This is a genomic window from Candidatus Melainabacteria bacterium (assembly GCA_003963305.1).
Lineage (GTDB): Bacteria > Cyanobacteriota > Vampirovibrionia > Obscuribacterales > Obscuribacteraceae > PALSA-1081.
Genome location: RXJR01000023.1, coordinates 1 through 57,671, shown reverse-complemented (window position 1 = coordinate 57,671; position 57,671 = coordinate 1). Strand labels below are relative to the sequence as shown.

The 57,671-nt window shown below is 49.7% G+C and carries 46 protein-coding genes and 1 tRNA gene (1 of these 47 running past the window's edge); 27 read left to right on the top strand and 20 right to left on the bottom strand.

The annotated features are described in order from the left end of the window. Nucleotides 1-953: the 3' portion of an ATP-binding cassette domain-containing protein gene (locus EKK48_22105; protein ID RTL37997.1), read on the top strand. It extends 655 nt beyond the left edge of the window; only the last 953 of its 1,608 coding nucleotides appear in the window; its start codon lies beyond the left edge, outside the window; its stop codon occupies nt 951-953. A 79-nt stretch (nt 954-1,032) separates the two neighbouring features. Here EKK48_22105 and EKK48_22100 read toward each other — a convergent pair whose 3' ends face one another. From EKK48_22100 to EKK48_22085, 4 genes are all read right to left on the bottom strand, one after another. Further along, nucleotides 1,033-1,689, bottom strand: coding sequence for a PDZ domain-containing protein (locus EKK48_22100; GenBank protein ID RTL37996.1), 657 nt, complete (start codon nt 1,687-1,689; stop codon nt 1,033-1,035). A gap of 45 nt (nt 1,690-1,734) precedes the next feature. Further along, a complete protein-coding gene (locus EKK48_22095; protein RTL37995.1) occupies nt 1,735-2,907 on the bottom strand; it encodes a hypothetical protein in 1,173 nt (390 codons plus the stop codon). 91 nt (nt 2,908-2,998) lie between these two features. Continuing rightward, the gene (locus EKK48_22090) at nt 2,999-4,894 is read right to left on the bottom strand and encodes a xylosidase (protein RTL37994.1); all 1,896 of its coding nucleotides are present in this window, start codon (nt 4,892-4,894) and stop codon (nt 2,999-3,001) included. Next, nucleotides 4,884-5,570 carry a response regulator transcription factor gene (locus tag EKK48_22085; GenBank protein ID RTL37993.1) on the bottom strand — a complete coding sequence of 229 codons (687 nt, stop codon included), beginning with the start codon at nt 5,568-5,570 and terminating at the stop codon, nt 4,884-4,886. Before EKK48_22085 ends, EKK48_22090 begins: the two co-directional genes overlap by 11 nt. Before the next feature lie 160 nt (nt 5,571-5,730). Here EKK48_22085 and EKK48_22080 point away from each other — a divergent pair, with 160 nt between their 5' ends. Both EKK48_22080 and EKK48_22075 read left to right on the top strand, forming a co-directional pair. Further along, nucleotides 5,731-7,533 carry a HAMP domain-containing histidine kinase gene (locus EKK48_22080; GenBank protein RTL37992.1) on the top strand — a complete coding sequence of 601 codons (1,803 nt, stop codon included), beginning with the start codon at nt 5,731-5,733 and terminating at the stop codon, nt 7,531-7,533. Nucleotides 7,534-7,649: 116 nt separating this feature from the next. Next, nucleotides 7,650-9,137, top strand: coding sequence for a redoxin domain-containing protein (locus tag EKK48_22075; protein ID RTL37991.1), 1,488 nt, complete (start codon nt 7,650-7,652; stop codon nt 9,135-9,137). On the opposite strand, the gene polA is transcribed toward EKK48_22075, so the two are convergent. Next, complete coding sequence (gene polA, locus EKK48_22070; GenBank protein RTL37990.1) at nt 9,109-12,111, bottom strand: DNA polymerase I; 3,003 nt, start codon at nt 12,109-12,111, stop codon at nt 9,109-9,111. The two genes, EKK48_22075 and polA, sit on opposite strands and share 29 nt — an antisense overlap. A 23-nt stretch (nt 12,112-12,134) precedes the next feature. Then, nucleotides 12,135-13,862 carry an alkaline phosphatase family protein gene (locus EKK48_22065; GenBank protein RTL37989.1) on the bottom strand — a complete coding sequence of 576 codons (1,728 nt, stop codon included), beginning with the start codon at nt 13,860-13,862 and terminating at the stop codon, nt 12,135-12,137. A gap of 286 nt (nt 13,863-14,148) precedes the next feature. Here EKK48_22065 and EKK48_22060 point away from each other — a divergent pair, with 286 nt between their 5' ends. After that, nucleotides 14,149-14,643: a hypothetical protein gene (locus EKK48_22060; protein ID RTL37988.1), complete on the top strand. Its 495-nt coding sequence runs from the start codon at nt 14,149-14,151 to the stop codon at nt 14,641-14,643. Nucleotides 14,644-14,663: 20 nt separating this feature from the next. Here the strand turns inward: EKK48_22060 and EKK48_22055 are convergent, their stop codons facing one another. Next, a complete protein-coding gene (locus EKK48_22055; protein ID RTL37987.1) occupies nt 14,664-17,201 on the bottom strand; it encodes a hypothetical protein in 2,538 nt (845 codons plus the stop codon). A gap of 77 nt (nt 17,202-17,278) precedes the next feature. On the opposite strand from EKK48_22055, the gene EKK48_22050 reads away from it, so the two are divergent. Then, nucleotides 17,279-18,184 carry a tetratricopeptide repeat protein gene (locus EKK48_22050; GenBank protein ID RTL37986.1) on the top strand — a complete coding sequence of 302 codons (906 nt, stop codon included), beginning with the start codon at nt 17,279-17,281 and terminating at the stop codon, nt 18,182-18,184. A 57-nt stretch (nt 18,185-18,241) separates the two neighbouring features. Here EKK48_22050 and EKK48_22045 read toward each other — a convergent pair whose 3' ends face one another. Further along, nucleotides 18,242-19,576: an adenylosuccinate synthase gene (locus tag EKK48_22045; protein ID RTL37985.1), complete on the bottom strand. Its 1,335-nt coding sequence runs from the start codon at nt 19,574-19,576 to the stop codon at nt 18,242-18,244. 288 nt (nt 19,577-19,864) lie between these two features. Here EKK48_22045 and EKK48_22040 point away from each other — a divergent pair, with 288 nt between their 5' ends. Together EKK48_22040 and EKK48_22035 are read left to right on the top strand one after the other, a co-directional pair. Beyond that, entirely contained in the window at nt 19,865-20,860 is a 996-nt protein-coding gene (locus tag EKK48_22040) for a hypothetical protein (GenBank protein RTL37984.1), read from the top strand. A gap of 33 nt (nt 20,861-20,893) precedes the next feature. Beyond that, nucleotides 20,894-22,210, top strand: coding sequence for a tetratricopeptide repeat protein (locus EKK48_22035; protein ID RTL37983.1), 1,317 nt, complete (start codon nt 20,894-20,896; stop codon nt 22,208-22,210). Nucleotides 22,211-22,213: 3 nt separating this feature from the next. Here EKK48_22035 and EKK48_22030 read toward each other — a convergent pair whose 3' ends face one another. Then, entirely contained in the window at nt 22,214-23,182 is a 969-nt protein-coding gene (locus tag EKK48_22030; GenBank protein RTL37982.1) for a J domain-containing protein, read from the bottom strand. A 174-nt stretch (nt 23,183-23,356) separates the two neighbouring features. Between EKK48_22030 and EKK48_22025 the strand changes: the two genes are divergently transcribed. Further along, the gene (locus EKK48_22025; protein ID RTL37981.1) at nt 23,357-24,448 is read left to right on the top strand and encodes a radical SAM protein; all 1,092 of its coding nucleotides are present in this window, start codon (nt 23,357-23,359) and stop codon (nt 24,446-24,448) included. Nucleotides 24,449-24,480: 32 nt separating this feature from the next. Here the strand turns inward: EKK48_22025 and EKK48_22020 are convergent, their stop codons facing one another. Then, nucleotides 24,481-25,638: a serine/threonine protein kinase gene (locus EKK48_22020; protein ID RTL37980.1), complete on the bottom strand. Its 1,158-nt coding sequence runs from the start codon at nt 25,636-25,638 to the stop codon at nt 24,481-24,483. A gap of 234 nt (nt 25,639-25,872) precedes the next feature. On the opposite strand from EKK48_22020, the gene EKK48_22015 reads away from it, so the two are divergent. Then, nucleotides 25,873-26,364, top strand: a complete 492-nt coding sequence (locus EKK48_22015; GenBank protein RTL37979.1) for a pilus assembly protein — start codon at nt 25,873-25,875, stop codon at nt 26,362-26,364. A 273-nt stretch (nt 26,365-26,637) separates the two neighbouring features. Here the strand turns inward: EKK48_22015 and EKK48_22010 are convergent, their stop codons facing one another. The 6 genes from EKK48_22010 to rpmG all read right to left on the bottom strand — a co-directional run bounded on the left by EKK48_22010 (nt 26,638) and on the right by rpmG (nt 29,439). Beyond that, entirely contained in the window at nt 26,638-27,363 is a 726-nt protein-coding gene (locus EKK48_22010; GenBank protein RTL37978.1) for a 50S ribosomal protein L1, read from the bottom strand. Between the two features lie 36 nt (nt 27,364-27,399). After that, nucleotides 27,400-27,822, bottom strand: a complete 423-nt coding sequence (gene rplK, locus EKK48_22005) for a 50S ribosomal protein L11 (protein RTL37977.1) — start codon at nt 27,820-27,822, stop codon at nt 27,400-27,402. A 69-nt stretch (nt 27,823-27,891) separates the two neighbouring features. After that, complete coding sequence (nusG, locus tag EKK48_22000) at nt 27,892-28,452, bottom strand: transcription termination/antitermination factor NusG (GenBank protein ID RTL37976.1); 561 nt, start codon at nt 28,450-28,452, stop codon at nt 27,892-27,894. Between the two features lie 84 nt (nt 28,453-28,536). Continuing rightward, on the bottom strand, nt 28,537-28,989 hold the full coding sequence (gene secE, locus EKK48_21995) for a preprotein translocase subunit SecE (GenBank protein ID RTL37975.1): 453 nt from the start codon (nt 28,987-28,989) through the stop codon (nt 28,537-28,539). Between the two features lie 106 nt (nt 28,990-29,095). Next, nucleotides 29,096-29,166, bottom strand: a tRNA-Trp gene (locus tag EKK48_21990). Nucleotides 29,167-29,271: 105 nt separating this feature from the next. Further along, nucleotides 29,272-29,439, bottom strand: coding sequence for a 50S ribosomal protein L33 (gene rpmG / locus EKK48_21985; GenBank protein ID RTL37974.1), 168 nt, complete (start codon nt 29,437-29,439; stop codon nt 29,272-29,274). A 271-nt stretch (nt 29,440-29,710) separates the two neighbouring features. Here rpmG and EKK48_21980 point away from each other — a divergent pair, with 271 nt between their 5' ends. The 17 genes from EKK48_21980 (at nt 29,711) to EKK48_21900 (ending at nt 52,730) form a co-directional block, all read left to right on the top strand. Further along, nucleotides 29,711-31,309, top strand: a complete 1,599-nt coding sequence (locus EKK48_21980) for a peptide ABC transporter substrate-binding protein (protein RTL37973.1) — start codon at nt 29,711-29,713, stop codon at nt 31,307-31,309. 17 nt (nt 31,310-31,326) lie between these two features. Beyond that, on the top strand, nt 31,327-32,244 hold the full coding sequence (locus EKK48_21975; protein ID RTL37972.1) for an ABC transporter permease: 918 nt from the start codon (nt 31,327-31,329) through the stop codon (nt 32,242-32,244). A 1-nt stretch (nt 32,245) separates the two neighbouring features. Beyond that, nucleotides 32,246-33,193, top strand: a complete 948-nt coding sequence (locus EKK48_21970) for an ABC transporter permease (protein ID RTL37971.1) — start codon at nt 32,246-32,248, stop codon at nt 33,191-33,193. Nucleotides 33,194-33,315: 122 nt separating this feature from the next. Beyond that, nucleotides 33,316-35,142, top strand: coding sequence for an ABC transporter ATP-binding protein (locus EKK48_21965; GenBank protein RTL37970.1), 1,827 nt, complete (start codon nt 33,316-33,318; stop codon nt 35,140-35,142). Nucleotides 35,143-35,563: 421 nt separating this feature from the next. Further along, nucleotides 35,564-36,358 (top strand): hypothetical protein, encoded by a 795-nt coding sequence (locus EKK48_21960; protein RTL37969.1) that lies wholly within the window; start codon nt 35,564-35,566, stop codon nt 36,356-36,358. A 22-nt stretch (nt 36,359-36,380) separates the two neighbouring features. Beyond that, nucleotides 36,381-38,747 (top strand): PAS domain S-box protein, encoded by a 2,367-nt coding sequence (locus EKK48_21955; GenBank protein RTL37968.1) that lies wholly within the window; start codon nt 36,381-36,383, stop codon nt 38,745-38,747. A gap of 125 nt (nt 38,748-38,872) precedes the next feature. Next, entirely contained in the window at nt 38,873-39,274 is a 402-nt protein-coding gene (locus EKK48_21950; protein RTL37967.1) for a response regulator, read from the top strand. 50 nt (nt 39,275-39,324) lie between these two features. Beyond that, nucleotides 39,325-39,690 carry a response regulator gene (locus tag EKK48_21945; protein ID RTL37966.1) on the top strand — a complete coding sequence of 122 codons (366 nt, stop codon included), beginning with the start codon at nt 39,325-39,327 and terminating at the stop codon, nt 39,688-39,690. An 8-nt stretch (nt 39,691-39,698) separates the two neighbouring features. Then, nucleotides 39,699-41,360 (top strand): response regulator, encoded by a 1,662-nt coding sequence (locus EKK48_21940; GenBank protein RTL37965.1) that lies wholly within the window; start codon nt 39,699-39,701, stop codon nt 41,358-41,360. 179 nt (nt 41,361-41,539) lie between these two features. Next, nucleotides 41,540-42,556, top strand: coding sequence for an NAD(P)-dependent glycerol-3-phosphate dehydrogenase (locus EKK48_21935; protein RTL37964.1), 1,017 nt, complete (start codon nt 41,540-41,542; stop codon nt 42,554-42,556). A 28-nt stretch (nt 42,557-42,584) separates the two neighbouring features. Continuing rightward, complete coding sequence (locus EKK48_21930; GenBank protein ID RTL38148.1) at nt 42,585-43,829, top strand: glycosyltransferase family 1 protein; 1,245 nt, start codon at nt 42,585-42,587, stop codon at nt 43,827-43,829. 108 nt (nt 43,830-43,937) lie between these two features. Beyond that, entirely contained in the window at nt 43,938-46,505 is a 2,568-nt protein-coding gene (locus EKK48_21925) for a mannose-1-phosphate guanylyltransferase (protein RTL37963.1), read from the top strand. A 903-nt stretch (nt 46,506-47,408) separates the two neighbouring features. Next, nucleotides 47,409-48,083 (top strand): response regulator transcription factor, encoded by a 675-nt coding sequence (locus tag EKK48_21920; protein RTL37962.1) that lies wholly within the window; start codon nt 47,409-47,411, stop codon nt 48,081-48,083. Continuing rightward, complete coding sequence (locus tag EKK48_21915; GenBank protein RTL37961.1) at nt 48,080-49,327, top strand: hypothetical protein; 1,248 nt, start codon at nt 48,080-48,082, stop codon at nt 49,325-49,327. Before EKK48_21920 ends, EKK48_21915 begins: the two co-directional genes overlap by 4 nt. Before the next feature lie 96 nt (nt 49,328-49,423). After that, nucleotides 49,424-50,050: a hypothetical protein gene (locus EKK48_21910; protein RTL37960.1), complete on the top strand. Its 627-nt coding sequence runs from the start codon at nt 49,424-49,426 to the stop codon at nt 50,048-50,050. Between the two features lie 480 nt (nt 50,051-50,530). Continuing rightward, on the top strand, nt 50,531-50,650 hold the full coding sequence (locus EKK48_21905; GenBank protein ID RTL38147.1) for a transposase: 120 nt from the start codon (nt 50,531-50,533) through the stop codon (nt 50,648-50,650). A 247-nt stretch (nt 50,651-50,897) separates the two neighbouring features. Beyond that, complete coding sequence (locus EKK48_21900; protein RTL37959.1) at nt 50,898-52,730, top strand: pentapeptide repeat-containing protein; 1,833 nt, start codon at nt 50,898-50,900, stop codon at nt 52,728-52,730. A 722-nt stretch (nt 52,731-53,452) separates the two neighbouring features. On the opposite strand, the gene EKK48_21895 is transcribed toward EKK48_21900, so the two are convergent. Both EKK48_21895 and EKK48_21890 read right to left on the bottom strand, forming a co-directional pair. After that, nucleotides 53,453-53,899, bottom strand: a complete 447-nt coding sequence (locus EKK48_21895; GenBank protein ID RTL37958.1) for a hypothetical protein — start codon at nt 53,897-53,899, stop codon at nt 53,453-53,455. 174 nt (nt 53,900-54,073) lie between these two features. Next, nucleotides 54,074-54,517, bottom strand: a complete 444-nt coding sequence (locus EKK48_21890; protein RTL37957.1) for a YtxH domain-containing protein — start codon at nt 54,515-54,517, stop codon at nt 54,074-54,076. Nucleotides 54,518-54,709: 192 nt separating this feature from the next. Here EKK48_21890 and EKK48_21885 point away from each other — a divergent pair, with 192 nt between their 5' ends. After that, nucleotides 54,710-55,156 (top strand): DNA-binding protein, encoded by a 447-nt coding sequence (locus EKK48_21885; GenBank protein ID RTL37956.1) that lies wholly within the window; start codon nt 54,710-54,712, stop codon nt 55,154-55,156. A gap of 20 nt (nt 55,157-55,176) precedes the next feature. On the opposite strand, the gene cydB is transcribed toward EKK48_21885, so the two are convergent. Next, nucleotides 55,177-56,193, bottom strand: a complete 1,017-nt coding sequence (cydB, locus tag EKK48_21880) for a cytochrome d ubiquinol oxidase subunit II (protein RTL37955.1) — start codon at nt 56,191-56,193, stop codon at nt 55,177-55,179. Beyond that, a partial coding sequence (locus EKK48_21875; protein ID RTL37954.1) for a cytochrome ubiquinol oxidase subunit I occupies nt 56,183-57,671 on the bottom strand: 1,489 nt, incomplete at its 5' end. The genes cydB and EKK48_21875, both read right to left, overlap by 11 nt.

Sequence of the window (57,671 nt, the reverse complement as noted above, 5' to 3'; positions counted from 1 at the left end):
CGCACATTGCCGATATTGACTATGACACCATTATTCTCTATCCCGGCAATTACGACGACATGGTCGAACACAAGATGCAGGCTCGTCAGAGTGTTGAAGCTGAAAACAAAGACAAAGCCAAGAAGATTGCTCAACTGCAAGAGTTCGTGGCTCGATTCGCAGCTGGTCAGCGTTCCAGCCAGGTTCAGTCTCGTAAAAAGGAAATTGCTCGGCTGGCACCACAGGAATTAAAGCGGTCGAATATACAGCGTCCGTTCATTCGTTTCGAGCAGGAAAAACCGATTGGGCGAGAAGTGCTTATTGCCAAAGGCTTAACGAAAGGCTTTGATGGAAAAGTGCTTTTCAAAGATCTGGATCTGGAAATATTTAGAGGTGACAAAGTTGCCATCATCGGTTCGAACGGTGTGGGCAAAACAACTTTGTTGCGCTGCTTGATCAACGATCTTGAGCCGGACGCCGGCACGATCAAGTGGGGCGATGCTGCCACGTGGAGCTATTATCCTCAGGATTATCATGAAGCAATTCAACCAGGCTCGACGGCACTTGATTGGTTGATGGCATACATGAAAGATGAAGGACATCAGTTCGTCAGAGGTCTGCTCGGACGCATGTTGTTCTCTGGTGATGAGAGTCTGAAGGCGACGGAATCGCTCTCTGGAGGCGAATCTGCACGTCTGCTCATGGCAAGAATGATGATGCAGAAGAATCCAATTCTTGTTCTCGATGAGCCGACCAATCACCTCGATCTAGAGGCAGTCTCCGCTTTGGCAGAGGGGCTTTCAATATTCCCAGGCACCGTCTTTATCGTCACACATGATCGTGATTTGATTTCGGACGTTGCCACGCGAGTGATCTCATTTACACCAAACGGCGTCGTCAACTTCCTCGGTACTTACGAGGAGTATTTGCAAGAGCACAAGTTCAAAGAACCTGCGAAGAAAGGCAAGTGGTAAGGTAGAGTCGGAATTAGCGCACCCGTCCCGGGTGCTAGCACTACCAGCCCCATGGTTGCGCGCGGTGCTGGTACTTGCATCACTCTTCGTTATGCCGCTTCCGCAATTTCTCTTCTGCCACTCCCGGTGGTCCCAGATCACGAAGCATTCGTTCGAACATCCGGCGAATGCTGCTGTTTGGAATATCCTCAATGTTCATGCGGATTAAGTCAAATGTGATCAACTGACCGCGCCTGCGCACTGTGTAATCAACATGTGTGCCGGCGATACCGTCTGCGGTGTGCCAAGTGGTGCGCTGATTCTCATGTCCGTCTACTACGTGATCCGCATATTTTACGACTATGTCACCGGGTTTGATACCAGCCAGAGCGGCTGGACAATCTGGAAATACTTGAGCTACACGCTCAGTTTTGCTGAATGGATGCCTGACCATGACTACTCCGAGAATTCCGTAGTTTAGATTGCGATATTCTTCACTCGTCCAGTGTCTTCCGAACAGACTGAATCCTGATGAGTGTTTTCGTTCGACTTTGCCTTGCAGCGGAGCCGAGTCAACGGTTGCGTTGCCGGCATCAATTCGATTCTCGATAATTGCACCCTGTCTGTCCTGTGGAATCGCCTCGTCTTTCAAGCTATTTGCCCAGACCGGGCATGGGCATGGGCATGGGCATCCAAAACAAGCACTAATGAGCATTAGCATTGATGTTGAGAAGGCTTGCTTGTAGAATTTCTGCACTTTTTTCTGCTGACGTTGTTGCTACTAGTTAGCGTTTAGAAGCGGTTAGAGATAATGTGCATCCTTGAGTTGTGCTGTTATTTTGTCATTGGTTTCAGTGTCACTGTTCATGCGATGCAATGCCTTGAGGGCAGACTTCTTTTGCTTGAGTAAGCAGAGGTCGCCAACGTATGCCAATAGGCTGGCTCTCGTATGGTCTTTTTTCCATTGCGCATAAGCAGCATGAGCATGTTTCTCGATTTCATTTGGAAATTGCCGAGTGATGTCGACGAGCTTATGACCCTTGCTCCAGCGCCAGATTTGTATGGGACCGCCCATGTCTGGCTTCGACAGGCTCCAGTCTTCGGTAATGTATTCGATCTTATTGTCACCGCGCAAATCCGCGAGGCGTGGACTGTTCAAGCCCCATTCGTGCGTGGATATTTTCATCTTGTGCGAAGTTCGATCGTAGTAGTAGATCATTTCGCATCCCAACCGTGCACTGCCAACCACACGCGTAACACGCAAATCTGTCAGCACTTTGCCGGCCGGGTCGATTTGGGTTGTAACAAACGGACCGAAGCACTCAGGAGCTTTATCTTTTCTCTCGTCGCTGCCTGCCAGTGAGGGCGGTTCGACGGCTGCAGAGTACAAAATGTGTCGACCTTTCTTGATTGTGAGCGTTGGATTTGAACCGCCGAACTCATACAGATTTTGTCTCCAGTGCAGGGCTGCTCGAGTATTTCCAACCTCGCTGAAACTGTTGCCCCATGTCTGATGACTTTTCTGCGCACTGATGTCGCCTGGATCTATTGATGGTTTCCCACGGTCGTAGCGTTTTGTTTTGTCGTTATATGTGTATTCGTAATCCGTGATTTCCTGATAGCACTGCTTATGAACTTCTACAGCGTTTTCGTCTTCATTTCCAATGGCAGCAATTGCGGGTCCTGAAATATTGACGATGTCTTCTTTACCCTTTTGGCTCATATATCGGTCGGATCCTGCGAATTTGTCGTTGCGCAGAATTGTCAGTTTGCCCGAAGTTCTGGCTTCCCCCTCGTCAAAGATGTTTCGGCTAACGATGAGTTTGGCTTTGATTTTGTCGTCAGCGGCTGTAAACAGTCTCTGCTGCTTTGGTTGCACCCAGTTAGTCTTGTAGGAAGGAGCTGCTGTCAAATCAGCCAGCGCACTGGGGCAGGCAGTCGACAGTAAGATTAAACAACTAGTTAGACGTTTCAATGTCCGCTCCTCTCGAATTGACTTATTGCAATCTTCGCTGAATTTTGTCCTCTTCAGTTACTGTGGTCGTAAGAAAAATAGGGATTCTTTTCTAGTTGACTTGAACTACTGAGCCGGCTGGCGACACGCCCGTTTCAGCGACTGACTGAACGGTGAAATAGTAGTTAGAGTCAGTGTTTAGAGAATGCAAGTCGTAACTGTTTTTGTCATAGACTAGAAAGGAACCATACAACTTGTCCGGCGCAGTACCGAATGCAATGTTGTAGGCGTATGCACCAGGCACGGTTTGCCAGGTAAGAGAGCAGTTTCGCTTGTCTTTGGGATCACGAGAAACTGCGAATCCTTTGACCAAGCCGGGTTTTTCACCGGGCGCGCTTCCGAATACTCTCAAATCACCGATAGCAAAAGATCCTGTCGGCATTTCAATATTGACGATTTTGAGAAAGCGCGTTTTGACAGCACTTGAAAATTCGATGTAATCATGTGGGACGTCTTTTTCGTTTTTGCTTTTGTCTACGAGCAAATTCCAGTCTTTTCCATCGTTTGATTCAAAAATCTGGTAACGATGATGGATGTTGAGTTGTTTGTTGTACAACTTGGCTTTCTCGTCGGCGAAGTTTACTTGAATTGCGTTTATGTTGCACGGAGTGCCCAGATCAACGGCAAGGAAGTGCCCGGACTTTCCATCTGGTGCTGTCCAGTACGTCTTTATGTCTTCATCGAAAGCAAGTTCGGGATTACTTTCTGATGGCGAAGACCAGGCTTTTTTCTTGTATGAAAGCAGCATCCAGTTAGTAAATGTGCTTCCGGGATCTGTCTTTGTCTGGGGGGCGCGGTGCGGATAGTCGCCGAATGATGTGTCTGCAAAGAGCACACCATCTTTATCAACACCGGCGGGGAACAAACCAAGGCGTCGTTCGAACTTGTACTTCAAAGCGATTACGTTTGTGGCTATGTGCCATTTGTTGTCGAATTTGTCGACGAAAGTTGCACCATGTCCAGCACCGCAGATGAAACCAGTCGGTTTCCATGAAAATGGATTGAATGATTGATAAGTGAATGGTCCAAGCGGGTGATCGGAGGTATAGACGCCATCTCCATAGACATTGAATTCGGTCCCTGGTGCGCCATACTGTAAATAATATTTGGAGCCGAACTTATTCATCCACGCGCCTTCAACGAATGGATCCATCGTGCCGTGTTGATTATCTTCTCCGAATTGCTCCCATCCATGAATTTGAGGGTGCAGCGTAAAGAAATCGTGTATCGGGCCTTTGAGCTTGAACTGGTTTTCAGGGTCAAGTTCTGCCCCGCGAATCGGATAGACGTTGCTTGAACCCCAGTACACGTAGAGCCGCTGATCATCGTCTTCGAAAAGTGAAGGATCCCAGGTTTTGACTGGAAAGGAATCCGTCGCTTCTTCCCACTTATTTGCTAGCGGTTCGGCGCTTCTGTAGAGTGGCATCGTGTCTTTGGGATTGAAGCACGGCAGGAAGAGCAATCCCTTGTCTGTTGCCCAGAGCGCTGGTGCGCAAACCTGGTCGGCTGAGCTGTTCTCTTTGAAGAAATGGGATATGAAGTGCCAGGTCAATAAATTGTCAGACCACCAGTAGCCTTCCTGGTTTGTAGAAAATAGATAGTACTTGCCTTTGTACAGCGCGCATACAGGATCAGCTGTGGAGCGGTGGCAGTTGTTGACTGAGTAGTCTTTATTTGGCGTATAGGCATAGTCAAGGTTGAGCGGGTTGCAGTAGGTTGTTGGTTCGGCCAGGACGGTGGGCAAATTGGAAGCAAGCAGCTTGGAACCGGTCAACTTGGAAGGGGCGGACTCTGAAGTGTACGCCTCCGCAGCGAGCACTCCGCCAGCGAGCGGAAAATGCAATATCGTAAGCAACAAGAATGTACTCAATAAGCGCGACGCTAAACGTCTTTTTTTGACAAACTTGTTGGAAAGTCGCTCTGGAAGTACGCCGCCGTCAACCTGCATTTGTATCTACCACCTTATATCCGACACCATAAACCGTCTCGATGATGGATGGCTTCCCATCACGTTCGAGTTTTCTTCGCAGGTTTTTGATATGGGTGCGGATAATCTCAGGCGAAGCGTCTTCTTCAGCTTTCCAGACCCTGCTTAGCAAAGCGTCGGCACTGAAAACGATATTGCGGTGGCGCATTAGAAATTCAAGCAGCGCAAATTCTTTCGGCACCAGCTTGATTGGTTCATCGTTGACTGTTACGCAGAACTTATCGCGATCCAGCATCACATCACCGACCTTGAGAATGTTCGCTGTCAGTGCAACTGAAGACCGTCGAGCCAGAGCTTTGACTCGGGCGACCAGCTCTCTAACTTCAAATGGTTTCGTGAGATAGTCGTCGGCTCCTGAGCCAAGCCCCTCTTCTTTGTTGGAGATGGTCGTGTTTGCGGTCAGCATTAAAACGCTGCCTTTGCCGCCCCGATTTCGATATTCTCGACACAAGTCAACGCCTGAAACGCCTGGTAAATTCCAGTCGAAAATCAACACGTCATATTCAAAGAGTCTCAGTTTCTCCAGCGCGATCGCCCCGTCTTCCTCTGTTTCGACGGTATGGTGGTCAATCTTGAGGCAATCGGTGACTACCTTAAGAATCTGCGGATCGTCTTCAACGACAAGAATTTTTGCCACTTGCTCGCCTCATTATCAGACCGTATCAGTGCCGGATCGCTCATCCAGCTCAGGTCTCGCAAAATCAATTCACGACCAGACCTGGCCGGTAACTAGTCTAGCAATTAGTGAGGTATATGAATAACATGGTCAGCCTCTTATACCGCTTGGCTTTTCAGACATGACCGCCTCGGTTGAAACACGATTTAATCGCAATATGCAGCTCATTAGCCTGATGAGCGGTATTGTGACGTTTTTGATCGGACAAATGTCGTTAATAGCATGGACGACGGCTGCACCCGCTCTGGTCGTTTTCAAGTCCATTCCGTCTTTTCCGTTTATTCTGGCCGGCGCGTCGCTTTGCGTGTTACAGGTTAAGCGTGTTAAATCGCCGCTGCATATTCTGGGGCTGGTCCTTGCTGCTGTGCTTTGTTTTATCGCTGGTCACGACCTGATAGACCTGCTCATGGCTTCCAGTCAAGAATCCCTGGATGCTATGTCAGGCGGGTTTGCCTTCTCGGTCTTCAATTCTCTGGCTGCTAACGATGCCCTCTCGTTGCTACTAATCAGTATTGCTTTACTCTGTATCGATTTGCCTTCAAGGCGCTTTCGAGTGGCCGATCTGTTTACGGTTGTAGCCGCTTTTCTATCGATGATGACACTGCTTGGCGTGATCTTCGGTATTCCTGGATTCTGCATTTTTATCTCCTGCCTGCGAATTTCCTTATTGGAAGGCATCACCATTGCGGTTCTTTCTCTGGGTGTTCTCCTGATTCGACCGGAACATGGGTTCGCCTCAATTCTCTCCCGTGACACTGCAGGTGGTGTTCTTGCGCGTCGCTTGCTGCCGGCCGCGGTTTTGCTGCCATTGCTTTTAGGTTGGCTGCGCATGGAAGGAGAGCGGCACAAATTCTACTCGTCAGAGATGGGCTTGACACTGCTCGTTGCCATGCTCGTTTTGATTTTTATGACAGTGATTTTCTGGAATGCCTGGAGCATCGATCGCATGGATCGAGCACGATTGAAAGCGATTGACGAAATGGAAGCTGAAATTGCTCGACGCAAAGAAGTGGAACAGCGCTTCAAAGATTTCTATTCCAATGTGTCGCATGAATTGCGATCGCCTATAACGTCGATTCAGGGCGCGATGCAGCTCATCGATCACGCCATGGCAGAGCATGGATCGGAGCAGGTGAAAGAGTTGTTGAGTACCGCCAACATCAGCTGTGCTCGATTGCTCCGACTGATCAATGATCTGCTTGATGTGAAGCAGATTGAAGAAGGAAAGTTGCACATCAATGTGTCGCGACTGGATACTCTCGACCTGGTGACGCTAGCGGTTGATGGGATGAAGGGAATGGCTCTTGAAGCGGGAGTCACGCTCAATGTCGTGATGGATGCGCTCGGCTTCGTAATGGCTGATGAGGACCGGCTAATACAGGTTCTAACTAACTTGATTTCGAACGCTATCAAGTTCTCGAAAGTGAAGGATCAAATCATAGTCGAAGTGACACAACCAGATTCCGGTCATATTCGCTTTTCCGTGAAAGATTCAGGACCTGGTATCGCCGAGGATCAGCGTCACAAAATATTCGGCAAGTTTGAAAAAGTAGAAGAGGGTGATGGCATCAGACGCAAAGGTTCCGGGCTGGGTCTTGCTATTTCCAAAGGAATTGTTGAAGAACATGGCGGCACCATCGGGTTTAATACAGAAATCGGTACTGGGACTGAATTCTGGTTCGAGCTGCCGATTGCAGACAATTTTAGTGCACTCTCTGAAGACCGCCTGGTGAAAACCGAGGGAACAGTTTCGGTAGAACCAGAAAGGGCGGTTTCGGTGGAATCAAAGAAAACCGTCTCGGTAGAACCAGAGAAAACCGTTTCGGTAGAACCAGAGAAAACCGTTTTGGCGGAACCAGAGAAAACAATTCTGGTGGAATCGGAGAAAACAGTTTCGGTGAAATCAGAGAAAACAGTTTCGTGAAAATCCGCAATTGGTTGCCATCAATTTTAGCGTCGTCAATCCTTGTTTTTACGTCGTTTTGCTTTGCATCGGTTCTGTTAAGCGGTTGCTCTAAATCAGAACTACCAGCGCTCAGTGTGAAGGCGCCTGAACTTGACGGCGCGAAAGATTGGTTGAATACAGCCAGTCCTCTCAAGCTGAAGGATCTGCGAGGCAAGATCGTTTTACTCGATTTCTGGAATCTTAGTTGTGTCAACTGCTTTCATACGATTCCGATTTTGAAAGAGCTGCAAAAGCGACATCCTAATGATCTGGTTGTGATCGGCGTTCATGCTCCCAAATACGATTCCGAGAAAGATACAAAGCCGCTGCAAGACGCTGTTCGCAGGATGGAGCTTGAGCATCCGGTCGTGAATGATGCTGACAATGTGATCTGGTCGGCTTACGGCGTGAAGGCTTATCCGACCATTGTATTGATTGACCCTGAAGGTGGGCTCGTAAAGATGCTTCTCGGCGAACGCAGCTACCAACAACTCGATCAGCAAGTCAACCAACTCATTGAGAAGTACAAGAAAAATGGAAAACTTGACGAAAAGCCACTCGTTATTAGCCCTGAGCCGGCTCGTGATACCACTCCGCTCAGCTTTCCAGAGAAGCTTTGTCTTGATGCTAAACGTAAGTTGCTATACATCGCTGATTCGGGGCACAATCGAATCGTCGTCGCTGGTTTCGACGGCAAGTTGGTGAATGTAATCGGAACAGGTCAGGCAGGTTTCGCTGACGGATCCTATGATAGAGCTCAATTTCACCATCCACGCGGGCTTGCAGTCTCGAACAATATTTTGTATGTCGCCGATACTCAAAATCAGAGATTGAGAAAGGTCGATCTCGACAAGCAGATTGTTAGCACCATATCTGGTGATGGTGTGCTTAACGAATACATATCCCCACCAGATTTTGGCGATGCAAAACAAGCGCGATTAAATTCGCCCTGGGATCTGGTCATGGCTAAAGACCGATTATATATATCCATGGCGGGCGCTCATCAGATTTATGCATTGTTCTTCAACAACAATCACATGTATGTATTTGCGGGCTCAGGCGAGGAGGGGCTTACCGACAAACCTTTGCTGGATGCGGACCTGGCTCAGCCAAGTGGTATTACATTTAGTGTGGGTAAGGTCTATTTTACAGACAGTGAATCGAATTCAGTAAGGAGTGCCGACATCAATCCGAAGACGGGCAAAGTCAAAACCATTGTTGGCAAAGGGCTCTTTGATTTCGGTGATGTCGACGGTCCACTCAACAAGGCTTTTCTCAAGCATCCACTGGGCATTATTACTGCTGGGAATAAGCTCTACGTCGCCGATACACTCAATCACAAGATTAAGAGGATCGATCTGGTTTCGAAAACGGTTTCGACGGTCTGGGGCACCGGTAAACCGGGAAATGCAGTCGGCAATCATCCCGAGTTCAACGAACCCAACGGTCTGGCTATCGACGGACAGAAAGTCTACATTGCCGACACTAACAACAATGAAATCAAAGTAGGAGATTTAAGCAATGGACAGGTAAGCGCTTTCAAAATCAGCGGACTTACTTCTCCCAATTCTTCCCGACATTGATATCAACTTTTAGCGGCAATTGCAGGGGTTGATCCATTTGCATAGACTGGAGTACCACTTCCTTCGCCAGTTCCAATTCATCTGCAGGAACCTCCAGCACGAGCTCATCGTGCACTTGCAGAATAAGTTTGGTTTTCATTTTGCGCTCTGTCAGCTCTTTGTCCAGTCTGATCATCGCCAATTTCATCAGGTCTGCTGCACTGCCCTGAATTGGTGCATTGCAGGCAGCCCGCTCGTCAGCTTTGCGCACCGGATCGCTTCTGTCATTGAGGAACCTGAAGTAGCGTTTTCTTCCCCATAGCGTCGAGACATATCCGGTCTTTCGCGCTTCTTCAATGGTCTGTGTTAGGAATCCTCGAACCTTAGGATAGCGCGCGAAATATTTGTCGATGAATGACTGTGCTTCCTTTGTCGATATGCCCAGATCTTGACCAGTGGCAAAAGCACCTTGCTGATAGACAAGCGCGAAATTGAGAGTCTTACCAATTCTTCTCATCTCCGACGTCACTTGTTCGATGGGTACATCAAATATTTCGCCGGATGTTCGTGCGTGGATATCTTGATTTTTCTTGAAAGCATCGATCAATATCTCGTCTGAGCACATGTGCGCCAGAAGTCGCAATTCGATTTGCGAGTAGTCTGCCGAAAGCAGGTAAGAGTTTGCATCTTGCGGTATAAACGCCTTGCGAATGCGGCGCCCGACTTCACTTCGAATTGGAATATTTTGCAGGTTCGGATTTGAACTGGATAGTCGTCCCGTGGCCGTAGTAGCCTGGTTGAACTCACCATGCAAACGATTGTCTCTTGCCGAGATTGATTTCGGCAGTGCGTCCACATAGGTGGAACGCAACTTCGAAAGCTGTCTGTATTCCAGAATCTTCGGTACAATCACGTGCTCTTTGGCAAGTGCTTCCAAGACCGTGGCATCAGTTGAATAACCGGTCTTCGTTTTGCCTTTGGTTTTCAGATTCAGTTCTTCGAACAATACTTTCTGAAGCTGCATCGGCGAATTGATATTGAATGAATGACCTGCCAGCTCGTAAATTTCGTTTTCCAGTCTGGAAAGGTCACTGGATAGTTCTGCCGAGAATTGATTCAAATACGGCAAATCCAGGGCGACTCCGTTTTGTTCCATTCTCGATAGTGTCGCTGCCAGCGGGATTTCCATCTCGTAAAGCAAATATCGCTGGTCGTGATCAAGTCTCGTCATGTACAAGCGAGTCAGCTCCAGCGTGACGCGTGCATCGTCTGCTGCGCTGGTGGCGACTTTATCAACTGCGGCGAAGTTGATTGTCAGCTGTTTCTTACCGGCTGCAGCACTCTCAGTCGAGCGCACAGTCGAGTAGCCCAGAAGACGTTCGGACTGATCTTTTAAGGCGTGCTTTTCATCAGGATTTATCAGATAACTTGCAAGCATTGGGTCGAAGACGATGTTTTCCAGTTTGATGCCCTGCAGAGAAAGAGCATTCATTTTCGCTTTGCAATTCATCAATACTTTGCCGATTTCTTTACTCTCAAGTAGTGGTTTGAGAGCAGCAGTTATGAGATCAGGCGTAAGCTGATTTGCGTCAGTGTGGTGCACTGGAATGTAGGCAGTGTCGACCGACCATGAGCTGGGGTCATAACTTTCGCTTAGCATCAGTCCTTGATCCGGATCGATGCTCAAGTCTTTACTCCAGGCGAAAGCATAACCAAGAATTTCAGACTCAAGTGAGCTGGGTCCTGATAGTTCCAGATCGACGCAGAACACCGGGCACGATGTTAGTTTTTTTACTACTGAGTTCAGATCGTCCGGCGTCAGTACCACTTCTGGTGTGGGTGGAACTGCCAGAGTGGCAATAGGCTCTATCAAAATAGCGGCGGTTTCGATTTTCTCTATCGTTGTTCCTGTGCCACTACCACTAGTGCCGCCTGCGTTGTTGCCTGTGCCGAAATTGCTGTCTGTGCCGCCGCCACCATCAGAACCGACACCGACTGAACTGCCGCTGCTACTGCCATATCCCCCGCCGGACCCGCCTGCGTAAGCGTTGACTTCTGTGGTACGAGCGACGCCGGCCACAGCTCCGACCGTCGCGTATTCGTTGAATCGGGCCATGATTTTTGGCAAGCGATTCACCATTGTCTTGAACTCTAAATTTCGGAAATACTCTTGCACCGCCTCTAGTGGCGGTGAATTAAGCTGGCAATGCTCGAAATCAAAATCGAGCTTAATGTCTGTAACCATCGTAGCGCAGCGTTTGCTGTCGAAAGCGCTCTGTCTGCCATCTGTAAGTTTCTGCTTGACTGATTTCGATTTGATTTCGTCGAGGTGCTCGTAAATGCCTTCGACCGTTCCGTATGCTGTCAGCAACTGCACGGCTGTGACTGGTCCGATGCCCCTTACACCTGGGATGTTGTCTGACGCATCACCGCATAATCCTTTGTAGTCGATGACTTGCTCTGGCCATACGCCTAATTTTTCGAAGACTTTGGCCCGGTCGTAGACGATCAATTCTTTCTGACCAGGCATCAAGACACGGATAGAATCGTTGGTGTCGTCGACCAGTTGGAATGCGTCTTTATCACCTGTCAAAATTTGTACTTTGATGCCTTTAGCGACTGCAGTTTTGGCAACAGTAGCGATGACGTCGTCTGCTTCAAATCCTTCCAGTTCATATAACGGAATGCCGAGAAACTGCACTGCATCTTTGATTAGCGGCCATTGTACGGCGAGATCATCAGGCATCTCGTTGCGGTTTGCTTTGTAGTCGGCAAATTCCTTTTCTCTGAATGTTGGTCCGGCCAGGTCGAAGCAAACCGCGAGTCCATGCGGACGCTGTTTTTCGATTACATCAAAGAGTGAATTGAAAAAGCCGTAAACTGCCCAGGTTGGTCGTCCGTCTTGCCGCCGTAATCCAGATTTGAAAAGTGCAAAGAACGATCGAAATGCCAGCGAGCTGCCATCAACGAGAACCAGGGTTTCATCTGGCTTCATTTTTTTCTCCTTGAAATGTCTTTCTATCTGCCGCGTGAATTGCCTGATAACGCTTCAGTGAGCACTCGACCTTCGCACAACGAAGGTTGCTCAATCCCAAGGATGTTGGTGATTGTCGGCGCGATATCGGCAGGACTCGACGATTGTCCGAAGCGCCCGTTTAGCACGTTGCTGCCCGAGATAACCAGAGGGACCTGCGTATCATAATTATATGGTGATCCAGTTGCCGTGCCCGTTGTTTCAGAAATAAAAATGTGCCCTGGGCGTGGCATGACAAATAATTCACCGCTTCTGCCCCAGTAATAGCTCTTTCTCGCTGCATCCATGAGTGGTCCGCTGGGCAGTTGATTTGTGAAAAATTGTGCGGCTGTATATACTTCCCCGACGCCTGCTATCGAATGAGCCATCTTTGCTGTCAGCGCTTCGACATCAGGTTGACGATACTTTTGTCTATCGATCGCGCTCAGGTTTAGATATAGATTTGGCGGCTCGAACGACTCGATCCAATCTTCGGCGCCCAGTCTGCTATCGAGCTGTGCGTCAAGAGTTGTTTTGAAATTCTTGACGTCGATACGGCTCGCATCCAGACCACGGTCTTTTAGAAATTCAGGAATTGGGGCGATGCCGTGATCTGATGTGAAAATAATCAGACAATTGTCGAGACCGACTTTTTGATCGAGGCTTTGAATCAGTCCGGAAATAGATTGATCGAGCCGCAGAGTCAGGTCTTCTACCTCCTGACTGTATGGACCAAATGCACCGCCTAGCAATTCTCCCGCGCTGAAGCTGATTGCCAGTAGATCCGGATCTGTATGCATTCCGAGACTTTCTTTGTCGATTGCTTCTTTTGCGAAATCGCAAAGCATCTGATTCGACCACGGGGTCATAGCGAAGGCATTGTAAAAAGCCTCGCCGGGTGCGTTTGCTCCCCCTGTAATGGTGTGCGGAAATTGAGTACTGTCGCCTGGAATAGGGCGCTCATGCGAATAGTCGTCATGCGTCGACGCCGTGTATTGGTTTTCTGGAAGGAGCCTCTGCCACTGCTTTCCTAGATATCGATCAGCATAATGTTGGTCGTTGAATGCCTGCACCCAGCCTGTCAACTCGCTGCCATATTGTGCCGCCGTGATGAATGCACCGCTTTTTGTGTCCCACCAGTAGGCTCCATTGGCTAACTTGCCGGCGAGAAGAAGTGCTGAGCGATCGGCAAGCGAGATAGTGACGACTTTGCTGCGTCCATTCGTTGCCAGCTTCATTTGGTCGCCGATTGTTGTTCCCTGCATATAATGGCTGCTGCTGCCGGATGCGGCTGCACCAACAATTTTCATTGCATCATCTGATACAGCGGAAATAGGCTTGTTTTTCCGACGGTCATACCAGTTATCACCAACGATGCCCGTGCACCACGGATACGCTCCAGTCGCTATGATTGAGTGTCCGACTGCAGACTGCGTGCCGGCGTTGGTAAATTTGCAGTTGGTAAAAGTTGCACCTTTGTCCATCAGAAGTCTGATACCACCCGAGGTGAGTTTGTCGAGATATCGAGGGATGTAGTTGTATGAAAACTGGTCGGCAACCAGAAGCACTACTAATTTGGGTCGAGTCGGTGTCGATTGTGCGTAAGTAGGTGCACAGGCTGGAAGAATCAGAGTCACCAGCAAAAGCAAGCCAAGTGATATCGCAGTTACCTGGCGCAGGTGTCGAGCAGTGACCAAAGTTGATACCTCCCGAATGCTGGGCGTCAGCCCCACGTAGTGAGCCTCGTGGTTGAGCCGTCTAGATGTAGGATAAGTTTACTAATTCGAGCTAAAAAAAGGTTTCAATGTCTTTGCAAAGAACCTGTCAGGAGGCTCTTTGCTCGGCCGGTGGCGTACTATCTTGATAAGTCCGGCAGCTCGCTGCGTGACTTCCTCGGAAGTCACCAACTGTTGAGACATATTGGCGGACTGGCAGACTACTGGGACAAAAGGCCCAGACATCGAATTTCTCGAGAAATTTGAGGCGACCTTACATCATCAGCAGAGAAGAAGGTGACAAATGGGCAAGGATCAAGCGAAGAAAGATAAATCAGAAAAGTCAAACGACAGAGCAAAGATTTTGAAAAAAGCCGTTCTGGCTGGAGTCGGAGCGACAAGCAACGTTGAGCGCGTCAAGGCTGCTCTCAGCGAGGCCATGGAAGACCTGGTGAAAGTGGGACAGGACCTTCTGGATGAGTTGGAAGACTCAGGCAAAGGAAAAACTGAGAATTTTCAGCAGTTCTTGCGGAATCTTCAGGATGAAGCCGGAAAGCGCACCCATGATGCCGAGAAGAAGTTGTCAAAACTCTCTGGTTCTACTAAGAAAGCTGTGAAAGAATTTGGCATCGCCACTAAGGACGACATCGAGGAAATTCTTGAGCGCCTCGAAGCTCTCGAAGAAGCTGTGCACGGACCCAGCGAAGAGCATGCCGGCGAAGAAGGCGAAGATGGTGAAGGCGCAGAAGGCAGCACCAAAAAGCGCGGTCGCAAGAAAGCCAACAACAACAATAACTAAATTCTCTCCCCAACTTGTGGCTAGAGCATGTCTGCCGGTACGGGCGGCATCTGCTGGATCTGGGCGTTATTGACCGGATTTGTCAACGAGGTTTCGGGCGAGTTTGTGATCACAGGCAGCGGCGTGCGCAGCTGAAATTCGCATGCCAGCCCTGGACACTCATGCTGGTCGGAAATTTTGCACCAGTCCGGCTGATTTGAGGCAATCGGATCTCCAGTTGGAAATCCCTGACTGTTTTGCCCTACTGAAGCGACCAGATCGCGTATTACAACAGACCAGCTCACAGACGGTGCAGCGCCTGTCTTCATCGCATCTTTGCAGTAGTAGAAGAGTTGCCCGCTTGGAATTTTTATGTTGCCAAATGGATAGAAGTTGAAAACCATCGGTCTCGGCGTATTGGAACTGAACAGTTCGTCAGTTGTCAGAAAAACTACTTTTGTATTTGCTCTTTGAAGAGAATTCGCGGCGGCAAATTCGGCAAAAGTTTTGCCTTCCACGACCAGCGCTTCCGGTTTAACTGGTCCGTTTTCAATCGGTGTCACCACGTCGAAACCTTTAACTAGCCATGGTTTCGAATTAGTGGAAACTTCAGCATATGGTTTGAAAAAGTCTGATTCATCGACTGGTTGAGTATGTGGGGTGAATATAAATTTCTTGGAAATCAAATATGCCGAATAAGGCTTATCAATTTTGTATATTCCGTCTTTGCAAACTTTGAATGAGTGTGCGCATAGCTCGTAAGTCGAGGTGGCGACTTGATTTGCTGTTCTTGTGGTTTGCTGGGCTAGTTTGTTGGTGGCGCGCAAAGCACTGCGTTTTTCTTCATCACTCGCTATCACCGAATTAAGTGTGTCAATCTTTTCTTTAATCAGCGTGTTCTGACGTGCCACCTCATTTGGTGTCGTTCCGTTTTTGCCTGGTGGGTGTTCTTGCCCAGATCGATTCAAACGATTTATCACCGAATTTAGTTCTTGTTTTTCGATGTAGATTTTTTGCTCTAGCTGCGTCAGTTCTGCTGATGTGCGCGCTATAACCATTCTAGATACTGCCGCTGATTCGATTGCGGCTATGTTAGTGTCGTAAACAGCTTTGAGATAGTCGTTTACGAATTTGTCGTTATAGTCGTGCCGACCCGATAGGTTGCAATTGCCGTCTTGATCTACGAAAAGAGGCAGAGCGTTCTGCGGAAAGTTAGTTTGGGATGAACTTGCAATCGCTCCTGAGTAGATTTCGAAAGCCTTGCTGAGAGCAGTTTGTCCTATGCCACCAGGACCGGTCTGATTGAGAATTGCGTATTGCCGTGCGCCTGTATCAATCGCCAGGCAGCTGTTCGGTGTTGCATTACCTTCATCACCGTTAACGGGTTCGCGCTGATATTTCATCAGTGACGCGGAACTGTTCCATTTTGCATTGAGCAAGGCGTAGAGCTGCTGCTCGTTCACAGTCGGTCCCTGTCTCTTCAACCAGTGGTAGAGCATGACGCTGAATGCATCTGAGGCGGACATGCCCGGCAGCACAGGTTGAAGGGAAGGCGACAGGCTTCCTCTGCCTGGAACTTCATTGCCCACAACTTGTTGCCAATCACCGTTGCCGCTCAATCCGGGCGTAGTCAGAAGTGCCATCGCGCAATCCAGTACGGGTGGCGTTCCATCAGGGAAGTTCATTACGAGTGTTGACTTGACGGGAGGCTGCGGTGGTGCGGCGATTAATGCACAATGTTTTTTGCTTACTGTTTGAATCTGGTCGGAATTATTTTTCGGTTTGGTTTGAAAAATGGCTTCCACAAGCACCGCATATGGAGCCTGACCATTTTTTGCCGATTCGAATTGTTCGGTCTGGTCCATTAATCGAATCTTGCCCGTGGGCCATGTCTCCGAAGGGGCTGCCGGTAGCCTGTATCTGCCGAGTTTCAGTCTCACCTCGATTAAGGAAAGATCGGGTGTCGATTTGTCTGAGGCCAGCATTCTGTAGACGTCGCGATAGATATTGTTCGGCTTTGTATTCGAGTTCGCGTATAGTTGCGACGAAGAATCCGAAGACTGGGCTTCCATCAGATCAGGCTCGGCTGCTTCGTGCAGACGCATGCTCAGCTCTTTCTCGACCATCTTTGCTTGTGCCTGGTCCTTTTCGATTAAGTCAAGCATCACCTTGCGCTTCAGATGCTTCGCGATTGCAGTATCAACCGCCAGGGTCTTATATATGGTATTAAGTCCGGTGACTCTTGCTTGTCCAGGGGCATAGCTGAATGTTCCTGAAACATCCGCTGCTGCATCGCACAACCCGACTTTTCCGAAACTGGTGCTGTCTACGTGTATGAGAGACAACTGTTCCGCTGCATATAATGCCGCCTGGGCTGCCGTATCAACGTTGCGTTTATGATGACCTGACATGCCGATCCACAGCACATACAATGCAATGAAAGCGCTGCCAACTGTAGCGATGACGGTTAACTGCAGAAGTGCTTGCCAGTCGTTGCTGCTTGTTGGTCTGAGCGGAGTTGATTCTTGCTCCGAGCGAGTGGCCGGGCGCTGATCGGTTTTTTCGCTGTGCTGGTCCATATAAACCTGGATATCAATGGTGATTGCGATGATAGCACCGTCGGTGCTCTGCTACCATTGGTATCAGGGCAAAACTAATGAAGCGCAGTTTTTTGACATTTTTGGTGCTGGCAGCGGTTTCGACGAATCCGGCAGCTTGTCTTAGCGAATCGGACGATTCCGGTATAAAGCGCATCGTCGAATTGACTAAGACTCGGTCTTACATCAAAGCCACTGACTTGTTCGAGCGCATGATTGAAGCCGACCCGAACAATCCTCAGTTGCGTCTCGCGGGGGCGCGGTTGCATCGGCAGATGGGCATGTTCGCTCGCGCGATGAGTGAATACAAGCAAGTTATGAATGCCGATCCTCATTTGATAGAGCCAGTCGTGGCGCTTTCTCAGATGTACATGGAGTATTTGAACCTGCCGCAAGCGATAACGCTGGCGCGGCATGCAGTGTCGATTAATCCAAACAGCAAAGACGCTCGTATACAACTTTGCACAGTTCTTATCGCAAGCGACTATTTGAAGGAAGCTGAAGATGAGCTGGGCGTTTTGCAGAAGCAGGCCGGCAGCGACCCCGATGTCAATTATGTTGGATATAAGCTCTACTTGAAACGTGGGCAGTTTGGCAAGGCTCGGCAGCAGCTGGAAGCCGCCTTGAAACTGCAACCGACCAATGGGCAGTGGTTAGTCGATTTAAGCGAACTTTGCGAAATGCAGGGCGATTATGCGACCGCCCAATCCTGCTTGCAGAAAGCTTTACAAGCGGACCCGCTATCTGTCGAAAAGCTCAACAAAATGGCGATTTTGCAGGAATATTTCCTGCAGAATTACAGTCTGGCCATGGCTCAGTACAAGAAAATTCTGGAGATCGATCCAGACTCCGTTACTGCGCTTGCGGGAGTAGATCGCTGTAAAACAAGAAGCAACGATCTGGCGGGAATGCTGAAGATACAAGTTCGAGCATTCTTTGCCGAGCTAATGCAGATGTTTCGATAGTCGCTAATCGACGCTGGTCGAGACTAGTCTGCTAGTCGCCGATTGCTGCTAGTTCGGTTAAGGAGCTACTTTGCTCAAAACCCGCTTCGGTCCATGAATCGGATCTTCGATAACGACCGTTTGATCGCGCTTCGGACCAACGCTGACGATAGCGATCGTAACGTCCATCTCTTCGGCAAGGAAGTTCAGGTAGTTTTGAGCATTAGTCGGCAGGTCTTTCAAGCTGCGGCATGAGCTCGTCGATTCCTTCCAGCCTGGGAACGACTGATAGATAGGTTCCATGCGCTGGAACGAGCTGCCGATGCTTGGCAATTCTTTGTAGGTCTTGCCGGTTTCTTTGTCTTTGTAAGCAACGCAGATTTTGATTTCATCGAAGTCGTCAAGAACATCAAGCTTCGTGATAGCGAGGCAGTCGAGACCATTGATGCGAACGCCGTAGCGTCCGAGCACCAGATCGAACCAACCGCATCGTCGCGGTCTGCCAGTGGTGACGCCAACTTCGGCCCAGGCTTTTCCAATTTGTCTGAGCTGCTCGCCGATTTCGCCCGTTTGTTCGGTTGGGAATGGACCTTCGCCGACGCGAGTCATGTAGGCTTTCGATACGCCGATGACGCGGTCGATGATTGTCGGTCCGATACCGGCGCCGATGCAGGCACCGCCAGCGGTAGGGCTCGATGAGGTCACGAAGGGATAACTACCATGGTCGAGATCGAGCAAAGTGCCCTGAGCACCTTCGAAAAGGATGTTTTTGCGATTTCCAACTGACTGAAAGATCAGCTCTGACGTGTCGCAAACGTACTTCTTCATCTGCTGACCGTATTCGTAATACTCTTCCAGAACAGCCTTCGGATCGAGAGCCGGCAGGTTATACAGCTTCTCCAGAATGACGTTTTTGCGCGGAACCATCCAGTCCAGTTTCGACTTCAAAACATTTTTGTCGAGCAGGTCTTCCATGCGGATTCCAGAGCGGGCGCACTTGTCGGCATAAGTTGGACCGATACCACGCTTGGTGGTGCCGATCTTGTTATCGCCGCGGCTGTCTTCTTCGGCTGCGTCGATGATCAAGTGATATGGCATCGTCACGTGAGCGGTTGCTGAGAGTTTCAGTCGCGAGTCGTCAAGCCCACGATCGGTTAAAGATTTGATTTCGCTGATAAAAGCCTTGGGCTCGATCACCATGCCAGGTCCCAAAATGCAGACTTTTCCCGGATACAAAATGCCGGAAGGAATCAAGTGGAATTTGTAGGTTTCACCATCTACAACGACAGTGTGTCCGGCGTTGCAGCCGCCCTGGTAACGCACGACGACATCGGCATTCTTTGCCAACAGGTCCGTTACCTTTGCTTTACCTTCATCTCCAAACTGAGCGCCGACGACGATTACGTTTGCCAAGCTTCTAGCCTCTCGAGTTCATAAAATCCAAATTGACAAGTCCAAACTTACGAAATTCCAGCCGAAATGCGCGACGGCTAGTTCCGCACGAACACAGAGCCGCTTTTCGACTCTGTCTTTCTAGACAAACAGATAGTCTAGGATACTCGCCAAGAGCTGTCAAACGGCGCCGGCAGCTAATTACGTTAAGATTATTTATGCCCGAGGTTGTCAGCGCGCGAGTATCGTCATCGGCTCTGTGTTTAGACTAATATTTGATGCGGCTGCAAACTTCACACGAGAACCGGCATGAGTAATATCTTCGATAAAGAACTGGCTCAAAGGCACTCATTTGCCACATCGATTGTCACTGCAGCAATCAACTCGCAACGGTTGTCACATGCTTATTTGCTCACCGGCAGAGGCCCGGCCAGTCAGGCGCACACTGCCGCTCCGCAAGACAAATGGGTTTTTGCTCGCATGGTGGCTGCATTTCTCAATTGTTCCAATCTCGAGCACAACAGTGACAGGGCTTGTCAGTTGGCTGGGCTTGCCGAGAAAGACCAGTGCGTCAATTGCAAGTGGATAAATGCTGAAAAACATCCACAGGCTTGGCTTACGCTTACTGGGGAAGGAAGCAAAAGCGGCAAAATCGCCGTTGAAAAGGCGAGGAGTTTGTCGGAAGAGCTGACTAAGTATTCAGATTTTTTCCGCGTCGTCATTATTGAAGATGCATCGCAGGAGGCTTTTCACAGACCGTCTGCCAATGCCCTTCTGAAAACTATCGAGGACCCGGGGTCGCGTTGTTTGTTCTTTTTGTTTGCCACCAGCGAAGATGACGTGCTACCAACTGTGGTGAGTCGCTGCCAGGTGATACCCATGCAGAGTCCGCCTGAGAGGCAGACTGCGCTGTCGGCTGCGATTCTCAAGAACGCAGCCGCTGATAATAGTGCCGCCTCGCCGGAATTGAAACCCTTTATCGACTCGGTTAAGAGCATCTTCAAGGCGCGCGATTCGCATCTGAATCTTTACGCTCTTGATTTGTCACGTTCCATTCAAACTGCCATTGAGGAATCTGAAGATCCCAATGCGGTGAGCAAGATACTTGATCTCGCCACAAATCTGGAGATATCTCGCATTGGTGACCGGGCATGTAAGGATAGTGCGGCTGCGGGGTACCTTGCTGATTTGCTATCTTTAGCAGAGGAAGTGAAACTTCAGATGGGACACTATGTATCGGCAAAAGCAGCAATCGAAACTTTCGTGCTCTCCTGGTGGAGATTGCGTCGAGCGGCGGGATGTTAGCTTGTCAATGTTTGTTTCAAGAGGAGTATTTGCGTGACAGGTGACGGTACCGAAAATGAAGTGGCCTGGAAGGGCTTACTCTCGTGGGCAACTCTCATAGCCGTTATTTGTGCCGTCGGATTCTGGTTCACTATTGTCAAGCCTGAGGAGATGCGACTCTATGCTGGTGATGGAGTTGTGCCTGGTTCTGTTTCAAACGATAAGGAGGTGCTCTACCTCTGTTCGCAGAAGCTGCTCTCGGATGTCTACGACATGGAGCCTTCGCGTTTGATGCGCGAGGGGGACGTTGATGGTGCCCTTGGTGCTGCTCGGCAACTTCTCGACAAAGATAAGTGGAACGTCAAAAATTTGATGTGCGCCGGCAATGTCTTCGTCGATGCGCCCAAAGATCGTGGTGAAACCGAGGAAGGTTTCGACTTGCTCAAGACGGCTACCTACATGTGCCCGGTGAGCAAATATGTTCGCTTGAACTATGCGCGCGCACTGGGGCGGGCCGGACGCATCGAAGAAGCCACGAAGCAGTATGACCAGGTCATAAAAACGAATATGGACTTTCAGCCGTCTCTTGAACTGGCGCGACTTTACATGTCAAACCTAGATGAAGAAAAGGCGATCAACTTACTCAAGGGCATTTCAGACAAAGATCCCGAAAATTCGTCGGTGCAAATGTTGCTCGGCATTGCGATGGCTCGCAATCATCAGGAAAAAGATGGATTTGAAGAATATATCCAGGCTTTTGGAAAAGCACGCACGCTTGGATATCCGATGGAAGCAAAAGAACTGGTTGAGAAAAACCATGATTCTGTTCCTGATGCGATTAAGGAGCAGCGCGCAATTGCTGATAAGGAGCCAGTCTCCATTGAAGCCAAGTTGTTGTTAGCTGAGATGTTGATTTTGCAAAACCGTGTGCCTGAAGCACGGTCCGTGTTGGATTCGCAGAAGGCTAAGTTCAAAGACAATGCTCAATTGCATCGTCTTTATGCTGAGATTTATCACAATGAAGGCAAGGAAGAGCAGGCTTACCAGGAGTGGTTAACCGCCAATACGCTGGAGAAAAAGTCTGACGAAGATCCGGACGCCAAGCCTGACGCCAAGCCCGATGAGGCCAAAAGCAGTGAGACTTCTGAAGGCAAGTCAGACGCTGTCGTAGATGACAAGAAAGATCCATCAAGCGACGCTAAAACTTCTGATGGGTCGGCTACGGCTGACCCGACAGACAAGTCTGCCGATAAGCCAGCGGATAAACCAACAGACAAGTCTGCCGATAAGTCAGCGGATAAATCAACAGACAAATCTGCCGATAAGGCATCCGAAAAACCAGCCGATAAGTCCGGCGAAAAGACCCCTTAAGTCTTATTTGGCTTTGTCTTGTTCCAGTTTTGCCAGCTGCTCATAGAGCGAGCGTTCTTCATCAGTAAGCGTAGTCGGCACGACAATCTTGGCTCGAACGAGCAGGTCTCCGCGTGGTCCCCCTTTCAGTTTTGGCAGCCCTTTGCCGCGCAGGCGCAGCAGTCGCCCGTTTTGAGTGCCGGCCGGCACACGAATCCGCACACTGCCCTCCAGGGTTGTTACGCTCAGTTCGGCACCAATCACTACTTGTGCTGGTGACAGCGACACTTCCGAAATTATGTTGTCCCCGTCTATAGTGAATTTCGGGTCTGGCTTGACCTTAACCTTCAGGTACAGGTCTCCGGCGGGAGTGCTTCCGCCTTTTCCGGCTTCGCCTTGTACGCGGATTTTTGAGCCTGTGCGCACTCCAGGCGGAATTTTGACCTCGAGTGTACGCGGCTTCTGTCCTGGTTGCGTGATTTGAAGGGTTTTGGTGACGCCTTTGAGCACTTCCTCCAGGTTAAGCTCGATTTCTGCTTCCTGGTCGTTACGACGCGGCTGTTGTGCCCCTTGAGGACCGCCCTGAGTCCGGAAGCCGCCCGCACCCTGACCGCCGAAGCCGGCCTGGCCGAATAGCGCCTCGAAAAAGTCTGAAAATGCCCCGCCCCGTCCCAGGTCACCCAGGTTTCCGAAGTCGAAGGTGAAGCCGCCTGCACCGAAATCAGGCGGCGGTCTAAAGTCTGCCCCTGCTTTGTAGTTCGCTCCAAGAGTGTCGTAACGGCGGCGCTTTTCAGGGTCTTTCAAGACCTCGTAGGCTTCGCCTATCTCTTTAAACTTCTCCTCGGACGCTTTGTTGCCCTTGTTCGCGTCGGGATGGTGCTCGCGCGCCAGCTTACGATATGCCGCTTTGATGTCTTTGTCTGTGGCATTCCTCGGCACTCCGAGGATTTGGTAATAGTCCTTGAATTTGACCAAGAGATACCTACTCCATATGACTCGCCCACCAGCTTAAGCGTAAGTTCTTAAACCGTAATGAGCAAGCTCCTTACTAGTGATAATAATGAATTTTTGAGCAACATGGTTGCGAAGTGCAATGAAACCTTACTCAAAGCGAAAGCGCCAGTCTGTTTTGCTACCATATCAAAGTCAAGACAATCTGGTGAACCCATGAACGTTGACTCAATTGAAGCTTCCCTCCGAAATGGCGGGCGTATCAGTCGCGCCGATGCTGAGTCGCTCTGGAAAAACGCAAGTGACGAGCAATTACGAATGCTTGCCAACATCGTGCGCGATCGCTACCACGCGCCGAAAACCGCAACCTATCTTCTGATGCGGATCATCAATTACACCAATGTGTGTGTTGCACTATGCGACTACTGTTCCTTTTACAGATTGCCCAAATCGCCTGAAGGCTATGTGCGATCCAAAGAATGGATTTTTGCCAAGATAGATGAGTTGCTTGAAGTCGGAGGCGATTTATTCGGTTTCAATGGTGGATTCAATCCTGAATTGAAGATTGACTACTATGTCGATCTCTTTGGTTCTATTCGAGAAAAGTACGGTGATTCGCTCGAATTCTATGCCATGACTGTGGTTGAACTCCTCTACATTGCGAGAGTAAGCAAGATCTCAGTGCCGGAAGCGCTGTCACGGCTGAAGCAAGCCGGAGTTCGCTGGATCACCGGTGGTGGTGCTGAAATTTTGGCAGATTCTTTTCGCAAACGTCACAGCCCTCAGAAATATACTGTCGCTGAATACATGGACACTCAGCAAAAAATCATTGAAGCTGGCTTGTCTACTACGGCTACCATGGTCATTGGTTTTGATGAGAGTCTCGACGAGCGATTGGACCATCTGGAGACTGTTCGCAACTTTCAAGATGCCACCAATGGCGGTTTGTTTAGTTTTCTTTGCTGGACTTACAAACCATACAATAATGAGCTGGGTGGCAAGGAAATTGGCGCCGACGAATACTTGCGGCATCTCGCCCTTTGCAGGATCTTTCTGGATAACGTCAGACATTTACGCACTTCCGTGTTGACTCAAAATGCGAACGCCCTCAAGGGGCTCAGTTACGGAGCAAATGATTTCGACGTGCCCTGGGAGGACGAAGTCACTCAGATGGCGGGAGCCGTCATTGAACGAGATGTGGAGCGGATTTTAGGCTATGCTGCCGCGGAAGGTTTTTCCACTACTTACAGGCATGTGGCTAGAGAGCCACGTCAGGTGTCTGCACCGCATGTGGTGTCAATTAGATAATCTGGACGCACCCGTATAATGTACGGCGTTGATCAATGTAGTCCGCTTGCGATTGTATTCCACGCTGCGCAAATACCGAAAATTATTGCCAGCAATAAAACCCAGAGCAGAGTGCTTCGTTGCTCTTTGGAATTCGTGAGACGAAGATTCTCTGCGCGTTGGATGCGATCCACTTCTATTTTTGCCTGATTGATGGCAAGTCCAAGTTCGTCAATATTTTGATAGCGTCGTGAAGCTTTGGTCGCCAGGCACCGTGACAAAATTTTGTCTATTACTGCCGCTTCTGCCATGTCAGACCGAAGTTGGAGCAACGTTGGTACTTCCAACCGTGCGTTGCCTGGGCTTTGGTTGTTTAGAGCTTCGACACGCCCGGTTAACATGTCCAACAAGATCAGCCCCAGCGAGTAGATCATAGAGCGCTGGTCGGGTGGCTGTCCGCACCGTTCCTCCGGGCTTGCGTATTTGAAATGTTCGCTGCTTTCGACGATGTCTGAAGTGTGCGGAGCTATCATTTTCATCAGGCCAAAATCGAGCAATTTGGCTTGTTCGTATCCACTGATGTTGTCAATCAGAATACCGCCAGGGTGCAGATTGATGTGATTTACGCCTTGTGTTTGTGCGTAGTGAAGAGCGTCACAGAGCCCTTCCAGTAAGCTCAGCGCTCTCCTTGGTGTGAGCGCAAGTTCTTTCCCGATCACTTGCGAAAGTGGAGTTCCTGTACACCAATCCATTATGAGGATGCCCTGCTGGTTTGGCTCATGGCTGAATTCGATGCAGCGAACAATGTTCGGATGTTCAAGGCGCACCGCAATGACTGCGGCTCTGCTGGTTCTCACTACAGAGAAAGGGTCTCGTAGTCCGCTCCTGTTTGAGATTTTGACTGCTACATGGGAGTTGAGAAGCTGATGGCGAGCCTTATATACGAGGCTCGTACTGCTTTCACAGACAAATTCTTCAAGAATGTAGTGATCGACGACAATCGATCCGATGCGCGGATCTTGTACTCGTAAGACTGACGAGGGAATCGACTGTAAGCAGGCGTGCTCGTCATCAAGTTCTTGTCCACAAATGTCACAAGGCTCAATAGTAGTTTCTTGCGGATTATCGAAGTCTTGCACATCGCAAGCTGAAGATCCTCTGGTTAATGCGTTTCTAAACACGATTTGCGGCTCGGTGTTTCGTGATAGCAATGGTTTGTCCCGTCACTGTCTCGGTTTCGCGAAAAAATACGTAACTCATAGTCTGTGTTGGCAATTGAATAAAGCTCAACCACCGGTTTGTGCGCGTACCCACATTACGTCGTGTCTACCGTTTGATTTGTTGCAGTTACGGGAATGTTTAAAGCGAGAAAGAACCGATCGTCGGTAAGCCCCATCAATATATGAGAAACTAGGTACTGTAGGGCTACAGACTCCGGAGTGTGCATGGCAAGATTGAGCGGGCGTCGCGGTACACGTGAAAAAGGTCAGTCGATTGTCGAGTTGGCAATAGGACTGATTGCCCTGATTCCAATCGTTTTGGTTGTTTTCGACCTGGCAGTCATCGTTATCGGCGTGCAGATCAACGACTCCACTTGCCGAGAGGCTGCCCGTGTCGCGGCCAGCGGTGCCCCGCAAGACCAGGCAAGCAGAGCCAAAGCAGTTGTCGCCCGAGCCAATGCCCGTGCAGCGGGAATGCTCTCGAATTTCAAACTAATTACCGATCCGCCGCTGAGCACCGTCTCTCAAGCGCAAGCAGATGCTTTGAAACCGTACGGTGGAGCCCTCAATGGCACGGTCACGGTCCAAACCGAAGTCGAAGTCAGACCGTTTGTGGTGCAGGCTGCATACAACGGACAGTCTCCGTTGAAATTCCGTTCACAGCAAAGCTTTCCGATTACATACGTCGTACCCAACAGTGCAACGGCATCACCTTAGCTAGTTCGGACAATCTCTCTGGTTTTACAGGCCTTTTGTAAACCGATATCGGTTGGCTGTGGACTCAGATTTTTGCAAACCGATATCGGTTGGCTGTGGACTCAGATTTTTGTAAACCGATATCGGTTGGCTGTGGACTCAGATTTTTGTAAACCGATATCGGTTGGCTGTGGACTCAGATTTTGTAAACCGATATCGGTTGGCTACGGACTCCAAAACAAAAAGACGGGCAGAAGCCCGTCTTTAAATGCTTTATGTACTCGCTATTGCGAACTAAGCGTGCAGATATTTGGCCAGGTCTTGCAAGCGGTTTACATCAAGTTTCAGTCCTGGTCCCATTGTGGAGCTGAGGAAGACTGACTTCATGTAGGTGCCCTTAACGGTTGCTGGTTTGACTTTGTTGACTTGGTCGACAACTGCAGCCAGGTTTTTCAGCAATCTGTCATCTTCGAATGACAACTTGCCGATTGCCATCTGCACCAATCCGCCATCTTTTTCTGTACGGAATGATACTTTTCCGGCTTTCAATTCTTTGATTGTCTTGCCGACTTCAAAGGTAACTGTGCCGTCTTTGGGGTTTGGCATCAAGCCACGAGGACCGAGTACCTTACCCATTTTTGACAACATTGCCATTGCGTCTGGAGTAGCAACGAGCTTGTCGAATTCAAGGAAGCCATCGCCGATTTTTGCAACGAGGTCTTCAGCGCCGACAACGTCAGCTCCGGCAGCGGTTGCTTCAGCGAGCTTCTCGCCTTTGGCTACAACAGCCACTCTTACTTCTTTACCGGTACCACCAGGAAGGTTCACAGTTGAACGAATCTGTTGGTCATTCTGCTTGGGGTTGACGCCCAGGCGGAAATGAACTTCGACGGTTTCGTCAAACTTGACTGCATGCTCTTTGTTCTTCAGAAGCTTGATTGCATCTTCAGCGGTAAGAGGTGTGCGGTTCTCTTCTCTGACTTTTGAAAGCGTGGTTTGACGCTTAGTAGCTTTAGCCATTTTCGAAATTCCTTAGTGGTCAGTTAGTGGTCAGTCCTAGTCTTGTACGTTCAGACCCATGTTGCGGGCGGTTCCTGCAACCATCTTTTCCGCCGCTTCAAGAGTGGTGGCGTTCAGATCGGGCATTTTGATTTTTGCGATTTCAGTAATTTTTGCTTTGCTGATCGTGCCGACTTTCGTCTTGTTTGGAGCAGCAGAGCCTTTTTCGATATTGGCTGCTTTCTTCAACAATTCAGACGCTGGAGGCGTCTTGAGAATGAAGTCAAACGATCTGTCTTCGTAGATTGTGATTTCTACAGGTATTACGGTGCCGGCTTTGTCTTGGGTCTTGGCGTTATATTCCTTGCAGAACTGCATGATGTTGACGCCATGCTGACCAAGCGCCGGTCCAATAGGTGGTGCGGGATTGGCTTTACCAGCCTGAATTTGCAACTTAACTTTGCCAACAGCCTTTTTCACGGTGCTCGAGTCCTATAGATATGCGGAACCTATGATCTTATGGTAGTTTCGGGCTAGCGTCCACCACATTTACACTTTTATAACCTGGTTGAACTCAAGTTCTACAGGTGTTGCCCGTCCGAAGATGATTACAGAAGCCTTGATGCGCTCGCGCTCCATGTTCACTTCTGTTACTTCGCCTGTAAAGTCTGCGAAAGGACCGCCAGTAATTCTGACGTAATCGCCGACCTTGACATCGATAACTGCTTGCTTCTTGCCTTTGATTCCAGATACTGCCATCTGACGTCTGAGAATCTGGCGAATTTCCGAGTCTTGTACTGGAATCGGTTTCTTGCCTGCTCCGACATACTTCGTAACGCCCGGTGCTTCGCGTACGACTCGCCATGAGTCGTCGTCCAAAATCATTTCAACAAAAACGTAGCCGGGATATTCGCGCTCTTTCTTTTCGACGCGTTTGCCATCTTTGACCTTGCTCACCATTTTTTCGGGAACGATAACGCCGAAGATTCGATCTTGAGCGCCCATAGTGACGATGCGCTTTTCAATGTGCTCTTTTACTTTGTTTTCGTGACCGGAAGCAGTTTGCACCGCATACCAGCGCCGTATCCCGTCAGTTTTGATAAAAGCCATTTTTGTTGTGTGTCCTATCCTCGGTGTCTCACATTGCCTGCATCTTGCGATCGCCTGGCAGCCTGTCTGCCGGCTACCATGGGGTTACCTGGCGCCTATTCCACCACCGTGCAATCGTGCAAAGTGCTCCAGTGGTCCAAAGACTAAATTGCCAAGAACCCAGTCGAAGCCAAGCACCATCAAGGTGATTACAGCTACTAAGAAGAGGACACTCCAGGTCTCTCTCAACACCTGACTTTTTTCAGGCCAGGTGATCTTTCTAAATTCGATGATTACTTCGTGCAGGAATTGTTGCGCTTCGGCGATCGGGTTGCCCTTCTTCTCGGCTTTGCCCTTCTTGGAAGCGCCGCCACCGCCGCTGCTTGACCCGCCGCCTGATCCACTGCCGCCGTCTGTAGGAGGCTTGATTGATGGTGGCTCTGGTGGGGGAGGTGGCGCAGGCGATTCAGCTGCCGGGTCGTTAATTACGATCTTCGGCGGTTTCGTCGGGTCTTTTGGTTGACCGCTCGGAGATTCCTTATTACGCTTGATCGCCATCTATATTTGCTCTTGTCCCTGGTTGCGACTCAGCCACTGTCTACTTGGATTCCGCGAATAGCCCGGCGCAGTGGTGCTGCTAGTGCTTGTGGACTGGTAAATAATTCGCGCCATGAAAGAATCGAACTCTCACCAAAGGTTTTGGAGACCTTCGTTCTACCGTTAAACTAATGGCGCCCTTTCGTCTCTCCAAGCTTCGCATTCGCGAAAAGCTCTATCTGCCCGTGAGAGCAGTCCATTGCCAGAGTCGTCTGATTGGCCCACATGCAAGGCAGGCACAGACTACTTCTTGGTCTCTTTGTGTTCAAGATGAGTTCTGCAATGGCGGCAGTACTTCTTGATGTTGAGCCTGTCCGGATCATTCTTCTTGTTTTTCATAGTGGTGTAGTTGCGTCTTTTGCACTCGCCACAAGCTAACGTGATGATGACTCGGTCGTCTTTCTTGGCCAACTTCCTAACTCCTACTTGTTTCTTTTTATCGTGCCAAAAATTCGCAGATTTTAGAAACTTCCACCCAAACGATTAAGGTTTCAGGTTCTCTCTGGCTCAGTTTGTGATGCCAAGCTGTTGCGAAATCCTGTAACCCCTCACCGGTCCGCAAATTTTCCGCCTTGCTCTTTGAAAAAAACAATGCAGAAAAAAAAGACCTCCCGGGGAGGCGTCAAGCAGCAAGTATATCTAAAGCCAAGAAAACCTGTCAACAAGACTAAAATGTGAGGCGATGATTTCAATTCGACAAAACATCCGATCTGCCTCGATTGCCGCCCTCGTCATGCTTATGGCGATTTCTTTGACATCTTGCAATGTTGCGAAACATGGCGCATTGCCAGGAACGCTGCGGATAAACATTGGCACAGAGCCGCCTGGTTTGGATTGGGAAGTTGAGACAGACTCGACATCTTTCGATGTGGTATCGAACTTGATGACGGGCTTGACGCAGTACACTCCGCAACTCACCTGCGCTCCGGGCTGCGCTAAAAGCTGGGATGTGCTGGATGGAGGCAGGCGTTACGTTTTCCATCTCCGTGACGACGTTTACTGGACAGATGGCAAAAAATTAGTCGCGGGCGATTTTGAATATGCCTGGAAACGTTTGCTGGACCCAAACTCAGGCGCGCAGTACGCCTACTTCCTCTATCCCATTGTCAACGCATTTGAATACAACAGCAAAAGGATTTCTGACTCAAATGCGGTCGGCATCAAGGCTCTGGACGATTTTACCTTCGAAGTCAAGCTTGTCAAACCTGCAGCTTATTTCATATATCTGACTGCATTTTGCCCTTGCTGCCCGGCTCGGAAAGATGTGATCGAGAAGTGGGGTAAGCGCTGGACCGATCCTGAGCATATAGTTACGAACGGTCCGTTCATGCTCAAGCACTGGGCACACGAATACAAAATCGAGCTGGAGGCGAATCCGAAATATTTCGAGGGGCGTCCAAAGCTCGACAAAATCAGCATGTTCATGGTGCCCGAGCAAGCAACGGCTTTTGCGCTTTACGAAAATGACGAGCTGGATTTTGTCGACAATCGAAGTTTTTCGACGCCTGACGTCGAGCGATGCAAAGATTCGCCCGAGTACCACAACGAAGCGCTGCTGCGAAACAACTACATAGGGTTCAACGTTACCAAGCCGCCTTTCACCGATGCGCGAGTTCGCCGCGCCATTGCCAAGGCGATTGACAGAGATGTTTTTCCAAAAATCCTGCGCCGCAAAGAACGTCCTTCGAGCAGCTGGATTCCCAAACCATTGATGGGATATTCACCACAAACAGGCGAAAAGTTTGACCCCGAGGGCGCTCGTAAGTTGTTGGCGGAAGCGGGTTTTCCTGGTGGTAAAAATTTCCCCCGCATCACCATGTTGTATCCCAATCGCGATGATGTGAAGACTGTCACTGAAGCTTTGCAAGACCAGTTGCATCGCAATCTGGGCATCGATATCGAGTTGCAGAACCAGGAATGGAAGGTCTACTTGCAGACGCTGCACAGGGACCCACCGCCTATTTTCAGGGCTAACTGGGGCGCGGATTATCCAGACCCGGAAACGTTTGCCAACTTGTTCACCACCTTCAATGGCAACAATACGACAGAGTGGAACGACAAAACTTACGACTCAATAGTTGAAGAGGCTGGTACAGAGCAGAATCCTGAAAAGCGCAGAAAACTCTATGAGCGTGCCGACCACTATCTTTGTGATGAGCAGTCGGTGATTGCGCCTATCTATCTTGCTACGCAAAATACGATGGTTAAGCCGTGGGTGAAAGGGTTGAAGTTTAACGCGCTTGATATTCAGTTCTACAAAGGAGTGAGCATTGAACCTTAGGAGCCTGGCGATAATTCATGATTAGTCTGATCGTTAAACGAGTACTGCTGGCTATCCCAGTTTTATGGATTGTTGCTTCAATAACTTTCGTGCTGGTGCGCATCGTGCCGGGCGGTCCATTCGAAGGTGACAAAGCGCTGCCACCAGAAATAGTGGCGAACCTGAAAGCTAAGTACCATCTCGACAGACCTGTGCCTGAGCAATACATGTTCTACATGGAGCGTCTGGCGCATGGCGACCTGGGAATTTCGTATAAATATGTTGGCCGGACAGTCAACGATATTTTGTCTGATGCCTTCCCTGTCTCATTGCAACTGGGCGGAGCCGGGTTACTGCTAGCCATATGTTTCGGAGTGCCGCTCGGCACCATAGCTGCTGTGAAAAGAGGATCGGCTGCCGATTTCGCCGCTATGTTTCTTTCGACGGCGGGCATCTCAGTGCCGGGATTCGTCATCGGTGCTCTGCTTATTTTCATATTCGGCATCTGGCTGAAAATATTGCCGGTTGCTCTGTGGGAATCGCCTCGACACATGATATTGCCGGCGCTCACACTGGCTGTCAGTCCCGCTGCTTACCTGGCGCGGTTGACGAGAGCGAGCGTGCTTGAAATTTTGGAAAAAGACTGGGTGCGCACAGCTCGTTCGAAAGGGCTGTCTGCCGACAAGACTGTAGTCAAACATGTGCTGCGCAATGCCCTTGTGCCTATCGCCACCGTGCTTGGACCCTTAACGGCAATTCTCGTAACGGGTTCATTCGTCGTTGAATTCATGTACGCCATTCCCGGCATGGGCCGTTTTTTCATCACCGCTGTGAGCAATCGCGATTACGACTTGATCATGGGCACAACGCTTGTTTTCGCGGTGCTTTTGATTATCTCGAACACTATCGTAGATATTGTCTATTTGATTCTCGACCCACGAATGCAGGTGAGCTAGCATGTCTTCGCAAGACAAAGTTGGATTCAAATACATCTGGTATCGGTTGACTCGAATTCCAACTGCATATGCTGCGTTCTGGATTATCGCCTTTATCTGTTTAATCGCATTGTTGTCAGGTCTCGGAGTTCCACTCTCGCCTTACACTTATTCGCAGACGACGGCTGACCTGTTGGCGCCACCTTCGGCCCAGCATTTGATGGGTACTGACGAACTGGGGCGTGACCTGTTCAGTCGCATTATTTACGGTTCCCAGCTCTCCATCAGTATTGGCGTGACAACTGCCTTGATCGCCTTTTTTATTGGCACCATATATGGGGCTACAGCAGGATTCGCAGGCGGGAAAATTGATAATCTCCTCATGCGTGGTGTGGATATCGCTTACGCTTTGCCCGATTTGTTGGTGATGATTTTAATTGGCGTCCTTATAGGTCGCGGCACTTCCGGCATACTTATTGCTCTTGGGCTTGTAAGCTGGATGGGCACAGCTCGTCTGGTGCGGGCTCAGTTTTTGCAGTTGCAGCACGAAGAGTTTATCGAAGCCGCTCGTGCTGCCGGTCAAAGTAGTTTGTTAATCGTCTGGAAGCATCTCTTGCCAAATGCGATGGGTCCGATCATCGTGGCGCTGACATTTACAGTGCCATCGGCAATTCTCTCCGAATCAACTCTGAGCTTTATCGGGCTCGGTTTGTCGCCCCCGGCTTGCAGTTGGGGCACTCTCGCCAGCGATGGCTGGCGCTCATTGCGCGGGCATCCGCACTTGATTCTCTGTCCCAGTTTCTTCATCTTCATGACTGTTCTGTCTTTCAACTTTCTCGGCGATGGACTTCGAGATGCGCTTGACCCTCGCACAAGGTTGTTTAATTACGGAAAAATTGTGCAGGACCCAGAAGAGGTGGCGGAGAAGTCCGACGGTGAAGCTGAAGCAGAGTTGGTCGCCAAAGAATAAAGAACAGGCGAGCATGACGAATTTTGGGCCAATGAATTTTGAGTGACGTGAAGATTGGGCGCGATTGCTGTTATTCGAGGTTAGACTCGCGCTATCATGCTTGCACCTGAGGAGACTGCAAGGTGGGAATACTCGTTAGCTGCCAATCAATTGGAAAGTCGTACAGTTCGCGGCCGCTATTTCAAAACATCACTTTCGGCATCGAAGACGATCAGAAAATCGGCTTGATTGGTCCAAACGGAGCTGGCAAGTCGACATTGATGAAGATTTTGTCCGGCGAAATTCAGCCTGACGAAGGCGCTGTTGTAGCGCGGAAAAATCTGCGCGTCGCTTACGTGAAGCAGTCTGAGAATTTCGACCCTGATGCCACTGTCGAGAAAATTGTGGCGCAAGCCGCTGAGCTGGCTCCGTTTGAAGAGTATCAAAAGGCTGCCAATATTGATACCACTCTCACTCAGATGGGATTTCCAGACCGACAAGCAAAGACCAGCTCGCTTTCGGGGGGATGGCGTAAGCGTCTCGCTCTTGCCTGTGCTCTCGTGCAAGAACCGGATTTGTTGCTGCTAGACGAACCGACAAACCATCTCGATCTCGAAGGTGTTCTGTGGCTGGAAAATTTACTCAAGTCACTGTCTGCCACTTTTGTAGTCGTCAGTCATGATCGCGCCTTTCTTGAAGCTATAGCCAACCGGATGATCGAGTTGAATCCTACTTATCCGGAGGGGTGCCTGAGCATCAACGGTAACTACAGCGAATTTTTGATTTCTCGTGAAGAGCGATTGAATGCGCAACTTCATCAACAGCAAGCACTGGCAAGCAAGGTGCGTCGTGAAATTGCCTGGCTGCAGCGTGGTGCGCGAGCTCGGCAGACCAAGGCTAAAGGGCGAATCGCCGACGCCGGCAAGTTGATTGAAGATCTTGCTGAAGTCAAACAACGCAATGCTCTCAATGCGCCTATCGAGATCGGGTTTGATGCGTCCGGCAGGAAAACAAAAGAGCTTATCTCAGCCAAAGCGTTGACCAAAAGGTTCGGTGACAGAACACTGTTTTCGGGAGTCGATATTCTTTTGACGACTGGTACCAAACTCGGTCTGGTCGGGCGTAACGGCAGCGGCAAAACCACTTTGCTGAAGATGCTAGTCGGTCAACTAGAGCCTGATAGTGGCACGATCAAACGTGCCGATCAGTTGCAAATTGTCTGGTTCGATCAAAACCGAGAACAACTGGACGAGACAAAAACGCTCAAGCAAGCTTTGAGTGCAGACGGTGACACCGTTTTGTATCGCGGAAGAAATATGCATGTTTCCACATGGGCTAAAAAATTCCTCTTCCGCACAGAGCAGCTACCTCTGCCAATTAGTTATCTTTCGGGTGGGGAAAAAGCTCGCATCTTAATTGCTAACCTGATGCTGAAAACAGCAGACGTGCTCATTCTCGACGAACCAACCAATGATCTCGACATTGGTTCTCTTGAGGTTCTGGAAGAGAGTCTGGAAGATTTTCCAGGCGCTGTAATTCTGGTAACGCATGATCGAATGATGCTGGATACGGTGTCATCTCAGATCCTGGCTCTCGATGGAACCGGTGAGGCGCGATATTTTGCCGACTATGAGCAGTGCGAAGAGGCATTGCAGAGACTGGCAAAAGCTGAACGCAGGTCTTCCCCGGTCGACGATCGCAAACCGACCAGAACAAAAGACAGAGCTCGCTCTGGTATGACCACGGCTGAGAAACGTGAACTGGCTGGCATCGCCGACAAAATAGAGCAGGCAGAGCAGAGCATCAAAAACTTGCATGCAGAAATGGAAAAGCCCCATGTAGCGAGTAACTACGCCAAGCTCAATGAAATTTCTAAGAATGTAGAGAGCGCTCAGCAGGAGCTGTCAAGGTTGTTTGAACGCTGGGAAGAGCTAGAAGCGAAAGCGGCCCTGGAGCCTTCGGCGAGTTAGGTCCTGAGACGGGCAGATCCGGTCCGCCATTCGGAATCCAATCCACCATTCAGCATCCAGTCCGCCACTCGGAATCCAATCCACCATTCAGCATCCGGTCCGACATTCGCCACTCTTACCCGGCGAAACAGACTGAAATCGGCTATTCTCCAGACAGTGGCGGGTCGCTTGTCGGGCAGTCTCTGGTCGCTTTCAGTCCCACACTGCGAAATGGAGTTAATTCGTTTCCGATTTGCCTACATAGGGTAAAGAATTAGCGGAGGGTCGACCTCAGGGGGTATTGTTCAGCGTGCTCTTTTCTCGAATATCAGACACTGTGCCGCAAACGAAGCCGGGGAGCGGTTTTTGGGCTGTCTGGCTGGCTGTTGTATTTTTCGGATTATCGGTCTCCTCTGTCTCCGCTGACGACAGAGGATGGGTCTTGACCCAGAAGAGTTCGACGTTGGGCGATCAGTACTTGTATATAAGCCCTTCTGGCTTGAAGTGCGTTAATCCGAAAGCCGGATTCGCCATGGTCACGAAAGCACCAGACTGGAATATCGTCATGTTCAATGACAAGACGCGGTGCTACTATCAGACAACTTTAGACAGCTACAAACGCACACTCGCTCAGCGCGGTTTGACGAGCGACCTGGCCAACCGGCAGTGGGCTCGTGGTCAATCGAACACAATAGCTGGAATGAGAGCGACACAGTTTGTCATGCGTGGAGGCGGACCGATCACCCGCATGGGTTCGAATGGTAAGCCTAAGACGTCAACAGTTTCAGCCGCCGATTATTGGGTCTCAGACGAAATTACGGTGCCTGCTCGCCTTGGTGATTTGCTGGCATCTGCATATGGCTTGCCTACGACTCAGTATGTGCCTCTGCGTCTTGAATACACTGATGCAAAAGGTCCCAAGCGCATGCTTGAGACATACAGAATGCAAGCAACTCCAATTCCACCAACTTATTTTCAGTGTCCTGGCGGTTATAAGTTAGTTCAAAGCGACGCTGAAGTAATGATGAACGATGAACAGAAACAGATGATTGAAGACATGAGCAGAGAGATGGGAGGTGGCTTGGAATCGCCTTCTCCAAGCCCGCAACAGCAATATTCACCGCAGCCGACTGCAGCTCCTGCTGCCAGACCGGCGCAGCAACCCGCCGCCGCAGGTGGTGGCACTGACGCATTGAGCAAATTGCTCGACGCGTATAAGAAAACACAACACAAGTGACCTTCGAGAGTAGATCAGAACCGTGATGCGATTAAACCTCAAATTATCACATAAAGGACTGATCTTAGTCGCCGTGCCGCTAATTTTCGAAGTCATCTTTTTGGCGACTTTGACATATCTGTTACGCCAGGCTGAAATCGAAGTGCAGCGGCAGGTTCGTTCAAAAGCAATTATTTCGCAGGCTAACACACTGTCCAAGCTGTTCTATGATGCGGGCGTAGCGATGGGTGGTTACTCCATCACTAAGAGCCCACTGTTCAGTGACAGATATGACAAAATCGTGCGGCAGATTCCTCAAGATCTGGATGAGTTGAAAAATCTCGTCGGCGATAACGCAAGGCAGCAGCAGATTTTGCAAAACCTCCAGGTGATCACGGTCACCGGTTTGAAAATCCTCGGTGAAGCTAAATCGGCTATCGACGACAATCGCGTTGACGTGGCTCAATTTCGAGCGCGCCACATGTATAAGGAAATTCGTTCACTTGCAGACCGATTGCAAGACGAACTGCGTGGACTGACTGAAGACGAAAGAAAAATCGAAAGCGAAGGACCTGAAGCGCAGAATCGCAACCGTGCCATGGTTAAGATTTACCTGGTCATCGGTGTCTTGCTCAATTTCTTGATAGCAGTAGCGCTGGCGCTTTACTTCAGTCGAGGCATTAGCCGACGTCTGAATGTGCTAACCGACAACTCAATCAGGTTGGCCCGAGCCGAGCCTCTTAATCCGCCACTAGCCGGTACCGACGAAATCGCCCACCTGGACGGCGTATTCCATAGTATGGCTGAGGCTTTGAATGAAGCCAGCCGAAAAGAACGAGCAGTTATCGAAAACTCGGCAGACGTCATTTGTTCCATTGACGTTGATGGAAAGTTTGTCGCCGTCAGCCCCGCCTGTAATACCATCTGGGGCTACCGTCCTGATGAGTTGATGGGCAGAAGATTCATCGAATTGGTCATTCCTGAAGACCACCAGGAGACTATTCGCGCCGTCCGCGCTGTTCGTGCAGAAAAGGGTAACACTGAGTTCGAAAATCGCACTCGCCGCAAAGACGGTTCAATCGTCACCGTTCTCTGGTCAACGTACTGGTCTGAAGCGGAGCGCTCCATGTTCTGCGTTGCTCACGACATTTCGGTCAGAAAAGCTGTTGAAGAAGCAACCAAGGCTTCTGAAAAGAGAATTCGCACGATCATCGAAAACATGCTGGTTGGTTTGATCATCATCACCAAGGACGGTATCATCGAGTCGATCAATCCGGCCAGTGAACGAATGTTCGGTTTCGCTGCTGAAGAAATCGTCGGGCGCCATCTGCTCTGTCTTTTCAACGACTCTAAGTTGTTCAGCGAGCGCAGTCAGACCGATACTCATAATTTCATGGAAAACCTCTTCTCCCGAGCGCTAAACAGAATCGGAGAATTGGATGCCTTGAAGAAGAGCGGTGAAGATTTCCCCATTGAGATTTCATTGAGTGAATTTGAAACTGCCGACGGTTACAGATATCTGGCAAACATTCTGGATGTGTCGGAACGCCGCGAAGTCGAACGCTTGAAGAAGGAGTTCGTCTCCACAGTCAGCCACGAACTGCGTACTCCGCTCACTTCCATCCGCGGTTCGCTCACCCTCTTGTCGGTCGGCGCGCTGGGCAGCTTGCCTGAACAAGCCAAGAAAGTAGTATCGATAGCAGAGCGCAACACGATTCGTTTGATTACGTTGATCAACGACATTCTCGACATAGAGAAGTTGGAATCTGGAAAGTTGGACATGGTCTTCGATACGGTTCAGATGAGCAATGTGCTCGATCGATCAGCGGAAGCGGTTCGCGCTTTTGCCGAACAAAACGGTATCAAGCTAGAGATGATTCATACCAATGCCAGTGTTTATGCAGATGGCGATCGTCTGGTGCAGGTAATCGTCAATCTCGTCTCCAACGCCGTCAAGTTCTCGCCCAAGGGGCAGACAGTGACTGTGGCAGTTTCCGAAATTCCAAACTGGGTGGAAGTGAAAGTGATCGACAGAGGTCGAGGTATTCCGCCGAAATACAAGAATCTGCTTTTCCAACGATTCCAGCAAGTCGAGGCTTCCGACGCTCGCAAGAAGGGTGGTACGGGGCTTGGTTTGGCAATTTGTAAGGGCATCATCGAAGCGCATGGTGGCACCATCGGCGTTGAGAGTGAGGAAGGTAAGGGCAGTATTTTCTGGTTCAAGATACCACCGCAGGCAGGTGCAGCAGGAGCGGGCGGCGGTCAAGGTGCCGCGGCCAAAGGAGCACCGGCTCAGCCGGGTAGCGCTCAGCCTCAGACTTTGCAAGCGTCAGCTTCTGGTCAACCTATGCCGATGCCCGTCGCAGCCGCGAAACCGCCTCTCAAACCGGAAGAAAAAATGTTCGGATAAACACCAATCAGCATGCCAAGCAGCTTGCTGCTCACGCCGAAATTCGGATAAGATCAGCTAGCTTTAATACGATTGGTCCGAGGAGAGCAGCGAGCTGCCCGACTTGAACCCATAAGGTAGCCAATATGAAGATTCTCGTGATCGATGATGAAGAGGACACCCGCAGTATCGCCAGTATGTGTCTGGGATTGCTTGGCGGTGCGGATGTGATTGAAGCATCGAGCGGCAGAGAAGGATTGCAGAAGGCCGCCGATGAACAACCTGACGTCATTATTCTCGATTTGCTCATGCCTGAAATGGATGGAACCCAGACCCTGACGAATTTGCGCAAAAATCCAGCTACTGAGCGCATCCCTGTCATATTCCTGACCGTAAAAGGAAGATTCGAAGAGTTCGACAATTTAAAACAATTGGGCGCTCTTGCCGTTTTGACCAAGCCCTTTGACCCAACCACTTTGACCGAGCAAATAACAGATATATTGAAGACTATTCCTATGCCTGAACCACGGGCCAGGTCGAACGATTAGATCGCGTTGGCGGGTATATCGTAGTTCTGAAGACAATTAAGGAGCGGACAATGAAAGTTCTCATCATCGACGATGAAGAAGACACCAGATCGATAGCCAGCATGAGTTTGAGCATTCTGGGCGGTCTGGAAGTCCTGGAAGCTGATAGCGGCGCTGACGGTATCTCCAAAGCTGCGGCTGAAAGACCTGATGTCATCTTGCTTGACATGATGATGCCTGTTATGGACGGTTCAGAGACGCTGGAAGCGCTGCAGGCTAATGCCGGCACTAAAGACATTCCGGTCATTTTCTTGACCGCAAAAGCGATGACCAGCGAGATTGAAAGATTAAAACGCATGGGCGCTATCGGCGTGCTCACCAAGCCGTTCGACCCGACCATTCTCGCGAACCAAGTGAAAGCAATTCTCGAGGGCTGAGCTACACGATGCAGGCCTGGTCTCAAACTTTCGGTCAACTTAAAGAGCAATATATCCGACGTTCTTCAGAACGTATCGGCAAGATAATCGAGATGGTTTCGTCTCTCTCTCAGAATCCGTCTAATGCTGAGGTGATCGAACAGTTGAGCCGCCAGTTCCACTGGTTGGCTGGGTCCGGCAGCATGTACGGTTACCCGGCTGTTTCGTCGATGGGCTCGGAAGGCGAGGATTACTGCAATGCCTTGTTGCGGGATACATCGCGTCCTCCTCGTGCCGATGTGGATAAGTTGAAAGCGTTGCTCAACGCCCTTGCCAATGAGTTTTCGACCAATGATGAGGCGGCTGAGACGACGAATTTAGGCAGCGGCGGTCGCGGCAAAGGGCGCTCAGAGATTGTCATTGTTGATGAGAATCAATCAGATCTTTCGCTTCTGTGCAAACTGGTTGAAGAAGGCGGCATGACCTTCCGCACTGCGCGCAGCATGGCTGCCGGCATCAATGAAGTCGTTCGTGATATGCCCGACGGCCTGATCGTGGAGATTCCGCTTCCTGACGGTGACGCATACGAACTCGTTGAACACGTGCGCACTTTGCCCGGTGGCGACGATATCGCAATTATTATTGTCAGCAAGCAGACAGGGTTTCTAGACAAAGTTCGCTCCATCCACTGCGGTGCTGATGCGCACTTTGAAAAGCCCGTCGATATGAAGGCTATGTTGCGACGTATGCGCTATCTTCTCGATAAGCGCAGGCAGGAAGCGCCAAGAATTTTGTCGGTCGAAGATGATCCCGATCAAGCGGCATTTATTCGCGCTTTCCTGGAATCAGCCGGCTATCAAGTGCGCACTTGCACTGATCCGAAAAACTTCGATTCGTTTATTTCGTCCTTCAATCCCGATCTCGTGTTGTTAGATGTGATGCTGCCTGGCATGACCGGTTATGAGTTGGCTAGATATTTGCGACAAGACGAGCGACATGCCACACTGCCTGTCATATTTTTGACCACTCAAGGAAATATTGAAGCGCGCATCGAAGCGGCGCGTTCTGGTGGTGACGACCATCTGGTCAAGCCCGTGCCGCCGGCTCTCTTGCTTTCGAGCGTATCGGCTCGATTGGAGCGTTCGAGATTTCTGCAAACTCTCTTGCATAAAGATGGTTTGACGAATCTCCTCAATCACTCATCATTTATGGAACAGGCGCAGGTGACGATTGCGCAGCAAAAGCGCAAGGGCAATTTCACTGCTTTGATTCTTATTGATATCGACAATTTCCGTCATATCAATGAACGACACGGATATCCGGGTGGCGACAAGGTGCTTGTCGCACTTTCTCTTCTCTTGCGCAAACGCCTCAGGCAAAGCGACATCATCGGTCGTTATGGAGGCGATGAGTTAGGCATTATCGCCGAAGGAATTGATGAGGAAGAAGCGCTCAATCTGGCTGCTCGGCTGCTGGCTGACTTTGCTTCTACGGCGCACTCTACGCCGCTCCATGCCGGCTTCTTCGCCTCTGCCAGTGCCGGTATCAGCGTGCTTGATTCCAAGACAATGGACCTGGAGCGCTGGGTGCAATCTGCCTTCAGTGCTCTCAATGCCGCTAAGCAAGCCGGAAAGAATTGCGCCATGGCTGTCAAAGGCAATCAGTTTATAAAAGCCGACCCGATAACGTAAGTCGTGCCGCCACCACATATAGTGGCGTTTTCGTCTTTCAATGATGAAAAGAGTCACACTGTTCACGAACTCCTCATTTAAGTCTTGAATTTATTGAGATTCTTTCTGTGAAGCTGAAGTTATCGGCGCAACATCAGACCAAAACGCTGGTGTAAAATACATCCACTTATGCAACATTCATGTATAGCGAGTCGGCAAAAATGAACAATGTTGCCGTGCTTGGCGCGGGTAGCTGGGGCTCTACTCTCAGTTGGTTACTGGCAAATGCCGGACGCAATGTACGTTTATGGACTCAGGACGCGGCCAAAGCTGAGCGCATCAATTCCACTCATTTAATCGAACGACCGCTCAAAATCGAAATTCCTCATCAAGTTGTTGCCTCAAGCGATCTATGCGAAACGGTTGCTGATGCGGATGTCATTCTCTTTTGCTGCACCTCACAGTCGACAAGAAGTCTCGCGGAAAGGCTCAAGCCTATTCTCGCCTCCAGCAAGGGCAGCGTCATTGTCAGCGCTGTAAAGGGTCTTGAACTTTCCACATTGAAGCGAATGTCGGAAGTAATTTCGGATGTAATACCGGATCTGCCTGTATGTTCACTTTCGGGACCTAATCTCGCCGCCGAAATTCTGCTCGGGCTGCCGACTGCCTCTGTGATCGCCTGCTCCAATATCGGTGTTGCCCTGGACGTCCAGAAGGTTGTCAGTCTGCCTGGTTTTCGTGTTTACTCCAACGACGACTTAATTGGCGTTGAGCTCGGTGGCACATTAAAGAATGTCATCGCCATCGCGGCAGGGGCTTCTGACGGATTGCACCTTGGCAGCAATGCTAAGGCGGCGCTTTTGACGCGTGGACTGGCAGAGATGACAAGATTAGCCGTGCGTCTCGGCGCGCGACCGGCAACTCTGTCTGGATTGGCTGGAATGGGAGACCTTTTTGCCACATGTGACGGTCCAAGCAGCCGAAATTATCGGTTGGGAATGGAGTTTGCACAGGGTAAAAAATTAGAAGAAGTGCTGACAGGATTGGAAGCAATTGCTGAAGGAGTGCCCACTGCCGAGGCGGTTTGTGAACTTTCTAAACGGTTGGGACTGGAACTGCCCATTGCAGAACAAGTCGATGCCGCTTTGAAAGGTAAAACGACGCCCAAAGGGGCGATAATGACGCTGATGGGTAGACCCCCATCCAGCGAGTATTAGGAGACTGAAAGTGGCGAAGCGCGTTTTGATGTTGGCTTGGGAATATCCTCCCCGTGTAATCGGCGGATTGGCAAGAGTCGTTTGGGCCCTGTCCAAAGAAATTGCCGCTGCTGGTTGGGAAGTTCATGTGGTCACTGCCGACCACCCTGGCTGTGCTGAGCATGAGATGGATGGAGCCGTGCACGTTCATCGTGTCAAAACGCAAACCGATCCGACGCCTGATTTTTTGAGTTGGGTGAATCGCTTGAATTTTGGACTGCTGCAGTACGCCATTCAGCTGCACCGAAAAAAACCTTTCGACATCGTGCATGCTCATGATTGGATGGTTACTGACGCAGCCTGGGTGATGAAGTCAGGATTCGGTATTCCAGTTATTGCCACCATGCACGCTACCGAAGCCGGTCGTATGACGGGCGTGCACACTGAAATGCAACATTACATTCACCAGGCGGAATGGCGTTTGACCTTCGAATCTTGGGAAGTGATCGTCAACAGTCAGCACATGTTCCATGAATTGCAGCGCCTGTTCGGTATGCCGAAGGACAAGATTGTTGTCATTCCAAATGGCACCGATCCCGAAGTTTTCGATTACGAGTTTGATCCCAAACCGTTGCGCAATCGGTATGCCGCTCCCCATGAGCCGATCATTCTTTTCGTGGGCAGATTGGTGCAGGAGAAGGGCGTTCAGATTATGTTGAATGCAGCACCGGCTGTGATTTCACAATGTCCCGGAGCGAAATTCCTGATCGTCGGAACCGGTTATCACATGGAAGAGTTGCGGCGACAAGCTCACGCGCTCGGTATTGATCATCACGTTCGATTCCTCGGTTATGTCAGCGATAACGATTTGAAGGATCTCTATAAGATTTCCGACGTGGTTTGCATTCCGAGCTTGTATGAACCGTTTGGAATTGTGGCGCTGGAAGGCATGGCAGCCAATGTTCCTGTTGTCACTTCTGACAGTGGCGGTTTGACCGATTTCGTCGAACATGGTGTCACCGGTTTGACGACTTACGCTGGTGATGCGGGCAGTCTCACGTGGGGGCTGCTTGAGGTTCTTCGCAATCCTGAGCTGGCTACTGCTTTGAAGAAAGACGCCTACGAAAAAGTGCGCCATATCTATAACTGGAAAGTGATCGCCAAGCGCACACTAGAGGTTTACGAAAAAGTTCTGGTGGAAGCTGCTCAAATTGGTAATGATGGCGTCTCATCAACGCCTGCTGCACCAACTGCGGTGGCTGCTCCCGCCTTGCCTCCAACCAAGCGTTCTTAAAGGAACCGGTCGGCAACTGCTTGGATGTCGACCAACCTGCGAACACCGGGAGTTTTCAGGCATTCTCCTAATTAACAACTATCACGATCAATTGCGAGGAAAGTGAACATGAAAGCGGTAATCATGGCTGGCGGCTCTGGAACTAGATTGCGACCGCTGACTAGTAATTTGCCTAAACCAATGGTTCCGGTGATGAACAAACCGATGGCTGAGCATATTGTGGAGCTCTTGAAAGAGCACAATATGCGAGACATCATATTCACCTTGTTCTATCTTCCGGATGCAATCAGAGATTACTTTAGCGACGGCTCTGATTTCGGTTGCAAAATCAGTTATTCAACAGAACAGGGTCGACCGCTCGGCACGGCAGGTTGTGTCAAAGCTATCCAGGATCAGTTGGACGACACTTTTGTTGTTATTTCCGGCGACGGTCTGACTGACATCGACTTGAGTGCTGCCGTCAAGTTTCACAAAGAGAAGAAATCGAAAGCGACTATCGTTTTGAAGCGTGTGGAAAATCCACTCGATTACGGTGTGGTTATTGTCGACAATGACCATAAAGTGCAACGCTTCGTTGAAAAGCCAGGCGCCAGCGAAATTTTCTCTGACACTGTCAACACCGGTATCTACATTCTCGAACCGGAAGTGCTTTTGTACGTGGTCATGGGCCGCGAACAAGATTTCTCCAACGATCTTTTCCCATTGCTGTTGTTGCGCAATGAGCCTCTCTACGGCTACGTTGCAGACGGCTACTGGTGCGACATCGGCAACCTGCAGATGTATCGCCAGGCGCATCAGGATGTGCTCGATGGAAAAATGAATTTGAAGATCAAATATCCTCAAATTCAAGATCGCGTCTGGGTTGGGCAAGGCACTCAGATCGACGCGACTGTAAAACTTACGCCGCCTATCATGATTGGCGAGAACTGTCGTATCGGCAGAGACACTGAGTTGGAAGCCTACACTTGTATCGGTGACAATGTTGTCGTGCAGGAAAAGGTAAAGATGAAGCGTCCGACTATCTGGTCGAACGTTTATATCGGCAATCAGGCTCAACTTCGCGCTTGCGTTGTTTGCGACAACTGTACCGTGCACAACTCCGCTGAGATTCTCGAAGGGGCAATCATTGGTGCCGAGTCGTCTATTGGGCAGGAAGCTATCGTCAGCCCTGATGTGCGCATCTGGCCTGATAAGAGTATTGATTCAGGTGCTCACGTCATTTCGTCTGTAATCTGGGGTACGAGAGCTCCTCGCACCTTATTTGGTGCACATGGCGTTCGCGGTCTGGCCAATGTGGAAATTACACCGGAGTTCGCCGTCAACCTCGCCGCAGCTTACGGTGCGACTCTGAAAGGCGGTCCGATTCTAGTCAGCCGAGACTACTGGCGCGTCAGTCAAATGATCAGCAGAGTCATGGTTTCCGGATTGATTTCAGTCGGTGTGGAAGTTCAGAACCTGGAGTCGATGTCACTGCCGATTTCCAGATATTACGTCAAGACTCAAAGAGCAAGTGGACTTGTACACGTTCGAGTCTCTCAGCGAGAGCCCGAGAAAGTGACGATCGAATTTTTCGACAGCGAAGGTGTAGCAATCACCAAAGCGATGGAGCGGAAGATCGAATCTACTTTCTTCAAGGAAGACTTTCCTCGTGTGCAACCTGCTGACGTTGGTCACATCGGCTTCCCGAGCCGTGTGCGCGAATATTATATGGATGAATTCCTGCACCACATTAAGGGACAAGTCTTCGAAGAAGACAAAGTGCCGTTTTGTATCGTGCCGGGATCTAACTATACTCGTGTCACCAAGGCTGGTGCCATTGCGACGCAAGCACCGAAGGTTGTTATCGACTACGCCATGGCTGAAACAGGCGTAATTCTGCCCGATTTGCTCGGTCAGGTGGGTATCGAGACTGTGGTGCTCAACTCATCCATTCGTAACACTCCTCCTCGTCAGGAAGAGCGGATTGCGATGAGGAAACAGTTGGCTGACGTTGTACGTGCGCTCAACGCTGAGCTCGGCGTGCAGATCGGGCGTAACGGTGAACAGATGACGCTTGTCGACGAGACGGGGCAAATCATTCGTGGTGAGCTGCTTCTCGCGGTAGTTGCCGATATCATCTTGCGCGACAAACCAGGTCGTTCGATTGTGGTGCCGGTGAACGCCAGTTCTGCAATCGAAAGAATCGCCGGTCGGTACAACTGCAAAGTTGTTCGATGCAAAGCCTCCGAAACTGAAATCGGCTCAACCACTGCCAAATTGAAAGATGCAGTGCTGGGTGGCAGCGCCAACGGTTGTTTCATCTTCCCTGAATTCCAGAACGGTTACGACGGCATGTTTGCAGTCGGACAAGTGCTCGAGCATCTTACCTACCAGGGAAGATCGTTGCACCAGGCTGTTTCTGAATTGCCGCAATTGATTTATCAGGTCGATTCTGTGCATTGCCCGTGGGAGAGAAAAGGTCGCGTTATGCGCTTGCTCGTCGAGAAGCATCACGATCGTCCAATGGAATTGCTGGATGGCGTCAAGATTCAAACTCGTCCGGAGCACTGGATTCTTGTGCTGCCTGATGCGGTCGAGCCGCTGGTGCACGTCTATGCTGACGGTCAAGACCTTCAGCATACGTCCGCAGACTTGAACGAATACACGCAGCTGGTGCGCTACTTGCAAAATGCGTAGCCTGATGTAAGTGGATATCGGAGTCGTCTGTTTCGTTAAGAGGAAAAGGCGATTAGTGAAAGATATGCTTTCTAAATAGCCATGCGCCTTGAATTAAAGCTTGTCCCAGGAAGTTTTGCGACTGCATCCACCGAAGGCGCCTAATTGTTTTACTTTTTTCCTTCATCACTGCCATCAGTGTTGGTGAACTCTTGGCTCGGTGAAAGTGTGGGCCTGTAGCATCGAGATGACGTGAATTATCTAACATATACGAACTCCTTTTCGCGGCTAAAATAGAGCTGCCTGTTGGGAGTTTGAACCGGCGCAAATCTGAATGCCGGTCAGGGCCTGTCCCTACTAGATTCCCTTTGTACGGCACTTAGCAAAAATCTCAAATTGGTGATTCCTTAATTCTTTTGTCACGCCTGTCACTTTCAGTCTATTGCCTCTCCGTATAGATGACGTGAAGGCTGATACACCGAGTCCGGTGTTAATCAGGTTATTTTACTCAGGATATGTTCGTCCAATATTCACGTCGTCTGCACGCAAGGTCAATATACTGAGAGATTGGAGCTAGCCTTGGAACTTGTTTTGCAATTACAAAAACAGGCACACCAGGAGAGACTGAACTTGTTATAGGGGATATCTCAACCATGGTCAGGGGCGTGTTAACAGTAAATCTCGCTCCTCCGTACCTAGGCCTTTGTGAGCAAGTGGATAGACGAGACAATCGCCACCTTAAAGTCTACTGGCAGGATTCATCCTTCAACTAAATCAAGGAGCTGTTGGTTAATTTGGAGGTATTAGACCTAGAGCAACCCTGGAGAGTGCGTCGTGCGCTTGATCGGTGTATTCCAGGTGATAAAACTGGCTGAAATCGGGTTGGTAGAGCCTTTCGAAAGGAAGTAAAATTTTAGGTCTACTATGGCCAAGATTCTAATCGTAGACGATGAGCCGGCGCTGACTGCGGTGCTTCGAAATGTGTTGCAACGCGAGCATAGTACTGTGGAAGTAGCTGAAGACGGAAACACTGCTCTTGCCCTTCTGCGACTATCAGCATACGAGCTTGTTATCCTGGATATTATGCTGCCGGGGATAGACGGCCTTAAAGTCTGCGAAACATACAGGTCAGGCGGTGGTGACGCAGCGATAATTATGTTGACTGCTAAAGGATCTGTAGATGACAAGGCTGCTGGGCTCGATCTGGGCGCTGACGATTACTTGCCTAAGCCGTTCCAGCTCAAAGAACTATTATCCAGAGTACGGGCCCTGCTTCGTCGCAGTGCCGTAAGAACAGGGACAGTCTTAGCGATTGGGACTTTGAGTCTCAACCAGCGCACGCGCACAGTTGCGCGAGGGGAACAAACCATACCGCTAAGCCTCAAAGAGTTCGAGTTGTTGTCTTTCCTTGCTCGTCACAAAGGCGTGGCATTTACATCGGAGCAATTGGTGGAGCGCGTTTGGCGCTCAGATACAGCAGCACTGCCTGAAACTGTGCGCACACATATTAAGAATTTGCGTAAGAAGCTTGATATTCCAAACGCGCGCTCGGTGGTTCGGCATGTTCGAGGTTATGGCTACATGGTTGATGCGCAATGATGTTCTTGAGATTGAGATGGCGATTAGCGGCATTTTTTACGTGTTCGATTACTGTAGTTTGTTTTGCAATGACTGGCTTTAGCAGTTTTGCCTTTTACGAGCAGTTGACAGTGATGCTCGACAATCAGATGAAGCAGCTCTCGGCCCAGCTGTATCCATTTCTGGAGGTGAATGCTCCCGGTCCCGGTCTACAGCGTTGGCGCAAGCACAAGACGCCTTGGCCTTTCTCCTATACCGCAGAGATTCAGGTTTACAACAGCGCTGCGAAGCTCGTTGAAAAACATGGTCCAGACTTCAATGTGCCATTTCTGAGTGCCAAGCAAACTACGATACAGGAGTTACAAATTAATCGCCAGACCATGAGAGTCCTTTCGCAACCGCTAATTCGGCAGGGTAAAGACCTGGGCTGGTTGCAAATTGCGTTGCCCACAACCCTGCGGGATGATGCGATGGTGGCTTATGCTCGTACTGGCTACATCTCTCTTTTGTTGCTCTTGGTTGCACTCTCGTCAATAGGATATATGTATGCAGGGAGGTCGCTTGTGCCTCTGCAGAAGAGTTTCGACCTTACTCGCAACTTCCTTGCCGATGCCGGACATGAGCTAAAGACACCGCTAACAGTTCTCCAAGCAAACGTTGAGGCCCTCGAGATGGACCTGGCTGAGAACGATGAAGCCAGACCACGGGTATTGGGGATCTTGGAATCGTGCCAACGGATCTCCTGTCTTAGCCAGGACTTGCTACTGCTGGCAAAGTTAGAGTCGCCAAGTGTCGGTTTGCCCAGGCAGAATGTTGCACTGGGGGATCTCGTGCTCGAAACTGTACACGACCTTGCTCCCTTGTATGGCGCAAAGGGCGTTGAAATAACCCACGAACTGGTTGAAGCCAAAGTATGGTGTCACTATGACTCTATTCGACGCGCGACAACGAATTTGCTAGATAACGCACTTGCTTTCACTGATCCAGGCGGAAGTGTTCGTATTTCGCTGCGCGTACACGGCGCGTATGTCGAAGTAAGCGTAACCGATAATGGTATCGGTATTGCTGAGCACGATATACCGAAAATTTTTGATCGGTTCTATCGTGTTGATAAATCTCGTTCACGCAGAAACGGCGGCACCGGGCTCGGCTTGGCCATCGCTAAGGCGATTGTAGAGAGCCATAAGGGAACTCTCTTCGTGAAGAGCAAACTCGGCTCAGGCAGCACATTTCTGCTTGCTCTGCCTATCTCCACGGTTGCGTAGTTCATGCCCGCTCTGTTGCAGATCTCGGACTCCACGTGGCGCACACGATTTGTCGATCATACTGAAATTGTGTTCTTCTGATCGAGGTGGTTAGTCATGGTTTCTTCTTTTCTTTCCAGCTTTAATGGTTTCAACGACGTAGTCGACTTCTTAAAAGAATTTCAATGGTCCTCCCCTGGACAGTTTAAGGAAGCTCTCGGCTTAGTCTGCCAGGCGTTTTTCGATGAGCCGGGGGCAGTGAAAGTTTTACAGAGAATATTGCGACATTGCAGTACTTGGGATGCAGCGTCTAACCCATTAACGGACGCCGACTTGGTTAATGTCCGGCTCATCCTGGCCAGGCATCCGTCTACTCCCGCAAAAATACTAGATGCACTCTCGCTCTATGGAGATTCTTGCGTACTGGAACGTATTGCAGAGAACTCCAATACGTCGCGACCGACTTTGTTGAAGCTCTCTTATCATAGTGATTCCAGCGTTCGGTCCGCCGTTTCGGAAAATCCTAACACGCCATTAGCGGTGCTATACAACTTGGTTAAAGATCCAGATCCGGACGTCAGGTATAGACTGTCCGAAAACGCTAATCTTCCCGAAGCTGTCCTTAGCGCACTGACGACTGATACAAATCCCTATGTCTGTTCTCGTGCGGAGAAAACTTTGCGCAGAGTCCATCAAATGAGCGCATGCGGTTCGACTGAATTGATTCTACGTTTTGCCTCGTAGGTTTGGTCGGGATCGTCAGAAAATAACTAGAACTTTGAAGTATCGATTAGGGGTGCTATTTTGCAAAAGGGGATTGTTTCAAATGTTGTGTTCTGGAAAATTTTAGGCAGCGATTTCTTGTTGGATACCATCAACGAATTTAATTCCTTGAATTAGCTCACCGAGACGTTCCGGACGATTTAGCCAGCAAAGCGAGCAATCATGGCTGGAAGCGTTGAATGAGTTGAAGCGGTTGGGGTTAAAACCATTCCAGAACTTGCAGTAGGTTATGGATCTCTCGGGTTCTGGAAAGCTCTGCCACAAGTATTTGGCGATACGCGTTGGTAGCGGTGCTGGATGCACAGAACAGTAAATGTTTTGGAAATTACTGAAACATATTCATGCTCGCGCCAAGGAAAACCTGCATCAGGTCTGGATGGCGGAGACTAAGGAAAACAGAGAAGGCGTTCGATCGCTTTGTAAAAAGCGACGAGGCAAAATATCGCAAAAGCCACTGAATGCCTTGCAAAAGACCGAGACGTGCTATTAACATTTCTCGATTTTCCTGCGGAGCATTGGATTCATTTACAAACGACAAACCCTATCGAATCGTTAGGCTGAGAACCGTTAAAACTCGCGGCAAGCTGACACGAGATACGATGCTGACGATGGTTTTCAAATTATCGATGTCTGCTCAAAAAGGAATGTATACAAAAGACGACTGATTCTTTCGATTTTTCTGATTCACATTTGCTGCATGCGAAGGAAAGGAAAACACAACCTGGTGCAAACATAACAATGAAGCGCTAGCAGAGCCAGTTTCCATCCTGTTCTAAGACTTGCAGCGATTGCAACGAGCATCGCCACGATGGTGGCGATAGCAATGGCTAGTACGACCTCTGCCTTAGAAGCAAACCCACAACAAACGGCATCTTTTTCGACTCCAGCTTCGGATCTGAAAATTCTGGACATCAATGGAAAAGTTCTCTACCGGGCAAAAAAGGCGCACACCCTCGAAGAAGCGATTTTGGAAGCTTGCAACGCCGATGCGGATCTCTCAGGTGCAAACTTCTCTGGTTTGACTTTGACACATCTGCAGATATCGTTTTTTCGATTGGCCAAAATGGCAGGTGCGGATTTTTCGCGAAGTCAGCTCATCGACTGCAGGATTAATGCAGACTTTCATGGCGCAAAATTTACTGACGCAACTCTGGTGGAAGTTGATCTTGACGGAAATCTCATGTCTACTGACTTCCGCAGAATTAACAAGAATTTTACTGGAAGCACCTTCAGCTTGGCGGCGGTCGGAAAAAGTCTGCTGTCCGCTGACATCGCTAAGAATTCAGCGCGTCTATCGAAGCAAGAGGTGGTTATCAGAGATACCTCTGGAAAAGTCATTTACAAAGCACGCCCGGGAATTACTCTGACCGAGGCAGTCAACGAAGCGTGCAAAAATTCAGTTAACCTCACCAATGCAGACTTTCGCAATTCATACTTCACCAATGCAAATTTCGTCGGTCAGTCCTCAGACAAAAAACTTCTTCTGAACGGCGCGGACTTCTCTAACAGTTATTTCTTAAACTGCAAATTTGAAAACGTAGAATTGAAAGACGCAAACTTTAAGGAAACTGACCTTTCGCATTGTCATTGGGATGCGTGTCGGTTCGAAACGGATCTCTGCAAGGAAGGTTCTGATACTGGAGCTAGTGTCAGGCTAAACGGTCCATTAAACAATGCAGATTTCTCAGATGCAAATTTGGCCGGTTCAAATATCGGGGGTGGCAGTCTTTCGAATGCAAAGTTCGTTCGCGCGAATCTTAGCAACGCAAGACTCACCTCTCTAACATTTGCGTATGCAGATTTTACAAATGCAAACTTGAACAATACCACCATATACAATGGCGCGCTGCCTGGCGTCAGGTTCAACCACTGTGACTTGTCTTCAACACACTTGATCGACTGTTTGGGAGGCAATCGCGCTACACTATGCCAGACAAAATCAAAAGTACAAAAATTTCCTGCAATTCGAAATGAAAAGGCACAGAACGGCGTCACTCGAATACTCAGCTCAAACAATAAAGTATTATTTGAGTGTGATGCATTCAGCCTGGAAGATGCATTATTGAAAGCTTGTGCGAAGCACGTAAGTCTTCGAAAAGCCAATCTGTCATTTTGTCAGACGAGTCGCCCCTTAACTTTCGCTCAAATGGATCTATCAGGTGCCGACTTCACCGGCGCGAATCTTTCAGGCGTTCAGTTTCAGGATTGTAATCTTGCCGGTGCAAAATTTGAAAACACCAAGATGTTTCCTGAACACACGTCGATCCCGTGTGGCAACGTCGAATCCGTTTTAATGACAAACTGCAACCTGAAAGGAGCCAAGCTAATCGGCGCAGATTGTCGTGCTCGAATCATCATAAACTGCAATCTCACTGATGCCGACATAAATGCATGCTACATGATTCAAACACTCTTTGTGAATTGCAAATTAGACAAAGCAAAAATTGCGTCCACAAATCTTACAGGCGGTCGTTTCGACGATTCTCGTCTGAAGGAAACTACAATCACCGCCTGCAGGTTGTCAACGGACAGCTTTCGCTCCGTTCACGATTCGAATTACACGCTTGATGACGTAGCTTGGATCAACATCAGGCGTGGACAGAATGGCAGACTCGAATACGTTTCGGCCGCGGCTCCGTGATGGTTGAAACCTAAGCTCCCGCGGGCACCTAGATTGCCTATCTAAGATAATCGAATCAGGCGTTCAAGGTTCATCTAATATCGTGCGCTTCAAGGATAGGTTTTACGAGGGGCGTTGATACCGATCAGTTTGCCTGGATCATCTCGCCCGACTCGATCCGCACTGGGATAATTGCTCATCATGTGCTTCACTCCCGTGATTTTGACGGTGTCGCCGGGGGGCGACATGTTCTTCCAGAATCTCTTTGCTGACGAATCTCAGACCAGCGCCGCTGGGGGGAAATCCGGAACCAGTGAATCTTCCGTGGAATTACCTGTATTGTGTGTTTGAAGGAAAGTTTGTCTGGGTCCTCGTTCGCCTGCAGCGCTGCCTGATCTATTGGCGTTCGCCGAGTTAAAGTTCGTGTTGGCGTTGACCGCCGAACTCAGCGGTTTTTGTTTTTTATTCACCGGCGGGTAATCTAGGAGGAGAAGCAGAGGTAAGCACGGCAACCTTCGCAAGCCATTCTTTTTCGAAGTCACCTTTACCTTACGCCTATCCCGTTGCGCTCTCATGGAAAGGGGATGCGGTGAGTACGAGAGCGCGTGAGTTCAGAGTGACCGGACATGCTCGGTCCCGGCGCGGCAGCAGTTATTTTGGTAGCGCTCTTGGTGCAATCGTTTTCGGTGCAAGACCGCAGTGTGCACATGGCAGATTCGGCTTACTGATTCGTTACTTCCTAGCTAGTCCGTAATATTCAGATCAACCGATCCCGTCGAGGTGGATGGCAAGCCGGTGTTGAAAGGCGAAGCTGATCCGCCTCCGCCACTGAATCCGAAGCTGTAGCTGCCGGAAGGAAATGAGGTCATGCCGCCCATGGTGCCCATCGTTATATTGCCGTTGTGGGCATATTCGAGTTCAGGTTTTGGGGACCTGGCTGGTTCAATTGGTTTCAGTGCCGTGTAAGTGCGGTGCGACTGATCGCCTGTATCGCCGCTGGAGTCGGCTGCGTCAGCTTGATTGCCTGCTGCATCCACCGAACTGCCCATGTCGAAGTTGGCTGTCCAGGTCGAATCTCCGAAGAGTGTCTGACCGTTGTTGACAGACTGACTGTGCGCTGGAGCGATCGCTATGAAGCTGACGAGCGCTGCCCAGACCAACAGTTCCAAGAGATTTGTTTTCTTCTTCATAGTAAATTGTCCTGTAGTAAGCGCAATGCAGCCGCCGGTGCGAATAAGTTCGCATCCCGGGCATAATTTGCCGATGCTTGAAGATTAGACTTAAAAAGTTACCGGTTTGTTACTTTTTGCCAGAAAAAACGAGGAAGCGAACTTCCTCGTTGAGTCGAATTTCTAGAGCATTCGTTAGAAACTGCTGGCTGTGCTCGTTGCTGAATTGGATGGATCGAAGTTGGCTTCTTCCATTTTGCGTTGTTTTGCCGCAGCCTGTTCTTTTGAATAGCCGTCCTGGAAGGATTTGGCAGCGTTTTCTTTTAGCTTCAGCGCCCCTTCTTTTACTTGAATGGCGCTTTCTTTAAGCTGCATGGCATTGTCCATAGCACTTTCTTTCATGTGCATGGCGCCTTCTTTCATGTTCAGCGCCTTTTCTTTGATTGAATCGATTGTAGGATTCGCTTTGTCAAGCAATTCTGAGGCTCTGGCCTGAGCATCCAAGAACGCATCCGATCCGTTTTCTCGTAAGTCAGCAACTACATTTTTGATGTCTTCACGGAGCTCGGATCCTTTCTTCGGCGCAAAAAGTGTGCCGAGTGCGTACCCCAGTATCCCCATAAACAGTAAGCCTTTCATTGTTCTGCCTCCAGTAGTGTTTTCAGTTGAGACTGGGAGGCTCGGTGAAAAGTTACCGAATAGGCGGCGTCCCGTACTTTTTTAATGTAGGGAGGGAGAGAACCTTCGTAGCAGTGTTCTAGAGTTATGCGTGGATAAGTCGATGCAGCATTCTGTTTTGCTTATTCTCTTGGTTGAAAGGAGGCAGGTACGGTGGCGCAAAAATCGCTAGTTGAACGGCTTAAACCGGGCGAAGAACTGCATAGCGCGTTTAAACGAATTGCCTTCGAGGGTGGTGTCAAGGCGGGCGTTATTGCTTCTGCGGTTGGCTCTCTGTCAGTGGCGAATCTGCGCACGGCTGGTGCGAGCGAAGCGAAAACGATACAGGGTCCGCTGGAAATCGTCTCGATCACAGGCACATTGTCTGATACCGGGATGCATGTGCACATGGCTGTTTCCGATGCAACCGGTAAGACATTTGGCGGACATCTCGTACCTGGTTGCAAGGTTTTCACAACGGTCGAACTTGTGATTCTTGATCTGAGCGATGAGTGGACCTTCAACCGCATGCCTGATGAACAGACAACTTATGTCGAGCTAGATCCTGTTCCAAAGCAAGGCACAAAAGCCCGTTACGAAAAAAGCGATACGCCGAAGTAAGCGTCATTCTCCAGGACTCTTCAATAGCTCATTTTGCCCAGCTGAACTTTCCCTCGGAAAATCCAGTAGACCACTGCTGTGTAGCTCAGAACGAACGGCAATCCGCAGGCGGCTACGATGAGCATAATGCTCAGGGTCTTTTGAGAGGAAGCAGAATTGTAGATGTTGAGGTTGTACTGGTGTCCGAAACTGGAGACGAGCAAATTGGGATACATGGCGATTCCGAATAAGAAAGTGAAGGCTGCCAGTGTGCATATTGATGAAACAAACGCGTATCCGGGGCGGTTTAAATAGATTGCTCGAGGAATGTTGGCAATTGCGAGCACGTTGAGAACTACAACAATGCTTGCCCATGGCCAGCGTTTGAAATTGATTACAGCTTCTGGAATTTGCACGAGCGTGTAGATCGTGGTGAGGATGTAGAAGAATAGAAAAATTCCAAAGGTTTGCCACATCCAACCGTGCACTCGTTTTTGCAGTTCGCCTTCAGTTTTGAGATACAGGTAGATCGAACCGTGCATGGCGCAAACCGCAACGGCAAAACATCCAACCAGTAAGGTGTACGGATTGAAGTACTCGTGGATGTGGCCGTGATATTCCATGTCCGCACCGATCGGCAGACCGATGAACAGATTGCCCACTATCAGACCGAAGATGAAGGCTGCTAGCGTGCTCGATACGCAGAAGGAGACGTCCCATGTCTGGCGCCAGACTTGGCTGTTCTTTTTGCTTCGGAATTCTATTGATACTGCTCTGAAAATTAGAGCGCAGAGCATGATCATGATTGGAACATAGTATCCAGACAGCGCGGTGGCATATGCGTTCGGGAATGCAGCGAAGAGTGCGCCGCCAAAAACCACCAGCCAGACCTCGTTCCCGTCCCAGAGAGGACCGATAGAGTTGATTATCAATCGGCGTTCTTCATCTGTCCTGGCGCGCAAGTGCAAAATACCGACACCGAAATCGAATCCATCCAGCACACCATATGCGGTGAGCAAAACGCCCAGAAGAACAAACCAAATGTAGTTAAGTATCATCTGCGTTCTCCGTTTTTTGCGGTACGGACGAATCTGCCTGCTGCTGAGTTATGGGTGAATCCGCCGCTTGCGATGTGGCGGATGAATCCACCTGTTGCTGTGTCGCGGATGAATCTGCTGGTTGTGGTGTGAGTGAATACAAACCCTTCTTCATTATTTCTCCGGCGAACTTCCAGAAGCTCACATTGTCTTGTGGTATCGGTAGGTGTTCTTGTATTTCCTCTATTTTTTCCGGACCTTTGACAATTTTGTCGGTCAGTACAGTGACCCAAATTACGAACAAAAAGCAATAGACTACACCGAACATCAATATTGAGGCGAGCACAACGTCGCCGGTAATTGCTTTCGAAACGGCGTCATGGGTGCGCAGAAGACCATACACCAGCCATGGCTGCCTGCCTACTTCGCAAGCCACCCATCCGCACTGGTTGGCTGCATAACCACCCAGTACCGCGAAGACGAACATCCATAGCAGCCAGCTCTGTTCGAACAGTGAGCCGCGTTTCCAGAAAAATAGTCCCAGACTTGTCAGCGCTGCAAAACAAACTCCCAGACCCACCATCAAGTGGTAGGCGAAGAATGGTATCACCACTGGTGGTTGATCTTCTTTCGGAAACTTGTCCAGCCCGCTCACCGGTTTGTTCAGATCCTGGTAGACGAGGAAGCTGAGTAAGTTTGGAATTTCAATGCCAAACTTTACGTTTTCTTCTTTCACGTCTGGAAATCCGATCACGTACATGCCTGTGCCGCCTGTTCCTGTCTTGAAGTGTGCTTCAAGAGCCGCAAGTTTGGCTGGTTGCGTATGAGCAACCTTGTCTGCTTGAAAGTGTCCTGATGCCAGTTCAGCGTAAGTAAAAAAGGCTCCGTAGACGAGGGCTATCTTGAATGTATGTTTGGCGAATTCCAGATGTTTCTTTTTGAGAATGTAGAAAGCGCTGATGCTGAGCGCAAAGAGCGCTCCCAGTATGAATGAGGCGAACCAGACATGAATCAGTCGGGTAACGCTGGATGGATTAAAGACCATGGCCCAGAAATCTGTAATTTCTGCACGCCAGAATCCTTCCGCTGTTTTGACCAGGTGATAGCCGGCCGGAGTCTGTTGCCACGAGTTTGCTATGACAATCCAGATAGACGAAAATATCGAGCCCAGCGAGACCATACAGGTGGCGAAGTAGTGCATTCGCGCTGATACTTTGTCCCAGCCAAAAACAAGTACGGCGAGAAATCCCGACTCAAGAAAAAAGGCGAATATTCCTTCTGCGGCCAGTGCCGATCCAAAGACGTCGCCGACAAAGCGTGAATAGGTGGCCCAGTTTGTGCCGAATTGAAATTCCATGACGATGCCTGTGGCAACGCCGATAGCGAAGTTGACGGCAAATACCTTCGTCCAGAATAGCGCCATCATTTTGTAGACGGGTTTTCTGGTGCGCATGTACATCGTTTCGATGAGCACCATGAAAAGTCCGAGACCGATGGTC

Excerpts from the sequence above, each read along its gene's own strand:
- EKK48_22090 (RTL37994.1), bottom strand. The coding sequence starts at position 4,894 with ATGCAGGTTGACGGCGGCGTACTTCCAGAGCGACTTTCCAACAAGTTT.
- EKK48_21895 (RTL37958.1), bottom strand. The coding sequence starts at position 53,899 with ATGAAGAAGAAAACAAATCTCTTGGAACTGTTGGTCTGGGCAGCGCTC.
- EKK48_21915 (RTL37961.1), top strand. The coding sequence starts at position 48,080 with ATGATGTTCTTGAGATTGAGATGGCGATTAGCGGCATTTTTTACGTGT.
- EKK48_22015 (RTL37979.1), top strand. The coding sequence starts at position 25,873 with ATGGCAAGATTGAGCGGGCGTCGCGGTACACGTGAAAAAGGTCAGTCG.
- EKK48_22060 (RTL37988.1), top strand. The coding sequence starts at position 14,149 with ATGGGCAAGGATCAAGCGAAGAAAGATAAATCAGAAAAGTCAAACGAC.
- EKK48_21900 (RTL37959.1), top strand. The coding sequence starts at position 50,898 with ATGGTGGCGATAGCAATGGCTAGTACGACCTCTGCCTTAGAAGCAAAC.
- EKK48_21950 (RTL37967.1), top strand. The coding sequence starts at position 38,873 with ATGAAGATTCTCGTGATCGATGATGAAGAGGACACCCGCAGTATCGCC.
- polA (RTL37990.1), bottom strand. The coding sequence starts at position 12,111 with ATGAAGCCAGATGAAACCCTGGTTCTCGTTGATGGCAGCTCGCTGGCA.
- nusG (RTL37976.1), bottom strand. The coding sequence starts at position 28,452 with ATGGCTTTTATCAAAACTGACGGGATACGGCGCTGGTATGCGGTGCAA.
- EKK48_21945 (RTL37966.1), top strand. The coding sequence starts at position 39,325 with ATGAAAGTTCTCATCATCGACGATGAAGAAGACACCAGATCGATAGCC.
- EKK48_21920 (RTL37962.1), top strand. The coding sequence starts at position 47,409 with ATGGCCAAGATTCTAATCGTAGACGATGAGCCGGCGCTGACTGCGGTG.
- EKK48_21970 (RTL37971.1), top strand. The coding sequence starts at position 32,246 with ATGTCTTCGCAAGACAAAGTTGGATTCAAATACATCTGGTATCGGTTG.
- EKK48_22050 (RTL37986.1), top strand. The coding sequence starts at position 17,279 with ATGAAGCGCAGTTTTTTGACATTTTTGGTGCTGGCAGCGGTTTCGACG.
- EKK48_22010 (RTL37978.1), bottom strand. The coding sequence starts at position 27,363 with ATGGCTAAAGCTACTAAGCGTCAAACCACGCTTTCAAAAGTCAGAGAA.
- EKK48_21975 (RTL37972.1), top strand. The coding sequence starts at position 31,327 with ATGATTAGTCTGATCGTTAAACGAGTACTGCTGGCTATCCCAGTTTTA.
- EKK48_21925 (RTL37963.1), top strand. The coding sequence starts at position 43,938 with ATGAAAGCGGTAATCATGGCTGGCGGCTCTGGAACTAGATTGCGACCG.
- EKK48_21910 (RTL37960.1), top strand. The coding sequence starts at position 49,424 with ATGGTTTCTTCTTTTCTTTCCAGCTTTAATGGTTTCAACGACGTAGTC.
- EKK48_22055 (RTL37987.1), bottom strand. The coding sequence starts at position 17,201 with ATGGACCAGCACAGCGAAAAAACCGATCAGCGCCCGGCCACTCGCTCG.
- EKK48_21940 (RTL37965.1), top strand. The coding sequence starts at position 39,699 with ATGCAGGCCTGGTCTCAAACTTTCGGTCAACTTAAAGAGCAATATATC.
- cydB (RTL37955.1), bottom strand. The coding sequence starts at position 56,193 with ATGATACTTAACTACATTTGGTTTGTTCTTCTGGGCGTTTTGCTCACC.
- EKK48_22025 (RTL37981.1), top strand. The coding sequence starts at position 23,357 with ATGAACGTTGACTCAATTGAAGCTTCCCTCCGAAATGGCGGGCGTATC.
- EKK48_21930 (RTL38148.1), top strand. The coding sequence starts at position 42,585 with ATGTTGGCTTGGGAATATCCTCCCCGTGTAATCGGCGGATTGGCAAGA.
- secE (RTL37975.1), bottom strand. The coding sequence starts at position 28,989 with ATGGCGATCAAGCGTAATAAGGAATCTCCGAGCGGTCAACCAAAAGAC.
- EKK48_21980 (RTL37973.1), top strand. The coding sequence starts at position 29,711 with ATGATTTCAATTCGACAAAACATCCGATCTGCCTCGATTGCCGCCCTC.
- EKK48_21935 (RTL37964.1), top strand. The coding sequence starts at position 41,540 with ATGTATAGCGAGTCGGCAAAAATGAACAATGTTGCCGTGCTTGGCGCG.
- EKK48_22040 (RTL37984.1), top strand. The coding sequence starts at position 19,865 with ATGAGTAATATCTTCGATAAAGAACTGGCTCAAAGGCACTCATTTGCC.
- EKK48_22080 (RTL37992.1), top strand. The coding sequence starts at position 5,731 with ATGACCGCCTCGGTTGAAACACGATTTAATCGCAATATGCAGCTCATT.
- EKK48_21890 (RTL37957.1), bottom strand. The coding sequence starts at position 54,517 with ATGAAAGGCTTACTGTTTATGGGGATACTGGGGTACGCACTCGGCACA.